The organism is Nonomuraea africana (assembly GCF_014873535.1).
GTDB classification, from domain to species: domain Bacteria; phylum Actinomycetota; class Actinomycetes; order Streptosporangiales; family Streptosporangiaceae; genus Nonomuraea; species Nonomuraea africana.
Window position 1 is genome coordinate 2,712,564 of record NZ_JADBEF010000001.1, and the last position, 57,306, is coordinate 2,769,869.

The window sequence follows — 57,306 nt, forward strand, 5'->3', positions numbered from 1 at the left end:
GCTTCGGCGGGTCGCCCTGCCGTTGATCATTTCCGTTCAAGATCTGGACATACGGTGTGTTTCAGCTTGTTACCGGGCGCTAGGTGGTGTGCCTACGGTCGTCGGTCATGCCTGCGGAGTTTTTGTCTGATGAGCAGAGGACGGCGTACTCGACGTTCAGCGAGATGCCGTCGCTGCCGGACATGGAGAAGTTCTTCTTCCTGGACGCCTTCGACCGGGAAGTGATCGCGCGGTCGCGCCAGGATTCACATCGCCTTGGCGTAGCGATCCAGATCGGGACGGTCCGGCACAAGGGCTTGTTCCTGGAGGACCCGCTGGAGGTGCCGTGGCCGGTGGTGGACTACCTGGCCGAACAGTTGGGCATCGGGGATCCCTCGCAGGTGAAACGGTACGGCGAGCGCCCGAAGACGGTCTACGAGCATGCCTGGATGATCCGGGATGTCTACGGCTACCACGACTTCGATGATCGAAAGTCGTGGGAGGGCCGGATCTTGGCGAAGCAGTTCCGGACGTTCTTGCACGGCCGGGCGTGGACGCACGCCGAGGGGCCGACGGCGCTGTTCGATCAGTCGGTGGCGTGGCTGCGCCGGCATCGTGTGCTGCTGCCCGGGGTGACGGTGCTGGAGCGGCTGGTCGGCTCGGTGCGCGAGCGGGCTGATGAGCGCCTGTATGCGACGGTGACGCGTCAGGCGGAGCGGGCCGATGCGGGGTTGCCGCGGGCGTTGTCGGGGCTGCTGGTGGTTCCTGAAGGAGCGCGGATCTCAGAGCTGGAGCGACTGCGGCAGGCGCCCAAGCGGCAGTCGGGCACCGAGATGGCCAAGGCGCTCAAGCGGGTCGACGACATCGCGGCGTTCCGGCTGGGGCGGGTGCCGGTCGACAAGGTGCCGGTGCGGCGGATGAAGACGCTGGCCAAGTACGGGGCGGGCACCAAGGCGCCGCTGCTGGCCCGGCTGTCCGAGCCGCGCAAGACGGCCACGATGCTCGCGGTGACCCGGTCATTGGAGGCCGAGGCGATCGACGACGCTCTCGACCTGTTCGCACTGCTGATGGCCACCAGGTTGATCTCCCCGGCGCGGCGCAAGTCGACGGGCGAGCGGCTGGCGATGCTGCCCAAGCTGGAGAAGGCCACCAAGCTGCTGTCACGGGCGGGCCGGGTCCTGGTGGAGCAGCTGGACCTTGTCGCCGAGGTGAACGCCGATCTGGACGTGGCCGCGTTGTGGACGGCGGTCGCCGCGCAGGCCGGCGCGAGCAAGGAGCAGGTGCTGGCCGCGCTGGAGTCGGTGGAGGAACTCGTCTCCGAGGACGACGGGGCCGCCGAGGCGGCGCTGCGCGCCGCTTTGGTGGACAAGTACAACACCGTTCGCCCGTTTCTGAAGCTGCTGGGCGAGTCGAAGGCGCTGGGGGCCGCGTCGGGCGGCCGCAAGGTGCTGGCCGCGGTGCGGCGCCTGCCGGAGTTGGCGCGCCGGCACGTCTCCCGCAAGCCCCTGACGGCGAAGGAGATCGACGCCTCGCTGGTGACGCCGGCGTGGAAGCGGCCGGTCTTCGCCAACCCCGACCTGTCGGCGGGGGCGGTGGATCGTGACGCTTATGTGGTTTGTGTCCTGGAGGGGCTGTTTCGGGCTTTGCAGGTGCGGGACGTGTTCGCCGCGCCGTCGCTGCGCTGGGCCGACCCGCGCGCCCACCTGCTGGACGGGGCGGCGTGGGAGGCGATCAGCGAGGATGTGCTGGCCGCGCTGTCGCTGACCGACCCGGTCGAAGCCCACCTGGACGCCAAGTTGCTGGCGCTGGATGCGGCGTGGAAGCAGATGGCCGGCCGCCTGGCCGAGGCCGGTGACGACGCCCTGGTGCGGGTGGTCACCCCGAGCGATGGGCGTGCCCGGTTGTCGGTGGAAAAGCTCGGCGCGCTCGGCGAGAGCGCGTCGCTGAAGTGGCTGCGCACGGCCTGCCAGGCGATGCTGCCGCGCATCGACCTGCCCGAGCTGCTGCTGGAGGTGCACTCCTGGACCGGGTTTCCGGACGCCTACACGCATCTGGCCGACATCTCCACCCGCATGCACGACCTGCCCCGATCGCTGGCGGCGCTGCTGATCAGCGAGGCCTGCAATGTGGGCCTCACCCCGGTGATCAAGGACGGGGACGAGGCGCTCACGCGCGGCCGCCTGTCGCACGTCGACCAGAACTACGTGCGCGCCGAGACCCACGCCGCGGCCAACGCGATCTTGATCCAGGCCCAGCGCGGCGTGCCGATCGTGAAGCTGTGGGGCGGCGGGCTGCTGGCCTCGGTCGACGGGCTGCGCTTCGTCGTCCCGGTGCAGACGATCAACGCCGCCCCCTCGCCGAAGTACTTCGGCTACAAGCGCGGCCTCACCCTCCTGAACGCGGTAAATGATCAAGTGATGGGGATCGGGCAGATGGTCGTGCCGGGCACGCCGCGCGACTCGCTGTACATCCTCGACACGCTGATCAACATCGACGCCGGGCCACAGCCCGAGGTCGTCACCACCGACCAGGCTTCCGACTCGGACATGGTATTCGGGATCTTCTCGATGCTCGGCTACCGGTTCGCCCCCCGCTTTGCCGACCTGGGCGACCAGCGGTTCTGGCGCGCCGATCTGCCCGACGGGACGACGTCGGCGTATGGGCCGCTGGAGGCGATCGCCCGCAACAAGATCAACCGGAGCAAGATTCAGACGCAGTGGTCGGACATGATCCGGGTCGCCGGGTCGCTGGTGACCAGCCAGGTGCGCGCCTATGACCTGCTGCGCATGTTCAGCCGCGGCGGGCGCCCCACCCCGCTGGGGCAGGCGTTCGCCGAGTACGGCCGCATCGACAAGACCCTGCATCTGCTGTCGATCTTGGATCCGATCGACGACACCTACCGGCGCAAGCTGAACAAGCAGCTGACGGTGCAGGAGTCGCGGCATCGGCTGGCTCGCAAGATCTGCCACGGCTCGGGCGGGCAGATCCGGAAGGCTTACCGGGAGGGCCAGGAGGATCAACTGGCTGCGTTGGGGCTGGTCGTCAACGCGGTCGTGCTGTGGAATTCCAGGTACTTGTCGGCCGCCGTCGACCGGCTGCGTGCCCAGGGCATCCCGGTCAGGGATGAAGATGCTGCCCGGCTCAGCCCGCTCGGCCACGCTCATCTGAACGTCCTGGGCCGCTATGCCATCTCCTCCTCCGCACCCGCCGAAGGCCTGCGCCGGCTGGGCGAGATCCCCGACCTGCCCGATGGCGGCGGCTCAATGATGGAGGAGGAGGGTCTGTAACCACTGACTTCGTGGCTGGCTTTATGGCACCGCCGGTCTGCTCCGCTTCGGCATGACGCCTCGAACCTCTTGTCCCGCAGGCGTTTGGACTGCTTGCGGGGCAAGAGGCTCGATGTACTGCTCGGAAAGGGGCTGGCTGACTACGCCTGACGCAGCAGCAGGGTGACGAAGCCGAGCTTGCCGCGGTAGCCGTTGAGCCACACGTCACGGTGCTCCAGCGCGGCGGCGAGTGCGGTGTCGCCGTCAGGTCCGGGGTGGTCCACGGCCCAGCGGGCCAGAGAGCCGGTCCACGACCACTCGTACTCGTCCCACTCACCCTGCGAACTGGTGTGCGCGTAGACGGTGCGATACCCGGGCTCCTCGGCTTGGGCGACCAGCTCGGCCAGGTCGGGGTAGTGGCCGATCTCGGCCTCGAGCTCCGGCGACGGGGGCGTCTGCCAGAAGCCCTCGCCCACCAGCACCAGCCCATCGGGCCGGGTCAGCTGCTTGATCGCCTGCAGGCTCGGTGTGAGGCCGTCGAAGGCGTGCGTGGAGCCGACACACAGCACCAGGTCGTACGGCTCGGCGGCGCGGAAGTCGGCCGCCCCCATCTCGTGCAGGCCGATGCGGTCTCTGAGCCTGCGGGCTTCGGCGTGCTTGGCCGCGGAGGCTAGGGCACTGGCGGAGGTGTCCACGCCGTCGGCGGTCGAGCCGGGGAACAGCTCCAGCGCCCGTAGCGTCCACATGGCCTCGCCGCAGCCGAGGTCGAGGATGCGGGCGCCGTCGCGGAGCTTGGTTCGCCGCAGCAGTTTGTCCAGGTTGGCGGCGCTCACCGGCGCGGCGATCGGGTGGTCGGCGTGGGCGATGCTGCTGATCAGAGAACGGTCCATCGGTTCCTTGCTCATGACGTGGCCGTACGGGTGTAGGTGAGGAACAGGGCGCCACTGGGCAGCGCGGTGTTGCCGGTCAGGGTGTAGCGGTGCGGGCTGAACGACGTCTTGTCGCCGAAGAGCGGAATGCCCGTGCCGGCGGTGACCGGGTTGACCTTGAGGATCAGCTCGTCGATCTCCGCGTGGAGCGCCCCGGCGAGCTCGCCGCCGCCCACCAGCCAGATCCCGAGGCCGTCCTGGGCCTTGAGTTCCCTGATCTTGGCCACGGGGTCGGTGGAGACGATGTCCACCGTGGGGTCCTGGCTCGGGCCGAGGGTGCGGGAGAAGACGTAGTGCCGCAGGTGCGGGTAGGCGTTGGTGACACCTATGTCCAGGCCGAGCTGGTAGGAGCGGCGGCCCTCGACGATGGTGTCGAAGCGGGTGCCGGGCGCGGTGATGCCGAGGGCCTGGCGGGCCATGACCGGCAGGGTCTCGGGATAGTGCGTGATGATCTGCTCGATGTAGTCGGGGGTCGGGGTGAGGATCCCGCCCGGCGCGGACGGGTCGGCGCCGGTGGGGTCGGCGATGAAGCCGTCCAGGGTGGTGGCGACGTAATAGGTGAGCTTTCGCATGGTGTGCTCTCTTCGTTAGGCGTGAAGGGTCGGTTAGGCGTGAAGGGGTTGTTCGTGGCCTGCCGTGTCGAACAGGAACTTCGCGGCGACCGCCGCACCGTCGGTGCGGATCGTGTCGGCCACGGCGGTCGCTCGCGCGCGGACCTCGGGGGTCAGAACCCTCTTGAGCGCGGCTGAGAGCGATGCTGTGGTCGGGGTCGGCCCGTCGTGGGCTATGCCGACTCCCAGCTCTGCCACCCGGCTGGCGAAGTAGGTCTGGTCCACTGTCTGCTGGGGCACCACCACCTGCGGCACACCCGCCCAGGTGGCCGTCGTGGTGGTGCCTGCCCCGCCGTGGTGGACGACAGCGGTCACCCGGCGGAACAGGGCCTGGTGGTTGGCTTCGCCGACGGTGAAGCAGTCGTCTCGGTCGTCGATCAGGACCAGGTCGGCCCAGCCATGGGACAGCAGCGCCCGGTGGCCCTGCGCGCGGATCGCCTCGATGGCCGCCCTGGCCATGTCGTGTGAGCCTGTCGTGGGCATACTGCCGAAGCCCACGTAGACCGGCGGTGTGCCGGCGGCCAAGAACGCCTCCACCTCGGGCGGGAGCGGGCGGTCGTCCGGCAGAAGCCATGCGCCGGTCTGCACGACGTCGAGGTCGGCCGGCTCCTGCCATGGGCCCAGGATCGGGTCCGCCGCAAGCCACGGCCTGTCGGTGAAGGCGTAGTCGCGGATGTTGTCCACCGGTGGCAGGCCGATCGACGCTCGGTGCGTGTTGACCATCTCGGCGAACAGCGCGTTCGCGCTGTCGGCGTCCAGGTCCCACAGCGCCTGGTGGTCGCTCACCTCCGCCGGCAGCGGCCGGAACGGCCGCGCGGCCGGTGGATGGTGCGGCGATGGCAAGGTGACCGCCTGGTAGCAGGCATACACGTAAGGGATGCCGAGCTTGTCAGCCACCGACCGTGCGGAGGCCACGGCTGGCAGCACACCGGTCGCCAACAGCACATCGCAGCCCTCGGCCGCCTCGGCCAGCACGCTGAAATGCGCGGTGACCAGCTCGGCCGAGATCTGCTGGAATCCCGCGGCCCCCGGCGGTCGCGCCCCGGTCGCCAGCGAGCGCACCGCCGGGCCGACGGGCACCATCTGCACGCCCACGCCGGCCAGCCGCTTGGCGAACTCCTCGTCCGGTGGCGCGCACACCCGCACGTCCGCGCCGAGTTCCCGCAGCCGCACCGCGAGTCCCGCTAGGGGTTCGACACCCCCGCGCGAATCGTAGGCCGACAACAACACCCGCATCTCACAACTCCAGTCCTCTAGGTTCCGGCCGCTAGGTTCAGCCGCGGCCGGTGATCATCACCGTCTGTGCGGTCTGGCAGGGGACGTCAGGCGATCCACGGCGGGATGACCTTGTCCGTGCTGCCCGGGACACCGGCCCGGGCGCCGGCGGGGGCGGTCACGACGGCGGTGAAGCCCTGCGGGCCCGCGGTCACCTGGCGAGGGACGTCGGCGACCAGGATGGCGGTGTCACCCGGGCCGAGATACAGGTCCTCACTGTCCACGGTGATCGTCGCCTCACCGGCCATGAGCGCCCAGACCTGCTCGGCGTCGATGAGATGGACGGGGCCCTGAGCGGCAGGCTGCATCTCCACCCGCCACAGCGCCAGCGTCGCTCCGCCTTGGGAGGGGGAGGCCAGGGTGGTCATGACGGCAGCGGGTGTTTCGGTACGGCGGGCATCGGCAGAGCGGATCAGTGTCATCGCAGACCAATCGTGAGAACGGACAAAGTGACAACCCCATGAGGGGTCGGTGAGCTCGAGCGGGCAGGCACGCGACCCACGGCTGCCGGCGCATCGACATGAGGTCGGCTCCACCGTTGTCAGGCCGCATCAGGCCGTGGTGGTGCTCCAGCGGTCTAAGGCCGTGTAGGCGGGCCGCCAACGGTGCAGATAGGCATGGCGGACCGGCTCGGAAAAGGCGGCCAGCACGGCGGCGACGGCCTGGTCACTCGCCCCGTCCAGGAGCCAGGGCAGGACCCGGGCGATGTCCGAGCCGATCCAACGGGCGTGAATCTGTTTGAAGCGCTCCCACTGCCCGCCGGTGGTGACCGTGAGGATCAGCGGCACCGTCTGGTCCTCCTCATGCCGGAGATGCCCGATCACCCCCGTGGCCAGAGAGTCGGTGAGGTCACCGAGTTGGTCCGCCCCGGCCTCGGGGCCGGCCAGGGCCGCGTCGATCACGTCGATGACCTGCTCGATGGCATCGTGCTCGGCTTCCAGCACCTCCAACGGCATCAGATCACCCGGCCGTCCAGCCAGGCTCCGGCGCAAGCCGGGCCACAACACGTCGTTCCCGGCGGTGTGATGGACGCGCAGGGCCGTCTTGAACAGCTGCCAGCCGGCGGTGGTGCCCAGGACAGTCTGGGGGTCACGGTCGGCTCGGGCGGTGGCCCGAGCCAGATGCTGCGCTTCCCGGCGCAGCGCGTCGTGCATCAGGTACATCACCGACAGGTCGAGCGTGCCGCTCATGGCCCCTCCCCTCGCGTGGCCGGTCTGGGCCCGGTTTCAGACGTCCCCCACTCTGGAATAGGGCATGACCTGTATCAACGTGTACTTCCGTATAATCCCGATAACGTATGGGTTATCGACGAGATGGAATGACGTGGAGCTTCGGGACATCGAGATCTTCCTGGCCCTGGCCGAGGAGCTCCACTTCGGCCGGACGGCCGCCCGCCTGCACATTTCCCAGGCCCGCGTCAGCCAGGCGATCAGCCAGCAAGAACGCCGGCTCGGCAGCGCGTTGTTCGACCGCTCCAACCGCCGCCAGATCCACCTCACTCCGCTCGGCCGTCAGCTCCGTGACGACCTGCGACCGGTCTACGCGGGCCTGCGCGACAGCCTCGAACGCGCCCACCTCGCCGCCCGCGGCATCACCGCGCAACTGCGGGTGGGCATGATCCCCCTCAACGCCCACGATCTGCGCCCCTACTGGGACACCTTCCGCGCCCGCCATCCTCAGTGGCAGTTGCAGATCCAGCACGCCCCCTTTGTCGATCCGTTCGCCGGATTGCGCCGCGGCGACCTCGACATGCTGGTCTGCTGGCTGCCGGTCGAAGAACCCGACCTGACCGTGGGCCCGCTCCTGTTCGCCGATCCGCGGGTGGTGGCCGTGGCCGCCGAGCACGAACTCACCCGGCGCCCCTCCGTCTCGCTGGACATGCTCGCCGACTTCCAGCACAGCGGCGCCCCATCGGTACCCGACTACTGGGCCGACGGCTTCGTCCCGTCTCACACCCGCTCAGGACACCGGATCGAGCGCGGCCTCTTGGTCCACAGCACCGAGGAGATCCTCGCCCTGGCCAGCACCGGAGAGCTCGTCAACCTCTTCCCCGCCCACATGGCGCGGTACTGGAGCCGGCCCGACATCGCCTACCTGCCCATCACTGACCTCGACGCCCTGCCGTACGCCCTGGTGTGGCGCACCGAGACCGAGAATCAGATCATCCGCGCCCTGGCCCAGACCGCCCGCGACCTCGGCCCCATCGCCTTCTGAAACGCCGCCTTCGTCACCCTGCGAGCGGCGGCACCCTCGTAGGATTCCCATCCATCGTCGCTGAGAACCGACAGTGCTCCGCGCGCGGTACACGGGCGGCCGGGTCCGTGTGGCTCTTCCCCAAGTGGCTGCGGCCATGCCTGGCCACCCACAAGCCCGAACCAGTTGCGGGATAACTGTTGTTACCTGGCAAGATAGCGATCACAGGCGTGGCGCGAGCTGGGCGACCGTTGTTCGGCGCGGACGCCTCCTTTTCCGGTTATCTGGCAACCCGGCGGATGGTGGAGGGCGGCACGGTGGATCCGGTCATCAGCGAGCACCTCGGCCGCGCCCATCCGCTCGCGGCGCACCTGGACGACTTCCTCACCGACAAGCGCAACGCCGGCGCCTCCGGCCAGACGATCCGCGCCTACCGGGGCGACCTGCTGCAGTTCACCGCCCACGTCGACGGCGACCTCGCCGCGTTGACCGCCGCGCCCATCCGGGCCTTCCTCGCCGACCTCGGCGAGCTGTCGGCGGCCACCCGCAAGCGCAAGCGCGCCGCGATCGCCTCCTTCTGTCGCTGGGCCGTACGGCACGGCCTGCTGCAGGCCAACCCGATGGACCGCATCGACACCATCAAGGTGCCCAAGACGCTGCCCCGCCCGGCCGCGGCCGCCGACGTCGCCGAGGTCCTGAACGCGATCTGCTTCCGGCGGCCACGCAAGGGCGTGCCGCTGGATCGGCTGCGCGATCGGGTGCTGTTCGAGACCGCCTATGTGTGCGGCGCCCGCGCCTCGGAGGTGTGCGGCCTGTATGTCGAGGACCTCGACCTGCGCCTGGATGACGAGCATGCGCGCATCCACGGCAAGGGCGGCAGCGTGCGCACCGTGCTGCTGGACGACCGCGGCTACGTCAGCCTGCTCAAGCTCTACTTGGCCCGCGCCGGCTACACCAGCGGGCCCCTGTTCCGCGCCAGCATCAACGGCTCGGGTGGGCCGCTGTCCTACGATGCCGCCCACCACCGATGGGAGGGCTACTGCCAGGCGGCCGGAGTCGAGATCGACATCCACCAGCTCCGGCACGCCCACGCCACCGAACTCATAAACGCCGGCGTGTCCATCGAAGCCGTCCGCCGTCGCCTCGGCCACGCCTCCGCCGAGACCACCCAGCTCTACACCCTCTTGGCCGACGACGTCGCCGACGCCGAAATCCGCGCCGCCCGCCGACGCCGCGACCAGGGAACGCGCTGACCTGCAGCTCGCTCCTTCACGTCATTACCCGGCGAACAGGGTCCCCGGATCACACGACAACCCTCGTTGAGGCCTCCAGCTAAGTTACTCGCGGGTACCGCCAACGGCTGTCCGCAGGTTCCTCAACCCCGGAATCACACAATCCCGATGCTGCTCAAGGCGGTTCTAGCGGGCGCCGCGATCGGTGCCTCCCAGGTCCTCATCCTGGTCTTCTGGCCTCATGATCCGGACAACGAATTCACCGGGGTGGCGGTGATGATGTTCGCGCCCTTCCCACTCGCGTTCCTGTTGAGCTGGGCCGCATGGCGATCGTGAGGCCTTCATGACCGGTCCCTGGGTCTGGTGAACGTTGTCCTGTCACTCACGACCGCACCGCTCATACCACGACCCCGCCCGAACTCTCCTTCGAAAGGGGATCTGTGCGCCGCACCGGCAACTACCTGCGGAAATACAGTCTGCGATCTTGAATGGAGCGCTGTACTTTTACCACAAACACCCGACATAACCCCAAGCAGCGAGCCAATCTGTCGGCCCGATTCCGGCATCTGAAGGAATTTGCACGTACTAAGTGGCCGTACATTGGGTAACAGGCGAGGTCGTGTCTCGTGGTTGAACCCGATCGCATCGCCGCAGGCAGGAGCCCACCGGGGGTGGTAGCCCGGGGGTTTCCTGCCATTCTTTTTTCTGCCCCAGGCGTGCAGCGCGAGCGTTTGTTGACCCCTGCGTTCATGGTCACGCCCGACTACCGTTATTGGGCAGGTGCTACCTGTCCATCCGCGACCCCCACGATCTCCCCCCTACCAGGGAAATCACATCGCGGATAGGCAGTGGAAATCGGGTTCAACCACAAAAAGAAGGGTCCTCGCCCATGAAGATGAGCGATTGGCCGGTGGCTGCCGCCGGGGTACTGGTGACTCTGGGAGTGATCACCTTGGCGGGGTTCGCCGTAGCCCAGCTCGGCGCCGCAGAACCGTCCATCATCACTGGGGTGTTTGCCGGCCTCGCAGCAGTACTCGCCGCCATCCCACCGATCATCAAGGCCATCCGAGGCCGGCGATGAGCACACGGCCTGCTGAGGAGCGCGCTCCCGTCCCCGTCACCAGTGCCCGCCGCAAGCTCGCGCTGGAGGCTCAGGGGTTTCGGCACAACAGCTTCTGGGTGGGGCTGGGCAAGGCAGGCCGCAAGGCGCTGCTGTCAGTCGGGCGGTGGAAGCGCTACGCGGGACCACACGATGCGATCTATCGGCGAGGACAGAACAGCGACTTCGCCTTCGTCCTGCTCGACGGCCACGTAAAGGCAGTCCTCAACGCCGACACCCGCCACCCCACCATGCTGGCCCTGCGGTATCCAGGCCAAATCCTGGGAGAAGACGAGGCGCTGGAGGTCAGTGGGACGCCCGTACGGGCCATGACCATGCAGCCCCTTCATCGGGTCGAGGGCATCCTGATCACACGCGATCGGTTCCAGGGCTTCCTGAACCAACATCCAACGGCATGGCCAGCGCTCTCACGAGAACTGCTGACACGTCTGAACGAAGCCGAAGAACGTCTGGGACAGCAGGCTTCTGAGGCAGCCAACAGCCGCCTGGCCAAAGCATTGGTGTCGTTGATCGACTACCCCATGGCAGTCAGGCTGGGCTCCAGCCGGATGGCCGTTCCGCTTACTCAGGCGGAGCTCGCTTCCTGGATAGGTGCTTCCCGAGAGACCGTAGAGCGGATCCTGCGAGACTGGCGCGATCGCGACATCGTCGCGACGGCCTATCGGTCGATCGTTGTCCTACGTCCCAATGACCTGATCAGGATTTCCGGGCTCCTTCGGCACTGGTCAGTGCCACTCAACCATCCGTCAGCAGCCCCACACTTTGTTCAGGCGCGTGCACGGGTTGCGAGGCGCCTCTACCCTTCGGCAATCGGCTCCAGGCCACGCCCGCAGCCAGTCAGTCCTATTCGGTAGATGCGATCAACCCCGCCCTTGTCTCCTGAGGCGTGTTGGGGCGGTCGCGGGCGTCGCCCTGGCCCTCATTGCCGTACCGCTTCGCGCCCCGCCCTACAGCGTGTCGGCGGCCGCTTCGATGCGCCGCACTGCCGGCGTCAGGCGGGCCCGAAGGTCTTCGATGTGCTGCAGCAGCTCGGCGTCCCGGCCGGGATCGAGAGGGACGGCGATGGCCTCCAGGGCGGAGGCGATCCGGTTGATTGCGACGCGGGCTCCGACGAACTCGGCCAGCAGCTCGCGCCGGTCGAGCGGCACGAGGACCAGACGTCCTTCGGCGACGGCCACCGCGGCCGACGCGGCGAAAGCCCTGGGGCTCATGTCGTCGCGGGCGGCGGCGATTTTCACCGCGGCCATCTCGAAGTCGCTGAGGCGCACCGGGCCGACGCGATGGCGCCGGGGTTCGGCTTGGCGGGGGCGTCGTCGTGCCATCGGCCGACCTCCTGTGCTGAGGCGGGCGTGATCGGTCAGGACAGTGAACCTCGCCAGGACGCCCCTGCGCCCCGTAAGGCGGACTTACGCACTATCTTGCTCCGCTCTGCGGATTTTCGTCCGGGACGGAAACCGGCTCGCGGGGATGCCGCCGGCGCCATGGCGCGGCAGTCAGCGTCTGCGCTTGGCGGCCTCACGCTCCAGGTAGGCCAGGCCGCCCGGGTAGGCGTCGCCGAGTTCGACTACGACGTCGATGAGCGCGGTGTAGAGCTTGATGTGGTGCCAGTGCTGGCGGCCCAACTCACCTTCGCGCACCTGCCGGGCCAGCTCTTCGAGTTCGGCGAGCCACGCGCGGGCGGTGGCCGGGGCGAGCGGCTCCGTGTCTTCCGGCGGGGCAGCGATGAAACGGGTCTCGCGGATCACCTCGCGTACCGGCTCGGTGCGCAGGACGTCGGCGGCGATGTCGCGTCGCAGGCGGGCCTCTGCGGAGCGGACCTCCCATGCGCGGTTGCGGCAGGACTTGGAGCAGTAGGTGGGCGGTCGGCCGCGTCCGGAGTAGGGCACCGGGTTCCGGCACCAGGCGCAGGTGCGGCTGTCCAGGCGGCGCTCGACGCGGATCTCGACGGCGGGATCGTCGTCATGCTCGGGGAGCTTCGGGTCGCCGTTTCGTCCCGGACCTATCGTCACGGCGGTGACGATACCTTAGCACTGTAGTTGATCTTGGTTGTGATCACTAATCGGCTCGGGCTGCCCGATCTGCCCTCTCGATCCTCGCCATCCTTCAAGATCGTTCGATGTGCTCTCGGTTCTGATCGACGTGCTTCCGCTGTGGATCTCGGCTGTTCGCTTCGGGGGGTTCAGCGGCTGCTCTCGCCGGCCGCGCACGGTCTCCTCAGCGGAGCGACCCCAACGGGGACAACCACCGGCCGATGGTTCCAGTGGCCGGCCGCGCCGGACGACGCACGCGATCAGGGGCCCTGTGCGCATATCTTGCTCCCGCTTCTTCTTTCCGTCCGGGACGAAAAGAGTCCGTGTCTCGCGGTGCGCGGCAGGCAGCTGGTTGCCGCCGTGCTGCTACCAGCGCGTCGGCCCCGGCTGGACCTCTTGCCACCCGCGGTCGGCCGCGTGGATGATCGGCCCGCCGAACGGCACGGGGAGGACCTCATGCGGCACACAGGCGGACATCAGCACGTCCCCAGCAGGACGCCCCGCGACATCGGCGGCTGGGCGCCGGCCTCGACCACCGACGGGTTCACGCCGCACGTCGGCGGGTGGGCGCCGAGCACCACGGGCGGCTACGCGGCATAGGCGGCAGCGCCGTACATGCCGACGGCCCCGGCCTGCCAGGCGTTGCTGGCGGGCCGGGGCCGTTGTCGTGTGCTGGGATGGTGATCAGGCGTGTCCGGGGCTGGTTTCCGCAGTCCCGGGCACGCTCACAGCGGCTCGATCCGCCCGCCGATCAGTCGATTGCGGGCGTCGATGGCGTGCCCGTCGCAGATCAGTGCCTCGCCCCCGTTGGCGTCGATGAGGCGGTGCGTGGCGGGTTCGGCGCACGGGGCTTTTTCGCGGTTGTAGCCCCAGGTGCGGCCGCATCCGGCGGCGTTGCAGCGGGTGGTGCCGCCGGTGGAGGTGAGGGTGTTGCCGTGCTCGGGGCACACCCCCCACGGGACGGCGCAGGCGTCGGCCGGGCGGGCGGCGATTCTGGCCAGCTCGGATGCGGTCTCTTGCAGGTCGCCGCTGATCTGGCGGGCCCAGCCGGCGGCGTCGTCCAGCCGGAAGCCGGTCCGGCTTACCGCGTCGTCGCCCTGGCGCAGTTCCTCGTGCAGCGCGGTGATGGCGGCCGCCAGGTCGTCGGCGCGGGCGGCGAGCTCGCGCACGTGGGCCGGGGTGGGAGTGGACATGGTCGTCAGCCCTTCTGGTTGCGGTCGCGGCGGGCGGCCGCGCGCCCGCACGTCTTGGCCACCTCGTCGCGTTCGGCCGGGGTGAGGTCGTCCATGATGGCGCGGTAGGCGGCCGGGTGCCGCTCCCGCAGCGCGCTGGCAATGGCGTAGGTGGCGGCGGCGCACGCTTCCTCCTCGGCCTTCGAGGGCGTGGTCTCCTTCGCGATCGCGGCTGGCCGGTCTTCCTCCTCCAGGGCTCGATACAGGGTGGAACGGCCGACACCGAGCTGCTTGGCGATGGCGGTGATGGACTCGCCGCGGGCCTGGCGGGCGCGAGCGGCGGCCAGCTTGTCCTCATCCAGCGCCGGGGGCCGGCCTCCCGTGCGGCCGTGGGCGCGGGCGGCGGCCAGGCCGTCCAGGGTGCGCTCGCTGATCAGCTCGCGTTCCATCTCGGCGGCCAGGCCGGCGAGCATGAACAGCATCCGGTCGCCGATGGACTGCCCGCTGGGCCGATGAAGACCGGCACAGATGCCGGACAGGATCTCCAGGTTGATGCCGCGCGGGGCGAGCTCGTCTTCCAGGAAGACCAGCAGCTCCTTGACCGAGCGGGCGATCCGGTCGGGCTTGTAGATGACCAGGGTGTCGCTGGGACGCATCCGCTCGACGGTGGCGCGCAGCTTGGGCCGGTCCTTGCGGGTGCTGGCGGTCTCTTCGACGATCTCGCGGCAGTGCGCACCATCGAGGGCCTGCATCTGCGACAGGTGGTCTTGGGCGCGGGTGGAGACGCGGGCGTAGCCGATCCGGATCGTGTTGGCCGCGCTGTGCGGCTTCGTGTCCATGACGGTGGGGGCATTCACCCGCCCATCGTCCCTAAAACCGTCCCGAAACTCAAGCGGAGAGGGGGCGGTTTCGGGACGACTTTCGGGACGGCCGTTCCTGGGGAAACGCGCTTTCCCATCGACCACGTCGGCGCCGTCCCTTAAACGACCGTTTACGGGACGGCCCTTTCCGCACACGCGGCGGCGATGCACTGATCAGGTGCGGCGAGGATCAAGTTTCCGGGCCACTCGGTCTCAACATGGGAACGCTTCTGCCCGGGCCTTGGCGGCGGTGTCACATCGCCAAGGCCCGGTGTGCTCACCGCTGGTCGCTCGCTTCCGTTCGCACTATGGGGAGGTCCCGACATGGTGCCAGGAAGCTCTCGATGTACCACCCCAGATCGGCGAACTCCGGCAAGTGTGCGATGGTGCGGTAATCCAGCAAGGGGATCAGCGAGATCGACGTCCTGTCCTCGTGGAACATCACGTTTGCAAAGAATTCTCCGTCAGGCAGCCTGGTCGTTATGGCTATCGTTTCCCCGGCCTCGTAAGAGGCGCGCATGTCGCGTTTTGCCTCGGTCAGGCCGTTCAGCGGCACCTCCCTCCAGTCAAAGTCGGCCATATACCAGATGGAGTCTTCTCCGCGGAGGAACGCCCAGTTCGCCTGTGCGAGCCGTTCGAGAATTTCCTCGAAGTCAATTTCGTGTTCGAACTGCAGGCTGATAATGACGTCGCGGCTCATCTTTCCTCGACCAGATTGATGGGGAAATACTCCTGGTGAGCGCTCTTGTCGCAGATTGCCCACCAGGAGGTCATTTAGAGGTTATCAGGTTCACTCCGCGCTGTACCTCGCCGGCCCGCTTGATGACGGCTTGGGACGCGTTACCTCTCGGAACGGGATCCCCTTCTTCGTCAGCCACTTCGTAATCGTCTCGGGAATGGGATTCTCGGAGATGATCTCGAATCTAGCGTTGTTCTCTCTGGCGATTTTCACCGCCTCGCCCATCTTGCCCTTGAAGGATTCCATCGTTTTGGAGTCCTTCAGCACCCTGTCCCAGAACGCTCCCGATTTGGCTTCGTACCAGGTCTCGACCTCCCCCTCGAAGCGCTTGCCGTCGAATTGGCGCTTGCCTACTTTGAAGTCACCCTCATGGCCGAATTTCTTCCAGAGGAATCGCTCGTACTCCGATCCGCCTTCTTGTGCGAGCTGGCCTCTGGATTTGGCCACCTCTTCATTGCCCGCACTGCTGCTACTGCTGTTGCTGGAGTTTTGGGAGCTTTCCGTGCCTTCTCCAGCTGCCGCCTGCACGATATGGCGGATGTCGTTGAGGAGACCAGACGCGCCGAGACCCGCGGTGGTGGCGCCGACGGTGACGGCACCGGCCCCCAGTGCCACGGCAGGTGCTCCGGCCACACAGCCCACGCCGGTCAGGCACGCAGCGCCCCCGCCGAAGGCGCTAGCCGCGCCCGCCATCATGGTGGCCCATCCGGCTGCCGCCTCCGCTCCGTGCGCGAGGATGGAGCCAGCACTCCCGGGATCGGCACCGAAGGCAGTAGCTCCGCTCAGGTCGTCCCAGAAGTCGTGCCCGTCGATCTCGATGTTGGTGATGGGGTTGCCGCCGGTGAAGGCGTAGCGGTTGGCGGTCCAGGGGTCGAGTCCGAGGCCGAGATCGGCCAGGGCACCGTTGTAGCTGTCCAGGTTGAGGAAGCGGTTGAGGTTGGGGTTGTAGTCGCGGAACCCCATGTCATACATGCCGGTGGAGTTGTCCCAGCGCTTGGCATTGAAGCGGTAGGGGTTGTACTCCTCCTTGGCGGTCGGGTCGGCGGGGTCGGGTTTGTCGACGCCGGTGAAGAGTTTGTCGTCGTTGCTGCCGTAGGCGGTGTAGCCGTAGGTGGCGCGGGTGTCACCGGCGTCGGTGGTGATCTGCTCGACGTCGGTGTGGGCGTTGTAGCCGTAGTACGACGACTCCTCGCCGCCGGTGCCGGTCACCTTGACCTGGGACAGGCGTTCGCCCCACGGGCTGTACTGGAAGGACTTGGTGAGCTTGCCGGCGACCTCTTCGTCCAGGACCTCGCCGGACAGGCCGAGGTAGGAGTAGGCGGTGGTCTTGGCTGAAGCCGAGCCGTCCTTCTCTGTCTTGCTGGTGGTGCGATCCAGCGGGTCGTAGGTGTAGGTGGTCACCGTGGAGGCGCCGTCGCCGCCGAGCTTCTCGTGCCGGGTGACGTGGTCGAAGCCGTCGTAGGTGTACTTCTCCTGCACCTTGCCGCCGCCGGTGATGGTGCGCAGCCGGCCGTACGGGTCGTAGTTGTAGGTGCTGGTGGCTCCGTCGGTGACGGAGGTCATCAGGCGGTTGCGGTCGTAGGTGAAGGTGGTCTTCTTGCCGAGGACGTCTTCTTCGTAGACGTTGCTGTTGGCGTCGTGCCAGTACGTCTCGGTGCTGGCCGTCCCGCCGGAGACCGGGGTTTTGACGGTCTTGGCGATGCGGTCGCGCGGGTCGTAGGTGTAGGTGAAGTCGTGTTCGAGGTACGCGCCGGGGTTGTCGGCGTTCTGGATCTTGGTCAGGTCGCGGGAGCGGTGCAGGTTGCCCTGGTAGCCGATGGTGTGCTCGGCGACCACCGTCTGGTTGGACTTCTTCTCGATCGAGTGCTGGAGCAGGCGGTCGAGGAAGTAGTCGTAGGTGACGGTGTTGCCGTTGGCCTTGGTCTCGGTGAGGCGTTCGGCCTTGGGGGTGTAGGTGTAGCTGGTGACCTTCGGCGCGGTGTCGGTGGCCGACTTCTTGTTGACGACCTGGTCGACCAGGTCCCGCACGTCATACCGGTAGGTGGCGAGGGTCTTGTCGTGGGTGCGCTCGGTGACGGCGCTGTTTTCGTTGTAGGTGTAGGTGGTGGTGTTCTTCAGCACTCCGGCGAGCTTCTCCTCAACCTTGCTGATCTGGTTGAGGCCGGTGTAGGCGATGTCCCAGACGTCGATCTTCGCGGTCGGGGAGCGGTCGTCGATTTTGGTGAGATTGGCGTTGGCGTCGTAGGTGTAGGCGAAGTCCTTCTTCTCCGCGTCGGTCTCACCGCTGTTGTCGCGCACCAGCTTGACCGCGTCGGCGACCACGCTGCCGTTGGCCTCGTCGGTCAGCGTGATGGTGTGGGTGTTGCCCGCGGTGAAGGCGAACGAGCCCAGCTCGACCCAGTCGCCGGTGTTCTTGGTCTGGTCGACGATGGCGACCTGTTCGCCGCCGTCGTGCTTGATCGTGTACTTGGCGTTGGTCGCTGTCGCGCCGGCCGGGTACTTGACCTGCACCTTGTAGCTGCCGGGGGTCGGGGTGGTCAGGCCCCAGGTGAAGGAGGACTGGCCGGTTCCGGCGGGGGCGGTGGCGTAGTCGTAGCCGACGAACCCGGACGTCGCCGTGGCGGTGACGGCGGGGCCGACGATGTTCGAGGAGGAGGCGGTGCCGGTTCCGGCGAGGGTCCACGAGCCGACCGCGGTGACCTGGCCGATGTCGGAGTTGTCGCCGAGCACCACGTCCAGTCCGAGCGGGACGCCGTCGTCGGAGTGGGTCTTGAGCTTGCCGTCGGGGTAGTAGGACCAGTCCAGGGCGCGCTGGCTGGAGCCGCCTGCGGAGGTGACGGTGCGGTTGATCTGCAGCCCAAGCGGGTTGTACTCGTAGGTGGTCTTGATGTCCCACTGATCGATGGTGGTCTTGGACCAGCCGTTGTCCCAGTAGGTCATCGAGCTGACGTTGCGGATGCTCTGCCCGTGCGAGGGCGGGGCGGAGATCTCCTTCAGCCGCGAGACCTCGTCGTAGACGTACTTCACCGAGTCGGGGGTGTTGTACTTGGGGTCGTCCCGATCGAAGGGGTAGATCTCCTCCATCGGACGGTTGAGCTTGTCGTACTTGGTCTCGGCGATGAAGTCGGTCGGGTCGTCAGCGGTCTCCACCCCGCGCGGGGTGACGACCTTGGTGCGGTTACCGACCTCGTCGTACTCGAACTGGGTGACCGTGTACTTGATCACACCGTCGGTCTCCGAGTGCGGGACGTGGGTTTCCTCGACAGCGCCGCGCCCGTCCAGACGGATGAGCGTCTTGTTACCGTCCTGATCGGTCTGGCCTTCGACCAGGCCGTCCAGGTCGTAGTCGGTGATGGTCTGGAAGCCCGCGGCGTCCTTGACGTGGGTGACCCGGTGGTTGCGGTCGTAAGCGTAGAAGGTCGTGAAGTCGGCCGCGTCCGCGGTGGTGTTCTTGCGCGGGTCGACGACCTTCTCCACGTTGCCGACGTTGTCGTAGGTGTAGGTGATCTTGTGCTTGTATGGCTCGGCGTTGAGGACGTCGGTCAGCTGGTAGATCTTGTCGTACACATACGAGGTGGTGAAGTCACCGGCCACGTCGGGAGTGAGGTTGCCCTTCGGTTCCGTCCGCGTCTTAAGGTTGCCAGCCAGGTCCCAGGTGTAGGTGGCCTTGCGCTCGGGGCCGCTGTCGAAGTCCTTAGGCAGGTTCGACTCGATCAACTGGTCGGCCTGGTCGTAGACTGCGGTGGCCACGGCGCCGTTGGGGGAGGTCATCTTGACGGCGTTGTCGTTGAAGTCGTAGATCGGGGCCGGGGTGACGATGTACTCGCCCTTGTCCTGGTCCTTGGGGACCTTCGACTCCAGCGGACGCTTGAACAGGTCGTAGGTCTGGGTGGTCTTCTTGCCCAGCGCGTCGGTCACCGACAGCACGTTGCCGCGCTTGTCGTACTCGGTGCTGGTGGTGTGGTCGCCTTCGGCCGGCGTCTCCACGCCGAGGGCGTCGGTGATCTTCTGCGGGTAGCCGGTTGGGTGGTAGTCGCTGAAGACGGTCGGGTTGCCGTTGGCGTCCGTCGATTTGATCAGCTGGCCGACCGGGTCGTAGTCATAGCTGGTGGTGTAGTCGCCCTCGGTGGGGGAGGCGACGCCGAGCGGGTCAGTGACCGTCTTCAGATTGCCCTTGGCGTCGTAGCCGAACTTCCACTTGCGGCCCTCCGGCGAGGTCTTCTCGACCAGATCGGCGACATAGCCATTGAAGATGGCAGGGGCCTCGTAGCCCAGCACGGTGGGAGCGGTGCTGTTGGCGTTGGCCTCGGCGTCCTTCAGCTCCAGCGGGTAGCCGGTCTTCTGATCGAAGACCCAGGTGGCGTACGCGCGGTTGTCCTCGGTCAGCTTGACCACGTTGTGGTCAGGGTCCCAGGTGAGGGCGGTGGTCTCGTTCTTGGCGTTGAGGATTGATTCCGGCCGGCCGTAGGCGTCCAGCACGTACTTGGTGGCGTGCTGGAGCGGGTCGGTGATGGTGGCGTGGATCATGCCGCCCTGCGGGCCGTCCGGGTCGACGTAGTCGAACTTGGTCACCCCATTGAGGCGGTCGGTGAGGGTTTCGACCTTCCATAGGTCCTTCGGGTCGACCGGAGCCGTGTAGTACTTCAGCTTCGTGGCGTTGCCGCGCGGGTCCTCGATCGCGACGAGCTTGACGTTCTTGTTGCCCTGCAGGGCGTCGTAGGTGAAGCGGAACGTCTTGGCGCCCGCGTCGCCGAAGCCGTCGACCATCTTGGCCATCAGGCCCTTGTCGGTGTAGGTGAAGGTCACCTTCCGGCCGGCGATGTCGGTGATGGATTCGACGTTGTCGATGATGTGCGGGCTGGTCAGCTTGGTGTCGCTGACCTCGGCGCCCTCATCGTTGATGTAGGTGTAGTCCTGGCCCTTCTTGTAGTAGGTCAGCCGCAGCGTCTCACGGGCTGCCGCGTCGGTGATGTACTGCAAGAACTTGGTCGGCTTGTTGTTGGACTTACGCCGCTCGTAGGTGAACGACATGGTGTTGCCGTTCTTGTCCACGATCGCGGACTGGAAGCCCTCCTCATCGAAGACGAACTGGGTCCGGTCCGGCTTGGTGAACACCCACTGCCGCGTCGGGTCCTCGGAGTAGCGGGCCGGGTCGGCCGCGTCGGCCACCCGCTGCAGGTACAGGTGCACGCCTCGGGGGTGCTTGTAGTCGCAGGTGGTCGGGCGGCAGTCACTGACGTCGAGTCCGTGGGTGTCCAGCGTCCACACGTGGGTGGTGCCGTCACCGTCGATCAGCCGGACCTGCTGGGGCCAGAACCGGTGGCCGCCTGGCGGGTGGAACTTCAGCTGCGAGCCCAGCTTCTGCAAGGTCGAGGTCTGCAGGCTCCAGCCGTAGCCGAGCGAGGCGGTGGATGTGTCCAGGCTGTTGTAGGTCATCCGGACGAACGTCTGCACCCCGCGGGAGGGGTTGGTGAAGGCGTTGTAGTTCCACACCACGTTGCCCGCGTACGGGTTGACCAGCGCGGTGGATCCGGCGCCGGTGTTCTTGCCGGTGTAGGCGTAGAACTTCTCCGCCCCCAGCAGGTCGCTGGTGGGGGAGTCGATGCGGATCTGCTGCGGCAGCTCCGGCAGGTGGTGGGTGGCCGACTTCCAGTTGTTGGTGAGGGTGTCCTGCACGTCCCAGACCAGCTGCATGCCTTCGGCCTTGTTCGTGCCGTCCCCGCTCACCGCCGGCGCCTTGACGTCCGCGTCCACCTGGACGGAGGCTCCCGGCGGCAGGTCGTAGGGCAGCGCCGTCTTCAGCTGACTGTCCGGGGTGGACACCTCCGTGCCGTCGGGCAGCTTCCAGTGGTAGGACACCGCGGTCGAGGCGGCCGGCCAGGTCTCGTTGGTGGTGTTGGTGACCATCACCGAGATCTGCTGGGCGGAGGTGGTGTCCATCCGCTCCGGGGTGCCGGGCGCGTAGAACGAGCGCACCGCTGCCGGATCGACGTAGGTGACCCGCAGCTTGGGCCGCAGCAGGCTCTCCTCACCTTCGGAGGCGAGGAAGGAGAGCGACTGCTTGGCCGTACCCGCCTCATTGGCGACCTTGACCAGCACGCCGTGGTTGGAGGCCGGGGTGGCGGTCCAGGCCTTGGCGGCATCGGTGACCGTCCACCTGCGCCAGCCGGGCTGGCCGGCCATTCCGGAGACGCTGCCGAGCACGGCCGGGTCGAAGTCGCCTCCCGGGCTGGTCCACGGGCTGTTCCACGTGGCGCTCTCGTCGAACGCCTTGGTCAGCTTGTGGACGTCGAAGCCGGCCCCCGATCCGCTGCCGGTGGTCTGCCACAGGGACAGCGACGCCTGGCTGACCTGCGCGTCGGCGGGAATCTGGGTGGCATAGTCGTCGAATTTGACCACGGCGCGGGTGTTGCCCTGCGCGGTGGCGGTGTTGGCCGCCCGGATCCACTTCGCCCCGGACAGCTGGTCGTGGCCGGTCGTGGGTTCGCCGGAGGCTAGGGTGGTGTCGGCGCTGCCGGTCAGCACCTTGGAGATCATGCCGGGCTTGGGCAGCGGCACCCGCAGCCGCTGCGACGGCACGGCCTGGCCGTTCTTGAGCACCGCCTCGACCCAGTAGGTGGCCTCGTGGATGTACCAGTCGGAGGCCGCATCGGAAGGGTCGGCGCCGCTGCTGGTGTCCACATACGCCGTGGTCCCGGGTTGCAACGCCGCTACCAGCGTGTCCACGCTGCGCCTGGTGGTGCTGGTGTCGTAGCAGCCCGAGGGGCAGATGCGGTGCAGCCGGTATTCCGCCAGATCATCGGATGCGTCGGCGGGGGTGGGATCGGTGTAGGCCGTCCATTCCAGCGACGCGCCCAGCGCAGTGGTGGTGGTGACCGGCTTCAGGCTCACCGACGGCTTGCCGAAGGTGACGACCAGCCGGGGGAAGGTCGTACCGTCACCGATCATGCCTTCGCCGCCGAAGACGTCCTCGCTGGCGTGATAGGCCACACCGGCGACCGGGGCGGTCTTGGCCTCGTTGGCGGCCTTCAGCATGATGCCGTGCATCGGCGCCTCGACCGTGGCGTACCAGGCGTTGACCATGCCGGTGACATCGAAGGAATGCCAGCGCGACACCTCGCCCGCGTTACGGATCACCGAGGAGGCCACGGTGGAGGAGAAGGTCGGCTGCCGGTTCCACGTCGTGGACCCGATGTTGGTCACCCAGTCGGAGGTGATCTCTCGAGCCTCGATCGTCACCGGCGCGGCATCGCCCAGTGACTGGTCGAAGTACATCTGCAACTGCGCCTGGTCGATGCGTGTGCCGATCGGCAGCACGTCGGCGTCCGGCGGGTTGAAGTACATCAGCGAGCGCTTCACGCCGCTGGCCGACTTGCCGACCGGCAGCATCCACGAGGAGACGAAGTTGCCGGTGGCCGCGCCGGCGTCAACGTAGGTGTCCTGGGTCGGATTCGCCCAGTCCGGCAGGTTGATCGTCGGGTCGATCACCACCGGCCACTTGCGCTCCGGGGCGGCGAGCCACGCCGCGTCCGGGGTGAGCGTGATCGTCGCCTCGCTGCCCTGTTGCGTCACCGCCTGGGTGACCGCGTCGGAGTAGCGCTTGCCGTACGGCGAGGCTGCATCCACCTCGGAATCGATCATGAACGGTTTCGGCACGGTGAAAGCCGGGGTGCCGTCGTCGCCGTTGAACGCGATCGAGCCGTCGGCGTTCTGCTGAGCGCTCACCCCGCCGGTCTTGACGGTGAACGAGTACGCCGTGCCGGAGGCGGGCGGCTTGGACAGCACGAGGTATTCCTTCACCCCGCTCGGGGTGACCGTGTACACCAGGTCGGTGCCATCCCACACGCCCGGATAGGTGACGGTCGAACCCTTCACCACCGGGGCGACCTGCTTGGCATCGCCGGCCACGCCGAAGGTCAGCTGCCGCTCACCGAGCTTGATCTTGGCGAGCTTGTCGGTCTTGTCGCCGAACCGGGTGGAGAAGCCGGCCTTGTCATTGCCCTGGACGAACCCGTCCTCCGCCACGGCCTCGATGCGGGTGTCGACGTCCTGCCACCTGCCGTCGGCGTCCTTGTAGTGCACCGGCCGGGTGGACAACTCCAGCTGAGAACGGCCGTCCTCCAACTGGTAGACCTTGCCGAACAGCGACCGCTTACCGGCCTCCTCCTTCACCCGCTTGCCCGGCGGCTGCTTGGCCGCCGAAGCAGGCGCGGCGGCCCGGCTGCCGGGCAGGGTGATCTGCTGCCCGCTGGGGCGGATCTCGCCCTTCGGATCCTCGGTGAACAGGCCGGCGATGCCGCCGCTCACCCAAGAGGCCAGCTGCGACACGAATCCTGCCTCGTGGGGGGCGACAGGAGTCTGTGCTTGGGCCGGGATAGCGGGCGCCGTCGTGATCAGCAGGACCGGAGTCAGAGTCAGGACGGTAGCTCGGCGCAGCCGTCGGCCGGTCAGCCAGGGAAGACGGGGGTGGGATGCTCGGCGGTCATGGTCGGTACGGGTGGGGGGTAAAAGGCGCACGGAACTCCGCTCACGAAGGGATAAAGGGGATGTAAAAGCGTCCTGATCAAGCCAGAAAAGCGCACATTCGGTCAAGATCTACGCATCGTGATCATCCACTCCATGCGAACGTGTGTTCAACTCTCGAAAAGCGGTATCCACAAGGGGGAATCGCCCTTACCGGACATGCGGGACGACATGTGGTCAACCATGACTGTCTGTAAACATCCCAGGTCGCGACGAATCTATCGAGATCAAAACGTGATCGAGACTCACAGCCAACGTGCAGCAAAATGAGCGGAGCTTCGGGTGTGACCAGGCATTTTGAGGGGTAGAGCGCGCGATCTCTTAAACCTCAGGGGTCCTCCTGGCCCACGACTCACGACCGCGCACTGCCGTCAGACAACCGGGCCAGCGTTGAACACCCACCAAGCCGCCGTGGAGGTGACCGGTGGTCGTCGACTGGCAGGGTGCCGCAGTAGCGGGCCGGGCGGCCGGTGCGGGCCTGGGCGATCGGCTTACTGCACACCGGGCAGGACACCGGCGCCGACGTCGGAGCCAGGGCCGTGTTCGCCTTCTGGCCAGGTGAGAGACGGGGGTGATGACGGGGCCGGCGAGGCCTTCGCCGCCGCGGCGGCCGCCTTTTCCTTCGCTGCTTTCTCCTTGGCCTCCTGCTTGGCCCTGGCGGCGACCTGCTTGGCCCACAGCTTGGCCAACCCGCGCAGGCCGGTGTTGACCTCGGCTCGATCCCACTTGGCCGGGTCCCACCGGGTGGTGCCGAAGACGTGCTTGGCCACCTGGTACTTCCAGCCCTTGCGGTGGCGCAGGGCCCGCATGTGCTCTTCGTAGCCTTCCGGGCCGCCGCTGTCTTCCGGCGGGCAGGCGCGGCCGCCGCCGCTGCAGCGCGGGTAGGTGGTGTTCCTGGCCGCCCGGTGGACCTTCTCTACCTCGACGTCGTGGTCCCAGCAGTCGCCGAAGTCGTAGCGGTAACCGAGCCAGTCCCCTGCCCGGGGGATCAGGGCGGCCAGCGTCACCTTCGTCTCGTCGCGGGCGTTGTCGCCGTACTCGGCATCGCCCTTGCCGAACAGGTGCAGGTGCTGTTGCTCCCAGCCCATCGCGACCTGGATCACCTCGTGCAGCTGGTCCAGGGTCGCCGTCGACGGCACGTGGACGCGCCGCCACACCGGCGGGTGAACCTCGCGCAGGGTGACCTTGATCTGGTGAACGGTGCTCGCAGTGCCCACGGCGGTCACCGTATCGACGTGATCATCACGGAGTCAGCTGATCGCGGGCCTATCAGGCATGCGGAACGAAATTGCGTCGCGTGTCGGCGGACCACCGCAGTGGTCCGCAGTCACACGTCGGCGCCCTACTCGTCCTCCCCTGCGCCCTTGCCGAGCAATCGGGGCACCGTCCCCAAGGTGATCGCCCCGGCTGTACCGGCGCTGAGGAGCGCGGCAGGCCAGTCCGCGGCGGTGGCCAGGACAAGCGCGCAGGTGATCGCGGCCATCACCACGGTGGCCAGCAGGGTGAGCAGCGCGGCAAAAGAGAACATCTGATTCTCATCCTTCAGCAAGAGGGGGCGAATAGCCGGTGACCGTCAGGTCATCGGCCCAGAAAGTGATCAACTCCTCCGCGGTGAACCGACCGAACGGGGGCGTGAGCGGGATACGGCCGCTCTCCAGTGCCCAGATCGTCACCAGCAGGCACGCCATCTCCTCCGAGGTGCAGGAACAGTCGTGCTGCCGGCAGCCGCCGGGCCGCTCACAAGCACCCGTCCGAGCGACCCGGGCGACGGCCGGCGAACTGGCCGGACGGGCGGCGGACTGAGTGTCGGTGGCGGTGACGCACGGCATCGAGTGCCCTTCAAAGGTCGGGGGAGGTACGGCGGTGATCACGATGCCTGCCCCCGGTGCGCCGCCACCAGCGGTTCAAACAGGGTCGAACGAGGTCGACGCGGTGCGTGCGGACATCGGTGTCGGGCCGAACGGACCCGGCCGGCCTCGTGGCCGGGAGCCGGGACCGTTCGACCTCGTTCGGCTTCGTTCGACCCGCGTCGGTGCCGACCTGGTCATGCGGTGTGAGCTGGCCTGCCGGAAGGCAGGCCATTCCGAACCATCTCGAATACTTGATCGACGCGCGGCTTGCCCCGTATCGGTGGCAACATGACTGACGTCACGATTCGTTGAGCCCCTCCCATCACGGCGTGACTCCCCCATTCCGTGATCACGAATCGGGCCAACAGCGATGACCCATGAGCAAGGCGCCGCCCTGCGCGCTTTCATCGCCCAGCTCAACGAGCTGCGCGACCAGGCCGGCGAGCCGTCCCTGCCCTTCCTGCGCAAGCTGTCTCGCGGACCGCTGCCCAACGGCGAGCAAGGGCGCGAGCTCGCCAACAGCACCACCCAGGAGATCCTCAGCGGCAAACGCCGTCTTCCGCCTTCCTGGGCCTGGGTGGTTTCCTTTGTCGCGGCCTGCCACGAGGCGGCCCGCAAGGGGAACCTGGACGTCGGCCCGATGGACATGGCGATCTGGAGGACCCGCTGGCTGCACGCCAAAAACTCCGGCCGGGCGGCCACCATCCCGGATGGTGGCCCCTTCCCCGTCCCTCCTGCCGGGGCCGGCCTCGCCACGAACTCCCCGGCCGACCAGCTGACCGCCGAGGAGTTGATCCAGTGCTACCTCGACACCCACGGCCGCGTTGGCGCCCGTCTGGCCCGCCTGGCCGTCAACGGGGACGCTGATGCGTGTTTCGAGCTGGCGCTGCTCACCTTGCTGCGCGGCTGGGGCCACGACGGCATGGCCTGGCTGGGCCGCGCCGTTGATGCCGGCCACGAGGGCGCGATGGCACTACAGGACGCCCACGACCTGCGCACGCAGGCCGCTGACGTCGCCTACCGGCACGGCTGCGCGCTCGAGGCCGGTGGCGCCACCAGAGCCAGCATCGCGCACTGCTTCTACCGGCTCGCTGCCGAGACCGGCCACCCCGAGGCAGTCGCGAAGATCACCGGCATGACCACACCGCCACACCCGACCCCATCGGCCACGCCGCTGCCCGCCCCGGTCTCCGGCGTCTCCTTCACCGAGCACCTCCCCGGATTACTGGATGACGCCTGCGCCGACCACCGGTCCTGCCGGTTCGGCTTGTCCTGGCATGCGATCGAATCCCTGCCGGAACAGAGCATCAGCATCCCCGCTAGTGACCCGCCCGCCCCCAGCGGCCTGATGCAGAGCCCCGTACGGGTGCCGGTAAGGCTCGTGTCACTAGCCCCCGTGACAACGAGGATGTTCCCCAGCTCAACGGCCTCGGACTTAGCGGACAGAATCTGATCGTTTCGGGTCTGTCTGATCGGCTATGGAGCCGTGACCAGCCATAACGTCCAATAAACAACCGTTTTCGGGACTCCTTGTCGATGGCGGTCCCCACAGGTCATCACGGTGGACGTAACAGCGCTTCTGCCTACCCGTACGGGCCTGGTGAGCGAGTTCGACGAGCCAGACCGGAGCGGGCGGTCGGCACAGCGCCGTGACCCCGGTCAGGAACTGCCGGTCCTGCGGTTGATGCTGGTTGGAGCGGTGCTCGCCTTGGTGATGAGGACCGCGAAGCAGGCGCTAAATGGATGCCATCTTGACTGGGTGGCAAGGTACAGTTGAAACCAGCTAAGTACATGCGAAGCCCCGGACGCGAACCTGGGGCAGACAGCAGAGAACCCCGGTCACTCGCGAAACTCCCGAAACTCGCGGTGAGATCTCACGGTGTGATGGGCGGTTCGGCAGCAGGGTGCTGGCTTTCGTCGCCCACTGCGGTGGGCGCTGGCGCACGACGAATCCCGGCGGTGCGGGCGGCGTGGCGCCAGTCGGCCGCGACGGCCTGGTGGGGGGGCAGCCGGAATACGGGAGAAAGACACCGCGGCCGGATGTTCCTGCTGGTTAGTGGCGTCGGCGGGGTGGGGCGAGGTGTTCGGTGACGGCGGCGATGGCTTCGCTGCCGGGCCGGGTGTAGCGCATGGCGGTGCGGGGGTTCTTGTGCCGGGTCTTGGCCATGATGAGCTGCAGCGGAACTTCGGCGTCGCCGAGGTGAGTAGCGGCGGAGTGGCGGAGCTGGTGGAGGTTGAGTCCGGCGTACTTCTCTAGCAGCACCCGGGCGCGGTCGTAGCCCAAGCGGGCCTGGCCGGTGTATGGACAGATATCGGCGGCCGCGGGCCGTCGGGCAGGGACGGGGCGACGTTCGGACTGGAACAGCGGCCCCCGGGTGCGCTGCGTCCCGTCGGGCAGCCGGAGCAGCCGGGGCAGGAGATGGGCGGTGCCGGTGTCCCAGTACACCCATTCGATCGCCCCGCCCTTGGATCGGATCGGCGCGCGGCGTCCTTCGAGGTCGAGGTCTTCGACGTTGAGGGCGAGGATCTCGGCGGCGCGGGCGGCGGTTTCGTAGAGCATCCGCCACAGGGCCTTCTCACGCAGCGGCACGTCCCGGCGCGACAGCAGCCGGTGGATCGTCGTCTTCGCGACCGCCTTGGTTTCGTCCGGGGTCTCGCGGCGCCGTTCGACATCGCCCGGCACTGACGGGGCCACCCACCGCTTCTTCGTCGCGCACCAGGTGAGCCAGGAGGAGACCGCGGCCCGGTTGCGGTTCCACGTCGCTGGCGCGCGCTCACCCCACAACTGGGTGAGCGCAGCTCCGACCTCGTCGTCGTCGACCTCAGCCAACAGCCGGCTCGCACCCAGAACCGTGGCGGTCCGGTCGATCGCCGAAGCGTAGGCGCGATGCGTGTTCGGATTGCCGATCCGGTTCGTTGACAGGAACTGCTCGGCGGCCGCGGCGAGGTCGACGCCGTCGCCACGCAGCGGCGAGACCTTCCGGCCTGCGGCCGCGCTCACACCGACGACCGGGTGATGTACCGGATAACGTGCGTGAGTGGCGCACCGTCCCGGGGAACGAATCCCCTGCTCGACCATGGCGGCTGGCAGGTCATGTACGTGATAATAGACTGTTATCACGTACATGGGCGGTGCGTGTCATAGGCGCGATAGGTCGCGTCTTTGGCCGAGATACCAGTTGCTCGTCTGGTTAACCTCGATGGTGATCTTCAGGACTTCGGGACCGGTGGAGACGGTCTCCGCCAGGACCTCGCCCTGGGGAGAGATGATCATGCCGGGGCAGTGCTGGAGGGTGGCTTTCGGCGGCCAGGGCGTTGGCGGCGTCGGTGATGTCATAGGCAGTGAAGTAGATGGTGCAGTCGGCGAGCCCGCAGCCCGTTTCTGCCAGTTCGGCACCCCCAGCACGCGGGATGAGGGTCAGGCGGTGGTTGAGCGCGTCTGCGCCTCGCAGCCTTCCACCCTGCGCATATGCGGCGAAGGTCGCAGCGGCCCGGAAAATTGACGGTGGCGGATGATATTCGTCGGGCATGGACAGGCTGCCGGAGAAACTCGGGTTCGACTGGATCGACGACATGTGCCTCAGCGAGGGGGCATGCGTAACCTTCACCGAGCATGACGATGTCAGGCATGTCGCTGCCGCGTTCGGCGGGCGCATGGACCATGCCGTCCTCATCGAGGGAGTACGGCCGCTCGACGAGGCGCTGGGCGTCGTCGAGGAGCGGTTCCCCGGCACCTGGGTGGGCAAGGGCCTGCCTGTGGCGCTGTTCGCCCGCCTGTCCGGGTGGGTGATCACGTTCGAGGACAACGGCGGTGAGGGCATCCGCAAGGAGATTCTTGAACGAGCATCAGGCACTTCCCGCGCGGCCAGTGTCTTCTGGAACGTCAACAGGGTGACTCGTGGCGCTTTCGCCGAGCACGGGCGAATTCTGGCGGAGGTGTCAGACGGGATACCCGTGGTGCACGGTGCTGGCGACGGCCGCATCGACGCGGCACTGGAGGGGTTGGACGGGGAGGACCCGTTGGGCTTCTTGTTCACGCTGTCCGCCCGGTTGACCGGGCAGGTGTTCACCCCTGAGTCGCTGAACGGCGAGTTCCTGGCCGTCCCGTTGGTCCCATGGCCGCAACCGGACGCTGACGGGCGGCTTCTCAGGCCGGAATTCGACGGGGCGCTGGGCGACGCGCTACGTTCCGCGGGTGAGGGCTCCCTGCGGCGGGCCGCGCTCGCCGCAGCGCGGTACGCCGTCAGTGTGGCGGGGATCTCCAGCCATCCGGTGATCATCGACACCCTGGCGGCCTGGCCGGAACGGCCGGCGCTCCTGGAGCGGATGGCCCGGTCGGTGGGATCGCGGCGTGCCGACGATCCGAACCGGATACCTCAGCAGGCGCGGCCCGCCCGCGCCGAGCCCACGCCGGCCGACGACCCGGCGGGCGGTTCGCTGCGCATCGCTCTCGAGGCGATGCGCAGCCTGCACCGCAGGCAAATGGGATATCCGGAGGGCGTGTCCTCCTCCGAGCCGGGGCATGCGATGGCCGTCCAAGCACTCGTCCAGGCGACGGAGACGTCCGCTCCGGCGATCGCGGCGTACCGCGCCATCACGTACGCCGACGAGGCGCGGCGGGAGCTAAGGCACGACGTGACGGAACTGCGCGAGGCCGTGATGCGGGCGTTCGCGGCATCGTAGCTACCCGCCCGGCCACGCACGTGCTGGCTGCGTGCGGGCCGCTCCACCACCACGCTGGAGGGCGCGCACGCTCCGGCTGCGGGCCCGGTAGGCGCGTTGCCTGGCAGGCGTGCGAGCAGTACACCCGGGGACGGCCGTGGCGCAGCCAGACTCCGCGCGCGGATGCGATGCATCATGCCGTCAGGTATGGAGTAACACAGGCCGATTTGGTCGGCGTTGACAAACGCCGTCTTGACACCACGACGACTCAGCTGCGCATACACCTCCCAGCCAACCGAGGACTTCCCGACACCCGGAGGCCCGACGGCAACAGCAAAGGGACTGTACGGTTTTCGGTGTAACTCCTGATCAAGGAGAACGCACCTGATGAGTACTGTGATCCAGGCATCGACGGAGATCGACCTGGAGGACGCCGCGGTGGCGCGCAAGAAGCCGGACAACTCGACGGATCGGGAGCTGGTGGCCAAGCTGGTCGACCAGGCGCGGGCCGAAGGAGTCGAACTGGTCGGGGAGAACGGGCTGCTGGGCCGGCTGACCAAGCTGGTACTGGAGTCCGCTCTCGAAGGCGAGATCACCGACCATCTCGGCTACGACAAGCACGAACGCTCCGGCGGCGAGACGGGCAACACCCGCAATGGCAGCCGGGCCAAGACCGTCATCACCGACGTCGGGCCGGTGGAGATCACCGTCCCCCGCGATCGGGACGGCAGCTTCGAGCCGAAGATCGTGCGCAAGCGGCAACGACGGCTGTCCGGGGTGGATGAGATGGTCATCTCGCTGGCCGCCAAGGGCCTGACCACCGGCGAGATCTCCGCGCACCTGGCCGAGGTTTACGGCGCTGAGGTCTCCAAGCAGACCATCTCCACCATCACCGACAAGGTGCTGGAGGGGATGGCCGAGTGGCAGAACCGGCCGCTCGATGTCGTCTATCCGGTGATCTTCATTGACGCTATCCACGTCAAGCTGCGTGAGGGCCAGGTCGCCAACCGGCCGATCTACGTGGCGATGGCGGTCACCGTCGACGGCGAGCGTGACATCCTCGGGCTATGGGCCGGCGACGGCGGAGAGGGCGCCAAGTTCTGGCTGCACGTGCTGACCGAGATCAAGAACCGCGGCGTCGCTGACGCGCTGATGGTGGTCTGCGACGGCCTGAAGGGGCTGCCTCAGGCCATCGAGACCGTCTGGCCGCAGGCGGTGGTGCAAACGTGTGTCGTTCACCTGTTGCGCGCCAGCTTCCGCTACGCCGCCCGCCAGCACTGGGACGCCATCGCCAAGGCCCTCAAGCCCGTCTACACCGCCCCGACCGAGGCCGCCGCGCTCGAGCGCTTCTACGAGTTCGCCGAGACCTGGGGCGGCAAGTACCCGGCGATCGTGAAGCTATGGGAGGACGCCTGGGCCGAATTCGTGCCCTTCCTCAACTTCGACACCGAGATCCGCCGGGTGATTTGCTCCACCAACGCCATCGAGTCGGTCAACGCCCGCATCCGGCGGGCAGTCAAGGCCCGCGGCCACTTCCCGAACGAGCAAGCCGCGCTCAAGTGCGTCTACATGGCCATCATGAGCCTGGACCCGACCGGCAAGGGCCGCAAACGCTGGATCACCCGCTGGAAAGCCGCTTTGAACGCCTTCGCCATCACCTTCGAAGGCCGCCTGAACCCGACCACCCGATAACTAATCAAGATCGAGATACACCGTTAACTGGACACACCCACAGCAAAGGCAATTCGCCGCCATCAGGTGGGTGAGGCGCCGAACAGGACGCGCGGTTCCAGGTCCAGCCGGGTGGCGGGCGCCTGGTCGGGCGGGGTGAGGTTGAGGGTCCAGTTGCCGAACCGCCGGATGGTGTGGGTGATGTAGGGCGAGATGGTGGCCAGGTCGTCCAGGTCGACGGGGTGGCCTTCGGCGGCCAGGGCGTTGGTGGCGTCGGTGAGGTCGCAGGCGTTGGAGTAGATGACGCAGTTGGCGAGCAGCTCGTTGAACTTGACGACCTTTTCGTGGTGGTCGGGGTCGTTGTGGCTGATCAGTTTGCCGCCGAACATCAGCCAGTCGGCGAAACCGTGGAAAGCCTCGGTGCGGTTGGTGATGGCGGTGATCTGCTCGCGCAGGGCCGGCTCGGACAGGTAGCGCAGCAGGGTGATGGTGCGGATGGCGCGACCGAGCTCCCGGAAGGCGCGATACAGGCGGTTCTTGCGGGAGTGGTTGCCCAGGCGGCGCAGCAGCGTCACCGACGACAGCTTGTTCTCGCGAATCGAGATCGCGGTGCGCAGCAGGTCGCTCCAGTGGGTCTCGATCAGCTTCCAGTCGACCGCCTCCTCCCCGAATAGGGAATCGATGTGCTGATAGCGGACCTGCTCATCCGGCCGGTAGAAGACCAGGTCATGCCAGTTGCGGATGCGTGGCAGCAGGTCGAACCCCAGCAGGGCGCCGAGACCGAAGACCGGCAGTGACTGGCCTTGGGTGTCGGCGTGTACGGTGTCGGGCTGGACGTCGGAGGCGTTCTTCGACAACCCATCGATCAGGTAGACCGCCTCCCACACCCCGCAGGGGATGAAGCGGGAGAACAGCGCGATGTAGGTGTTGGAGACGAGCCGGTAGGCGATGCCGCCATAGCCGCCGTAGCGGATGGAGGTCTCGGCCAGCAGGTTGTCATCCCAGGTGTCGATCTGGGAGCCGTCGGCCGCGGCCGTCTTCCCGTCACCCCAGACGCCGGCGACGTCGAGCTGGTTGAAGGCGTTGATGACATCGACCGACGCGGCGTCGATTTTGCTTGCGGTGGTGTGCTTGTTGCCCGCCAGGCTCAGCTCGTGCACGCTGACCCGGCCCCGCATGTGCGCGGCGACCTGGGTGGGGCCCAGCAGGGTGCCGTGGGAGAAGGCGGTCAGCACGTAGCGGCCCATCGCATCGCGGATCTTGGGATCGGAGCCGGAAGCCGGTCCGAAGTGGCGGTGCCATCTCAGCAGGTAGGCGGTGCGTGTAAGGATGTCCAGCAGCGCTCGCTGAGGCAGGCGCTCGTGGATCGCCGCTTCCAAGGCCAGCGCCGAAGGGCGCCGTTCGGCGCCTTTGCGGCGGCGCAGTACCGGCCGCCCGCCTTCGAGCAGCAGATCGGTGTTGCCGGGGTATCCGGCGTCGACCTCTGCGGCGACCTCAGCGAGCTTGGAGCGGTAGTACGCGGTCAGCGCGCCCGGTGCGGCCGGGATCCCGGCCTGGGCGCAGAACGCGGCCACCAGCGGCTGGCACTCCTGCCATGACATGAGCTGATCATGCAGGTTGGCGTAGGAGTCAGACCCGGCCACCGCGATGTCGCCCGAGCGTAACTCGGCCGCCAGGTAGGAGAACACGCACACCTCCAGGTGGCGGCGTACCAGCATGCCGGGCCGCTTCTTGTCCCGCAGGATCTTGCGCCACATGCCCGAGGCGAACGCCTCCACGTCGATCGACAGCGTCACCGTGACCGGCTCGCCATCCGGGCCCGGCTGCTGCTGCGCCATCCGCTCAGGCACCAGCGCCGCCTTCGCCCCGCGCAGCGCGCGCAGGAACAGCACTGCTTCCAGCACGCTGCGATCGGCGCTGGTGGATTCCAGCTCGATCGCCTCCACCAGCGTGAACAGCGCTGAACGGTGGGAGCGGTAGTGCTGGTCCAGCAGCGGCAGATAGTTGTTGCCGTGATGGGCCGACACGGCCTCGTGCGCAGCCTCCAGCGCGTCCAACCCACCGGCCTGTTCCAGAGTCTTGAGCACCAGCCGCCCTGCCCGCTCGGCCATCCCCGCGTCGGGCGCTGCCGTTCGGCCATGCTGTCCGGGCCGGAGCCGGTGGCCTCGCGGACCACCGACAACACCTCGCCGAGCACGCCCAGCAGCCGCTCGGACTCGCTTCGGTGCGCCTCGCGGAGCAACTCCAGATGGTCGCGCCCCTTCTTGTGGATCGCCGCCATCCGTTTGCAGAACATCGTCACCACGTCGTCGCGGACCCCGGTCGCCACCGTTTGCGCGAAACACGCCAGCAGCGTCAACTGCTTGGCCTGGCCGACCTTACGCATGTCGGCGGCGTCGGTGACACGGGCCTCGCCCGCGAAGTGCGCGATCTTGCCCGGAGGAATCCCCTCCAGCCACTCCTGGGTCGGCCCGATCGCGTCGATATCGGCCAGCAGCGCCAGGCGCTGCTTGAACTTGCCCAGCGACGCGGCCTTGGCCACGTCCTTCAACCGGTCGAACTCGCTGCGCCTGCTCACCGGATCGACCACCAGCAGCCGGGCCAGGCGGGTCTGCGCAGCCCAGTCCAGCCGCCCGGCGACCAAAGTGAACATGCCCGTGTTCACCTCGGTACGGATCGCCGAGGCCATCGAGTCCAACGTGGTATAGCCGGGCAGCTCACACCGCTCGCGGACCAACTCCTCCAACGCCACATTGATCAGATCCGCTGGATTGTCCTTGCTCTGGGCCTCCTTGCGGATCGCCCCTTCGGCGATCCGCCGAACCCGAGCCGGCTCATAGGTCACCTTCAACCGCTCGCGAACGAACGCGCGATGCCGGCTGGCCGTCATAGGCGCGGCCCGCTGCAGCTCCACCTCATCGGCCAACCTCAGTGCTCCACGAATATGCGCGACAACGATCGGCGGGACATCCGCGATCTTCGGGAAGTACCCCAGCCGCTGGTAGGACTTCAGCCACACCGCCAGCGCCAGCAGATGATGCTCGTCCTGAGTACGGCTCCGCGCCCACTCCACCTCGGCATCAGTCGGGGTGAACACCTCGGCCAGCTCACGCGCTGACACCACCCGCCCAAACCGCGGATACGCGGTCCGATCGATCGAGGTCACGCACAACCCCCGAGACCGTCACCAACACGATGACGACCACCTTAACGATCAACCTTCAGACCGCGGTGTCTTTCTCCCGTATTCCGGCTGCCCCCCTACCTCTAACGTGCTCTACCTTGAAGTCGCTGGGTCGCAGGGGCGCGAGCTCCTCGTGGCGGCGGTCCTGTTCCATCTGCACGGTGGTTCGTGCTTCTTCCGCTGACTTCCTCGCAGCCCTCGCAGACGTGGCCGAGAAGTAGAGAGCAGCAACCGCGGCAAGGGCAGCGACGATGGTCGCGAGCGTATCGGCATCCACCTCCTGGGAAGCTACCGAACCGCTGCGCCCGCACCATGGAAGCACACGCCGTGACCGGGTTGGACGTTAGTTGTGCGATGCCCTCATCATGCCGGGCCGTGAACTTCCGCCCCGGTCTGTGTGTCTGCGGATCGGCCGCCGGATTCGTTGCCCGAATATCCAGATTCATGCAGATAGTCCGATTCGCGTAGGCTCGTCGCATGGTGCTCTGGTGCTCTCCCAATGGCTACGAGGTAGAGCACATCATCCTCAATGGCAGAGAGTGCCTCCGCGTCTCCCACTGGGTCGGCGGCCGACACTACTTCGTCGCCTACTGCTGGCACCCGCGCCAGGTCGCGCAGCACGTCAACCTCGCAGATCTGGTTGAAGTGGTCGACCTCCAGCAAGTCAGGGCAAGACGCCGTTCCAGAGACCGCGCGTGGCGGTAGCACCGATGCTGGCGTCATGGACGCGTGCGACATCCCCCACGCCTGAGCCGAGAGGAGTGGGCCGACCTCACCGCCGAGGAGCGGCTGGCCATGCTGCTGGTCGACGAGCCCCGCCCCGACGCAGTGCATGAGCGGGCGCTGGAGGCGTTCGAGGGGTGGCGTCGCCGCGGGCCGGCCTGACTGAGCGCCCTCACTCCGTGCGGGGTGAGGGCGCTCATCGTCGTGCAGGGGTGGGTCGGCGCGTTGCTGAGTGCTGGCGAGCGTTGAACGGAGCGGGTCGTCCTGCTAGCTACCGCCATGTGTATGTGACGGGGTCGCTCCACGGGCCGCAATCCGAGCCGAAGGTGCCGTTGTCGCAGCCTTTGAGCCAGAAAGTGATCTCACTTTGCTGCGTAGAGTGACCGCTGGTGGTCGAGCCGAAGTCCATGACATCCCGCGTGTTGACTGTGAACTCGCCGCTCCATGGGGTTGTCCGAGCGACGTCGCGCTGGCGGACCTTGTTGCCATCTTGCGGGTTGACCACGACCCTGACGATGTAGAAGTCCCAGTGTGTGCCCATGTGGTGCCACTTGAGCGTGAAATTGCTGCGGTTGCGGCTGTTATCGATCACGGTCAGCAGGGCTTCGGGCCCTACGGCTGGCGACCAGGCGATCGTGCCCCACGTGAAAGCCCGTTGTACTCCGGACCCGTTCGGGCGTTCTTTCCCGCGGCAGCCGAGGGGGCCGTTCTGGGCGCCCAAGGAGCGCCAATGGTCGGTGATCAGACTGGACGTTGGCCCGGTGACGCGGCCTATGCACTTAATAGGCTTTGTAGAGGTGTGTGCCGCAGCGGGTACTGCGAAAGCTGTCGCGGCTGTCGCGATGGCGGCGGCGAGGCCGAGGAGCGAACGGGTAGCGCGGGCCATGAGGTTCCTTTCAGGCGAGGTTCGCTTGTGCGTCTCATGTATACGGACACCCACTTTCACCTGGGCAAATGTTCCTTGATGGCGGCTTTCGGGGCGCCTACTGCTGCGAGCTGCCCCCTGCCGCGGCAAGCCATCAGGGCCTCTCCGCCCCGGCCTTCCCGCGTGGACTGCCGTGTCCCGGCGTGGGTCACTCGACCTCAAGCGCCGATGATCGAGAGGTCTGATCTGCGTCATCGGGCGGCGACGTGCTCGCTTCGGCCTGGCGGGCTGCCGGAACAGTGGATGCCGTGAACAGTGAACGCATGTTGCGGATCGCGTTGGTGGAGCGGCTCCTAAGGGACGCTGTGGCGCTCACGCTCCCTGGTCAGCCGTTGCAGGCCGGGGACGACGTCACGGTGACGTTCCGCGGGGTCGTGGGCGGTGCGGAGCTGACGGCGGAGGCTGTCGTGCAGCGGGGCGGCGAGCTGGTCGACCGGGCGGTGCTCGACGGCGAGGACGGGCTGCTGTTCCTGTTCCGCTGGTGTGATCAGGTCGTGGAGTGACCCTGACGGCCTGGACGCGGACAGCCCCGGCGGCCCTCCGCTCCCGAAGGTGTCCCCGGCCCCAAAGTAGCTGTGTGAGTAATCACGATTGCGGTTCGTGATCGTCACGGAGGGGTGAATGCGGCTGGCAAGTCCGGGTTTCTGCTTGATCGTGCGCCGCCTCCTGCTCATGCTCGGCGCGGACCGCGAGCAGGCGCCCGAGGAACGCCTCGCAGCGACGCAGCGGGCCATGAAGGCATACGCCGAGTGGATGAGCAACCCCACCTCTGATGCAACCCGAATACGGCAGAAACGGCCGTGGGACGGCGTGCCGCTGTTCAGCGTCGAGCCAGCGCCTGGTCGGCCAGACCGACAACGCCTACTTGGTGCAGCCATCGAACGTCTGCGGGACAGCCCATTTTCGTGTCGGCCTGGTTTCCATGGCCTAGCCGCAGGCACGAGTCCCGTCGCCTCGGCCCGCTCCTCAGCAGTCTGTGAGCGGTCGGCGCAAGCGCGCGAGACAATCAGGAATGAGGCTTGGATGGTTGCGCCTGCGGGGGGTGTGCAGCTATGGAATGGCGGCAGTCGGTGTTCAAGACCCTTCTGCTAGAGCGTGTCCCGTGGATCATAGGACAGGGTCACGGAGCCAGATCCTGATCGAGGCGACGTCGATGGTGCCCTCGTAGATGCGTTCGCGCTTGTCGGTGCGAAGGGCCACCGCGCGGTGGCCCTTGAGCTTGTTGACGCACCGCTCGGCGGTATTGCGCTCCTTGTACCGCTCGGCGTCGAAGCCGGGCGGTCGCCCGCCCTACGCCCCCGGTTGAGGCGGTTGGCCTGCTGATCCTTCTTGATCGGGATGACCGCCTGGATGCCGCGTCGGCGCAGGTAGGCGCGATTGGCGCGGGAGGAGTAGGCCTTGTCGGCCAGCACACGTATCGGACGCCGGCGAGGACGGCCCAGACCGCGACGCCGGATGCGCACCCGCTCCAGGATGCGCCGGAAGTACGGGCTATCGCCGTACTGACCGGGGCTGATGATCCGGGCGATCGGCCGGCAGCGCCGGTCGGCGACCAGGTGAATCTTCGTGCTCCACCCGCCCCGTGAGCGGCCCAGCGCCTCCCGGCCCGTGCCCGGTTTGTGATCTACGCCGTCCCCTTTGACGGGATGTCGGCGGGCGGCTCACGACGAGCTCCGGCGGCATGCTGATGAGCGCGCGCCACAGTGGAATCCACACCCTCCGTCCAGTCCTCCCCCTCGGCCTCATCGCATCCAGCGCGCAGCCCGTCCAGGATCTTCTCCCAGGTTCCATCCATCGACCAGCGGCGATGCCGGTTGTAGACGGTCTTCCAGTTCCCGTACCAGGGCGGCAGGTCACGCCAGGTGATGTTGGTCCGGACCCGGAAGAAGACCCCGTTGATGACCGTTCGGTGATCGGCCCATCGGCCGCCCTGCCGAGGAATTCGGCGATCAGATTGGCGGGTGGGTAGGCGATCAGAGTTCCGACGATTCCCTGATCGCGGTGGTCGGCGACCAGCACCAGGGAGGCGTGCAGATAGGCGCGTACCACGTAGCTGCCGGCGAACTGGGTCGCCATGTGCCGTTGGAAGCCGGATTGCCCCTGGCGGAGGCCCGCCCGCAGGCCAGCGCTGCTGAAGCCGCCGCGGACCGCCTCTGCGAGGGTGTCTTCGAGTCGTACACCGGCCAGCGGCGCGAGCTCAGCGATGGCGGGCAGATCGGCTGGAGTGGCTTGCCGTATCCGAATGCGCGGGGCGCCGGCCCACCCCTCGGTGAGCTTGCGTTCACTCAGTTCCGCTTCGGCTGCTGCCCGGCGCAGGCGCTTGCCTTTACTCATGGACGCACGATCCTTCCGGCCTAGGGACTGGGCGTGCTCACAGGCGGGGTTCAGGGCTGGCGGATGCCGTGGTACTCCTCGACCGGGATGGGCTTGACTCCTTGGCGCATGCGGCTGGTGTAGAGGCGGCCGTGCAGATGGTCGATCTCATGGGCGGCAAGGCGGGCCAGCTCGTCCTGAAAGGCGGTGATCGTCTGCTGGCCGTCCAGGCCGGTGTGTTCGATCTCCACGGCGAGTGGCCGGGGGACGATGCCGCGCACGTCGAAGAAGGCAAAGGCAACCCTCGTACTGCTCGTCGGTCTCAGCAGAGGCGTCGATGATGCCGGGGTTGAGCAGCACGATCGGGTCGACGTCGGGATCGGGCGGGACGATGATGGCGGCGGCCCGGCCGATGCCGATCTGCGGCGCGGCCAGGCCCATGCCCTTGCTGAAGACGTGGTGTTCGCGGACCCGCTGCAGCGCGGCGAACAACGCGTCGATCACCTCGCGGGCTTGGTCGGCCTCGGCTGGCAGATCGAAGGGCGTGGCGACGTCGTGCCGCCGATCCTGGCGGCGTGCTTGGCCATGCCGTTGTCGAGCCGGTTCAGCAGTGCCTCGTTCAGCACCTCGAACATTGCGATCAAGTCCTCGGCCAGCTGCTGGAGCCGGTCTCCTTTTGCTTGGTCGGCGAGGTCGGCTACCTCGAAGATGGCGCGGGCGTAGTGGCGGTAGGTCCACAGCAGTGTCGGGAAGACGTCACCCGCGGCGGTGAGCGCGATGGCCGATAGACGGGCTTCGCGGGTGACGGTTCGCCAATGCGTTTCGTTCATGTGTTCGAGCGTAGGGGGCGACGTCCATGAACGCTTGACGCATCCGATTCTGGGCTATCTGGACAGGTGCGATTTGTCCTGCACGGGGTAGGCCACCCGCAGGTCAGATAGGTATTACGGCATCACCTCCCCCCCGGGTGACGGGGGGCGAGGTGCGGCTCCAGGCGATCGAGCCCATGCGGGCAAAGCCCGTCGACCAACTGCCCAAAGGTCGGCCGGGAGACTACCTGTATGAACCGAAGTGGGACGGATTCCGCTGCATCGGACTGATCAACGAAGACCGCGGAGTGCATCTGCAGTCTCGGCGCGGGGCCCGGTTCAACGAGTCGTTTCCTGAGGTGCTTTGGGCTCTGTACGAGCAGCTGCCCGCCGGCACGATCGTGGACGGGGAGATCGTGCGCTGGGCGCCGGATGGGCGGCTCGACTTCGACGCTCTGCAGCGTCGCAACACGGCGGGCCGTCGCGCTGTGGAGCTTGCCCGGTCCGAGCCGTGCCACTACGTCGTGTTCGATGTCCTGCGGGCTTGCGGCCGTGACGTGACTGGACTGCCGCTGACTGCCAGACGCCGGATCCTGCAGAAGCTGTTCTTGCCCGTGCCGCCAGCATCGGTGCTCGCGTTGTCGATGCAGACCGACGACCCCGTCGAGGCCCTCGCCTGGTTTAAGTCACTGCACGTAGCAGGCATCGAAGGGCTGGTCATCAAACCCGCCAATTCGCGCTACGAACCCTCGACGCTGGGCTGGTACAAGCTCAAATACCGCGCCACGACGCTTGCTCTCGTCGGTGGCGTCACTGGCTCTTTCGCCCGGCCTGCAGAGCTGATCCTGGGCCGTTACGACGACGGCGGGTGGTTGCGCGTGGTGGGTCGCACCACCCGACTCGACGCCGCGGTCGCAGGCCAGCTGGCGCGCCTGCTCATCCCCGCTGGGCACGGCCATCCGTGGCCCGAGCGGCTGCCGCCCGGTTGGGTGGGCAGCCAGTACGGTCAACGCGAACCCCTCCTCTACCTGCGGGTGGAGCCGGTAGTGGTGGTGGAGGTTGCGGTGGACGTGGCCACCGAGCACCACCGGTGGCGGCACGCCGCGAGATTCCTCCGGCCCCGACCAGACCTGACGCCAGCTGACGTGCCCCTGAACCTGGATCTGGATCGTTGAGGCTGTGTCCAGCAGCACGGCCGGCCGTCGATCCCGGCGCGCCGTGGCCGCAGCAAGACGGGCGTGCGACCGCCAGGTCGAGAAGCTCGGCGACGTCGGAGGCAGCCGGTTCGGTGCGGACATCGCGCACCACCATGCCGCCAGCGACGCCGGCGTGCTCTCCCGCTGTCGGCCCTCGACTATGCCTGATCACGGATTCTCGTGAGCGATGTAGGGCGGCAGCGCGCGGTCACACACAGCTGCCAGCTTGGCCACCTCGGCGGCGTCGAAGCGCGGCGGATGGCGAATGATCCAGCGGTGCAACTGCCGGGCTCGCAGCAGCGGGATCCCGTTCACGGTCAAAGTCCGCCAGCGCGGCATCTTCGCGCCGTGTACCGCCACCACCGCGCCGACCTCCACGGCTCTGCCCGTGGCTTGGCGCAGCACCTGGGTGACTGCGCGCGCCTCGTACTCCAGCGGCCGCACCACCTTGGCGGCCGGCTGACGGCCGATGAACAGCGTGCCTCCGCGGCCGTGGATCTGTGTCCGGCGATCCCACCGCTTGGAGTCCACGCAGAAGATGCCGGTCGGTCCGATCACCAGGTGGTCGACGTTGGCCCTGCCACGCGGCAGCCGCCGGTCATGCAGCACGGTGTACCCGGCGAGCTCGAGCGAGCGCAGGAGCCGCGCCGTGGCACGCTCTCCGGCGGCGCCCTTGCGCCAGGCGGCGACGGAGGAGTGGGTGCGCCACTGGCGCACAGCATCGGCGGCAGCCGCCAGCGCGGCGGCGATCAGGGCGGCCTGCCAGCCCAACAGCCACCAGGCCGCCGCGCCGGCGACGAGTGCCAGGACGGTGCGCGCAGCCAGGCGGCGGCTGCGGGTGGCGGCCAGCTGAGCACGGTAGTGGGCTTCGGCAGAGGCGCCGGCGCGGTCGGGGCGGGGGACGGTCATGGTCTCTCCCGGGATGAGGAAGCGAAGAGGCTACAACAGCCGTAGCTCGGTGATGGTCCGGTCGACCAGCTCGGCGTCATCACGTCGTGCCCCGTCGGGGTGGTGGCCCTGCGCGCATGGGCGCAGCCGCACCACAGCGCGAGCGATCGCGGCGGGCAGCAGCCGGTCGAGGTAGTCGCCCACGTCACGGGAGGTGGCCTCCTTCCACAGGTAGGCGGTGCGCCAGGCGAGGTAGAGCATGCTGAGCTCCTCGATCACGTCCCAGTGCCGTGCCCAGCACGGCGCATAGGCGCGCTGAGCCTCAGGCCAGGCGAACAGCACGTCGCGGACCCAGTCGGCGAGCTCGGCCAGACACTCGGCCTTTTCGACATGGCTCATCCGTAGCCAGCACCACGGGCTCGGCGGATCCTCTCCCTTGCCGCCGGCCCCGCGGCCGCCGCCTTGTTCATCGGACGGGCCCGCCTGGGCCGCCTGCAGGACGGCGACCGCCGCGCTCAGGCTTTCTACGTGCGCGGCCAGTTCGGCGAGGACCTCGGCCGCCTGAGCGACGGCGGCCTGGTCCATGAAGTCGTCGTTGCTCATCCCTCGCCGCCTGATCCATCTGGCAGCTGTCTGGCACCGGTGCTTTCATCTCCCGCCGCGGCGGCCGCGGGCGAGCGACGACTGCCCGCTGCGAGGTCCCAAGGACGGTCAGGGCGTGGCCGTCGCTCCTGGAGGCCGAAGCGTGCGGTGCGCCGCCGGGCCAGCTCATCGCGGCGCGACTCGGCTCCGTCGAGGACCAGCCGGCCGCCCTCCAGGCGCGGACTGCGGCCTGGCCGGGCGGGGAAGTTGAGCCGCTGGTCGAGCGGACCGGCGAGTTCGCCACACCGACCAGCAGACCAGCCGCATCGCTACTGCCGCCGGCAGCCCCTGGAGCCGCTATGCCCCAGGCGACGACCACTCTCCGTGACGACCACGAGCTCAACCACAGCCAAATAGGCGACAGTTGATTACGCGAGGTCGCCAGAGTGGTACCCGGTCCAGGCCCACACGTCCGACGGCCCCGCCTGCACGGTCAGCGCCCCCTGCCCGCCCACCGCCCGGCCGACCTCCGCGGCGAAGCGCCGCAGCTCCTCGGCCGGGGTGTCGAGCTCGTCCGCGGCGACCACGAAGGCGAGATGGTGCCGGGCCACCTCGTAGCCCAGGGTCCGGCTCGCCGCCTCCTGGTCGATGCGCCGCCCGGCCAGGATGTCGTCCACGATCCGCCGCCGCGCCGCCTCCGTGCTGGCCTGCCAGCGGTCCCGCTCGGCGATGTACTCCTCGGCCATCCGGCTGGCGTGCGCGTCGGCGTAGGAGAAGAGCAACTCGCTGACCCGATGGCTCTCCGCCAGCCGCACCGGTTCGGGTTCGGCGTCGATGGCGTCCATCAACCGCTGGTGCAGGCAGGCGTGCCCGATCCGCACCCCGCGCAGCACCACATCCAGCGGGACGCCGCGCCGTACCAGCTCCGCGTTGCCCTCCACCGCCTCCACCGGCACCAGGTCCGGCGACGGGCGGGTGTCCCTGAACAGTCCGGTCAGCGCCGCCAGCACGGTGGCCTCCACCGAGCGCCGCAACGTCTCGAACGGCGTCCGCCCGCCACCGTAGGCGGGCACCTGCCGGATGACCTCCTGAGTCATCCACCCGGCGGTCTCCACCGCCCACCCCGTCGGGCCCTCCCCCAGCGTCTCGCGAGCGAAGTTCAGGGTGGCGGGGGACGCCGCGGGCGCAGGCCCGCCCTCCTTCGCCCGCAGACCCGGCAGCCACTGGCACGGAATGTCACTCACCTGGCCAGTCCTAGCACGGAGGACCCCGGCCGGTGGACTCCGGCCGGCGGACCCCGGGCGGTGGACAGCCGCCGCCCCGAGCCGTAAACGCACGAAACCCTGTGGTCGCCGGCGAGCAAAGCCCGCCCACTGGTGCCGAACCCGCGTGAGTTCCCGCTCCTGCGACGCCACGCCCTCGCCCGCCTGTCCGCAGGCCCAGGTCGGTGCCCATCGGCTCGGGCGCGGCCGGCCGTACCAGGTCGTGGACGCGGGCCGGCAGCCGCGGCCTCGCCGTTCTGGAGCGAAGGACGTGACGCATGCCGCGCCGCAGCGTTGGCGAACGTCAGCGCAGGCGGGGCAATTGCCCAGCTGAACGGGCACGCCGGAGGTAGACTGAAGAGACCGAGGACATTTCGTGCGTTGGCATTCAGGTCGGCGTCGCCCACGGCGATCCATCGCATGCGGCCCCTGCAGAGGGGCCCGGACGGACGACCATGACGCCGAGACTCCTTTCCAAGCCACCGCAGCCGCGTGCCGTCGCTGCCGCGCCGAGGCTCAGCCTGAATCCCGCGTCGAACCGGCAGGGCAGCGTCGACGGGGCCTGGTGGCCGCGCACACGTGACGCCGCCGCGGAACTGCCCGGGCTCATCGCCGCCGTCGACGAGCGGCTCGGCCGCAGCACGCTGCGTGTCGGTGTGCACCGGGACGCCTGGGAGAATCTCCCGCACCGCATCCCCGCACCGGGACGCCAGGTGAAGGTCGGCTGGTTCCTCAGCACCGATCCCCTGGTGATCACCCTTGTTCTCGTCGGGGTCGAACCCCTCACCCTGCTCATCATCCCGCCGGACACCGGCGACGGAGCCGCCGAGGCCGCGCTCGCACTCGCCGCCCAGGACCCGGCCGGCCGGTCGCCCGCCGAGTTCCTCACCCTCGCTCACCTGCCCGCAGGTCCCGAGCCTCTCGTGGACAGGCAGGACGGGGCAGGCGGCTGGGAGAACGAGGGCGGCCACCTGGCCGCGCGATCGTGACCATCCGCGCCCGCCCGCATCCCCTTCGCACCCTCCGATCGGAGAACCCCATGACCGCCATCGCCATCGCCCCGACCGGCAGAGCGGGACCTTCGGCTCCCACCACCGTCCACCTGTCCGGCGAGATCGACATCTTCACCAGCAAGGCGCTGCGCCAGCGGCTGCTCAGCACGCTGCTCTACAGCACCGGCGTGCTCGTCCTCGACCTGTCACGGGTGTCGTTCTGCGACGCCACCGGACTGGCCGTCCTGGTCGGCATCCAGCACCGCGCCCGCGCGCAGGGCGTCACCCTCGTCCTGACGGCCCCACGGCCGGACATGATCCGGCTGCTGCGCGTCACCGGGCTGGGGCGCAGCCTGCCGATGATGAGGTGAGCGCCCTCGCGGGGGTAAGGCCAGGGCTGATGGAGAGTGTCGACTGCGGGGCCCGGGTGCCCGTGGGATCATGAGCACCGCATCGAGTCGGTGAGCAGAAGGTACGGCCGGGCGAGCAGGGTGTGGCCGCATCGGTGGCGCGAGAGCGCGCAGGCGCAGGCGGCGGTGGCGCTGGAGTCGGCACTGGTGGTGGCGATCGGCGCGCTGCTCGGCATCGGGGCGGCCCGCCCCCCAGTCCGGGGTCAGCCCGGGGTCAGGCGGACCTGTCGCGGCGTTCGCGGGCCAGCTGCTCGCGCGGCACCAGCGTCGGGTTGACGCGGTCGAGCACGGTGTCGCGGGTGACCAGCACCCTGCCCACCTCCGCCCGGCTCGGCACCTCGAACATGACGTTGAGCAGGACCTCCTCCACCACCGCCCGGGCCGCCCTGGCGCCGGTACGGCGCAGCAGCGCCTGCTCGGCCAGCGCGTCGACGGCGCCCGCGGTGAACTCCAGCTCCACGCCGTCGAGCTCGAACAGCCGCTGGTACTGCTTGATCAGGGCGTTGCGCGGCTCGGTGAGGATGCGCCGCAGCGCCGCGGCGTCCATAGGCTGGACGGTCGTCACCACCGGCAGCCTGCCGACGAACTCGGGGATCAACCCGAAGGCCAGCAGATCGGCCGGCATGACCTCGGAGAGACCGCCCCCCGACTCGGAGCCCGGCGCGGTGCGTGGCACGGCGTGGAAGCCCGAGCCGCGACGGCCCGCCCGCCGTTCGATGATCTACTCGAGGCCGTCGAAGGCGCCGCCGACGATGAACAGCACGTCGGTGGTGTCGATCTGGACGAAGTCCTGCTGGGGGTGCTTGCGGCGGCACGGAGGCGACGGTGCCCTCCAGCATCTTCAGCAGGGCCTGCTGGACGCCCTCGCCCGAGACGTCGCGGGTGATCGACGGGTTCTCGCTCCTGCGGGCCACCTTGTCGATCTCGTCGATGTAGACGATGCCGCGTTCGGCCTTCCTGACGTCGTCGCCGGCCGCCCGCAGCAGCTGGACCAGGATGTTCTCGACGTCCTCGCCGACGTAGCCGGCCTCGGTGAGGGTGGTGGCGTCGGCGATGGCGAAGGGGACGTCGAGCAGGCGGGCGAGGGTCTGGGCGAGGTAGGTCTTGCCGCAGCCGGTCGGGCCGACCAGCAGGATGTTGGACGTGCCGAGCTCGACGGACTCGGCGGAGCCCCCGCCCGAGGCGGCCGCGTTGAGGCGTTTGTAGTGGTTGTAGACGGCCACCGACAGGGTCATCTTGGCGGCGTCCTGCCCGATGACGTACTGATCGAGGAAGTCGTGGATCTCGCGCGGCCTGGGCAGCGCGAGGTGCTTCCCGGCGTCGGTGGGCTCGTCTTCGGCGACGAGTTCGGTGCACACCGCGACGCATTCGTCGCAGATGGGGCAGACCAAGTACGAGAGAAAGGGACAGTGGGGTGTTGAGGTGCTGCTCAGAGGGTGTGTTTGTCGGATGATGTGACCCTCCGCCTGGGTTTGGTTGCGGCTTGATGAACACGGCCGTTCGGCAGGATTGATCACCGCTACGGTTTTCGGTGTCTGGACGCCGGGATCGAGGCGAGGGTCGGCCTGGGATGACGTGGATCGAGCGGACCGCCTATCCGCAGTTCAAGCGGCTGACGTCGGCGCGGGTGCTGCACGTGTTCTTCACGCCGTCGCCGGAGGAGGTGGCCTGGGCCGACCAGCGCACCGGCAGCCCCGAATCGTGCTTCGCGCTGGTGCTGGCGTTGAAGTGCTTTCAGAAGATGGCGCGTTTCCCGTCCCCGGACGAGATCCCTGACGTGGTGGAGCGCAGTCGCCGCGACACTGTCGTGCTGTCGGATCGATGACGACCGGCGTCCCGGAAAATTCTTCAAAGAAATTCGGGAGGAGGAGTCGGATCGGGGCGGTGGTGTTCGTAGCAGGGGTGAGGCCGCCCGCAAGGGGCGGCGCCAAGGCAAAGGAACCGCGATCATGAAGCTGACGACCATGACTCAGGTCACCATCGATGGAGTGATGCAGGGAAACGGCGCCGCGTCGGATGACCGCAGGAACGGATTCGAGCGCGGCGGATGGGCCCGGGGGAAGGGCGACGACGAGACCAGGACGTTCATCACGCAGACCTACCAGCGCGCAGAGGCGTTCCTGTTCGGCCGGCGCACCTACGAGCTGTTCGCCGGCTCCTGGGGATCAATCGACCAGATGCGCGCACATCCCATCGGCGTGGCCTTGAACGAGGCCCCCAAGTACGTTGCCTCGACCACGCTCACCGCGCCGCGTTGGGAGGACACGACCGTTCTCCGCGGTGACCTCGCGGCGGCCATCAGTGAGCTGAAGGCCAAGCCCGGGGGTGAGCTGCAGGTGCACGGCAGTGGCATCCTGACCCAGTGGCTGCTGGAGAACGACCTGGTCGACGAGATGATTCTGATCGTGATCCCGGTGATCCTCGGCCAGGGCGCGAGACTGTTCCCGGAGACCGGTCCGGATCTTGCGCTCGACCTGGTCGAGTCGCGGGTCGACTCGAAGGGTGTGACGATCCAGGTCTACCGGCCGGCCGGGCGCCCGCGGTATGCAACGGCCTGAAGTCCCTGACCACCGATCCACGCTGTCTCGACACCACAGGAGATGATCTTCAGATGCAGTACCTGGTTTCCGTGATCGATGACAAGAGCAATCCCGGCAGCACGGACAGGCGGCCTGCCATCAGCGCGTTCAACGAACGACTGATCGCCGAGGGCTACTGGGTTTTCGCGGGCGGACTCGCCGACACCGACGCGGCCACGGTCATCGACAACCGGGGCGAGCAGGCGGTGTTCAGCGACGGGCCTTTCGTGGAGTCGAAGGAGTACCTCGCCGGCGTCTGGGTGTGGGAGGCCCCCGATCTGGATGTGGCGCTCAAGCTCGCCGCCGAGGCGTCGAAGGTCTGCGATCGGAAGGTCGAGGTGCGGCCGTTCCTGTGAGCGACGTCGAGGAGGCGATCACCCGGGCCCACCACGACGAGTGGGCGCGGGTGGTGGCCGCCCTGACCAGGCGTTTCGGTGACCTCGACATCGCCGAGGAGGCGGCTGCCGAGGCGTTCGCGACCGCCGTGGAGCGGTGGCGGGCCGACGGCGTACCGCCCAATCCCGGCGCGTGGCTGACCACCACCGCCAACCGCAAGGCCATCGACCGGATCCGGCGTGAGAACAAGCGCGACGACAAGCACAGGGAGGCTCAGATGACGTACGACGACCCGCCCGAGCCTGTTGGCGCCATCGATGACGACCGGCTCCGGCTGATCTTCACCTGCTGTCACCCGGCGCTGGCGATGGAAGCCCGCGTGGCGTTGACGCTGCGCATGGTCGGCGGTCTGACCGTGCCCGAGATCGCCCGTGCCTTCCTGGTGCAGGGGACCACCATGGAGCAGCGCATCACCCGCGCGAAGGCCAAGATCAAGGCGGCTCGCATCCCCTATCGGATGCCGTCCGCCGACGATCTGCCGGCTCGTGTCTCCGGCGTCCTGGCCGTCCTGTTCCTCGTCTTCAACGAGGGCTACCTGGCCAGCGGCCCCGACACCGACCCCGTACGACACGACCTGACCACCGAGGCGATCCGGCTCACCCGCCTGATCCGCGCGCTCCTGCCGCAGGACGGAGAAGTGGCCGGGCTGCTGGCGCTGATGCTGCTCACCGAGGCCCGCCGCACCGCCCGGATCTCGGCGAACGGCGAACTGGTCGCGCTCGACGAGCAGGACCGTGGGGCCTGGGACGCGGAACTGATCGCCGAAGGTCATCGGCTGGTGCGCGAGCGCCTGGCCGCTGCCGCTGCCGGGGTGGCTCCGGGTCGCTACCAGATCCTCGCCGCGATCAACGCGGTGCACACCTCCGCCCGTGACATCCGCGACACCGACTGGTCGCAGGTCCTCGCCCTCTACGACCAGCTCGTCCGCCTCGACCCCTCGCCGATCATCGCGCTCAACCGGGCCATCGCCGTGGCCGAGCTCGACGGGCCGGAGGTGGCACTGGCCATCGTTGACCGCCTCGCCGAGGCGTTGGCCGGCTATCACGCCTACCACGCCACCCGCGCCGACCTGCTGCGCCGGCTGGGCCAAAGTCAGCAGTCACGCGCGGCCTACGACCGGGCCATCGAGCTCGCCGGCAACACCGGCGAGACCGCCTACCTCACCCGCCGCCGCGACCAACTGCAGTAGCGCCCGCGCTTGAAGAGCGCACTTGGTACAGCGATGAAAGGCGACGCGGAACGCTGCACTATTGACATGTCAGACGCCAACGCCGATACCCAAGGCCAGTCGTTTCCTGTCTTCACGTTCGCGCATTTGTTCGGCTTCGATCTGATGCCGCGTATCCGCAACTGGAAGGGCCTGACCTTCTTCCAGCACAGCGACCAGGTCACCTACCACCACATCGACTCCCTGTTCCGCGGCGAGGGCGGCAACCGCAACGTAATCGACTGGGAACTGGTGGAGAAGATGTGGCTTGACCTGATGCGGGTGGCGATCTCCATCCGCGAGGGCCGCCTCAACTCCGTCACCCTGCTACGCCGGCTGGGCTCCCACTCCCGCAAGAACGAGATCTACCGGGCCTTTCGCGAAGTCGGCCGTAGTGGGCGCACCGTGGCACTGCTCCGGTTCCTGGCCGACCCTGCTCTGCGACGGCGCATCACCGCCGTCACCAACAAGGTCGAGGGCTTCAACGGCTTCTCCGGCTGGTTGCGCTTCGGCAACGACGGCGTCATCGCCGACAACGACCCCGCCGAGCAGGAGAAGATGATCAAGTTCAACTCCCTGCTGGCCAACTGCGTGATCTTCCACACCGCGCTGGACATGACCGACGTGCTGCGCCAGCTGCTGGCCGAGGGCTGGCAGCCCGAGCAGAGCTCCGACATCACCGCCGCCGACATCGCGCAGCTGTCGCCCTACCTGACCGCGCACATCAGCCGGTTCGGGCTGTATGCCACCGACGTGCTGCGCCTGCGTCCCGACGACTTCGACCCCGACCTGTCCCAGATCGACTTCACCGACCTGGCCGCTGCCGCGTAGAACCACCTTGTTTCTGGGGCTCACCTGCGGTCGTGTGCCGGCTCAATCGCCGGCTTTCCCGCAGAGGGGCCTGGAGTGACCAGCCCAACCTCGTAGGCGAGGACCACCGCCTGCACCCGGTCGCGAAGATCCAGCTTGGCCAGGATATGCGCGACGTGAGTCTTCACCGTGGCCGGGCTGAGGACCAGCCGGTCGGCCAGCTCGGCGTTGCTCAATCCGGTGGCCATCAGGCGCAGCACCTCCAGCTCGCGGGATGTCAGGTCAGACAGGTCACGGTGAACTGGCCCGTCGCGGCGGGTGAAGCGCTCGACCAGGCGGCGGGTGATGGCCGGGGCGAGCAGGGCGTCGCCCGTGCGTACCAGCCGCACCGCGGCCACCAGCTGTTCGGGGGTGACGTCCTTGAGCAGGAAGCCGCTGGCTCCCGCGGTCAGCGCGGCGTAGACGTACTGGTCGAGGTCGTAGGTGGTCAGGATGAGGACGCGCGTGCCGCCGGTGCCGCCCGTGACGATGCGTCTGGTGGCCTCGATGCCGTCCATGTCGGGCATACGGATGTCCATCAGGACCACATCGGGGGTGGTCTGCCGGACGGCGGCGACGGCTTGCGCGCCGTTGGCCGCCTCGGCCGCCACCTCGATGCCGTCGGCGGTGAGGATCATCGCGAACCCGCTGCGCACCAGCGCCTGGTCATCGGCGATGACCACGCGCAGGGACCCGCTCACGCTCTGCCCCACGGCAGGTGCGCTTGGACCACGTAGCCGTCGCCTGCCGGCCCCGCCCGCAGGGTGCCGCCGTAGATCGTCAGCCGTTCGCGCAGTCCGGTCAGCCCTCCGCCCTGCCCGTCTCCCGCTCGTGCCGCGTGTGCGCCGCCGGTATCGGTGATCTCGATCTCCATCCAGTCCCCGTGGTAGCGGATCGCGACCGACGCCCTCGCGCCGTCGGCGTGTTTCATGGTGTTGGTCAGCGCCTCCTGCACCACGCGGTAGGCGGCCAGTTCCACCCCGGGCGGCAGCGGGCCGGGCGGCTCGGCCACGGCGGCACTCACCGTCACTCCGGCCGCGCGCACCCGCTCGATCAGCGAATCCAGCTGGTCCAGCCCCGGCTGCGGCTCCAGTCCGTCGGCCGGGATCTGCGCGGGCTCGCCGCCCGGGCCGGCCAGCAGGCCCATGACGTGCCGCAGCTCGGCCATCGCCGCCCGGCCGCTGGCCTCGACCGCCAGCATGGCCTGCTTCGAGCGTTCCGGCGCGGCGTCCATCACCTTGCGCGCGGCTCCGGCCTGGATCACCATCACGTTCACATTGTGGGTGACGACGTCGTGCAGCTCGCGCGCGATCCGGGAGCGCTCCTGCTCCACGGCCCGGCTCATGGCCTGCTCTTGAGCACGGCTGGCCTCGTCCGACCGTCGGCGCCACAGGCGAACCGCGCCGGCCACCACCCCGGCGCTCAGCAGGACAGTGAACGGCCCCAGCCAGTCGGGCAGGCGCCCAACAGAGTCCTGGAAGGCCACGCCCGCCAGCACCGTCGCCAGCACAAGCCCACCGATCGCCGGTGCCCAGTGCCGACTGTGCGCCACAGCGCTGTAGGAGGCGAAGGCACAGGTCGCCACAGTGATCCAGGTGGCGTCATCGTGCGTGGCCAAGGCGGCCAGCAGCACCGCCCAGAAGACGCCGAGCGGGCTCAGCCGCCGCACCGCCAGCGGCAGGGCGGTCGCGATCACCAGCAGCAGGAGCGGGCCCTGAGCTGGTTCCGGCGAGGGCACGCCAGGGTACGCTCCCTCGACTGACGGGACGATCACGGGTTGCAGCCGCAAGGACCCGGCCAAAGGCACCCGATGGGCGCCGTCGGGGCTGGAGGCGGCCGCCGACACCGCCAGGACGGTCAGGACGAGCGCCACCAGCAGGTCGGCCACCAGCACCCGCCGGGACGGGCGAGGACGCCACTGGTCGGGGCGCAGAAGATCCAGCCACGTTGATACCACCCAGGCATTGTCCTGTATGTCCGATAAGCGGCGCGTCGGTCCGCGTGCCTACATCGCAAGGATGACCTGGCCCGAGATATCGGCACGACGGCCGACGCGGTACGGCACGGCCCACTCCTAGCGTCATCGCCGTACCTCTTCGAAAGGCGAATTCATGCGTCATATGGCCTTCGCGACCGGCTTGCTCGTCATGGCGATCACCACCTCATGCGCGTCGGTGTCGGCTCCGGAGACGGGGAGCGTCTCGGTGGACCGCCCGTCCCGCAATCCCTCCCCGAACGCCCCCGCAGAGCCGCCCAAGACAGCGCGTACCGTCGCGCTTTCGCTCCCGAAGCCGACCGGCTCCCAGCCCGTCGGCACCACCTCGCTGCACCTCACCGACACCTCCCGCCCCGATCCCTGGGATCCCGGTTCGAAGGCCAGGGACCTCATGGTCTCGCTGTGGTACCCCGCCACGAAGACGGGCGGGCGGGCGGCGCCGTACATGAGCATCAAGGAGTCGGAGCTCACCTTGAAGGGCTCCGGCGTCACCGGCGTCCCGTCCGATCTGCTCGCCCACACGAGCACCCACGCCGTCAGCGTCGCCCCACCGGCGGGCAAGGCGCGCGAGCTGCCCCTGGTCGTCCTGTCCCCCGGCTTCCAGAAGACGCTCAGCTCACTCACCGGCCTCGCCGAGGACCTGGCGAGCAAGGGCTACGTCGTGGCCGCCATCAGCCACACGCACGAAAACCTCGCCACCGTCTTCCCCGACGGCCGCGTGGCCACTTGTACGGCCTGCCAGGTCGAGCCACACGACCAAGCCTTCTGGGACAAGGTCGGCGCCATCCGGGCCGACGACGTCTCCTTCGTCCTCGACGAGCTGACGAGCCCAAGCCCCAGCTGGGAGGGTGCCCGGCTCATCGACCCGGCCAAGATCGCCATGGTCGGCCACTCGGCGGGCGGCGCCAGCTCGGTGGCGGCCCTGCTGAAGGATCCCAGGATCAAGGCGGGCATGAACATCGACGGCCTGGCCATCGTGCCCGTGCCGACAAGCGGGCTGGGCAAGCCCTTCCTCTTCCTCGGCGCGCAGGCCACCCGCACTCCGGGCAGCCAGGAGGCCACCTCGTGGGAGACGGCCTGGCAGCACATGTCCGGGTGGAAGCGCTGGCTGGTGGTCGCCGGCACCGAACACGCCTCCTTCACCGACACCGCTCTGCTCGGCGAGCAGGCCGGTTTGGATACCGGCGCCACGATGCCCGCCGCCAGGTCGATGGAGATCACCCGCGCGTACGTGGCCGCCTTCCTCGACCTGCACCTGCGCGGCACACCACAGCCCCTGCTCGACCAAGCCTCGGCGAGCTATCCAGAGGTCAAGGTCTGCGCGGTCGAGCAGAAAAGCTGCGCCTGACCTCTGACAAGGAGCCGGGGCTCTCGAACTCGGCGACAGGCTTCCAGGTGGCGACCGAGAGGCGGCCGTCTCACCCGCGCTACCGTTTGACACAAGCCACTCGCTTGCGCTGAAACGGGAACGTATGGGGGCGAGGAACGCGGGAGGCCGGAATGTCCCACCCCATTGCTCAGCGCTCGCTGTCGCCGGGCGCGAGCAGACTAGTGAGCTCGGCGATGGCTTCCGGGGAGGGATGGAAGTAGCGGCGCAGATTCTCCGGTTTCTTGTGCCTCGACTTGGCCATCAGCAGCAGCAGGCTCGCTCCGGCCTCCCCGAGGTGTGTCAGGAGGGCCGAGTGCCGGAACTCGTGCAGGTCCCAGCCCGTGCCCGGACCGCCGGTGGCGGTGTGCTCATCCAGCAGGGCACGGGCCTGCCCATACGACAGCCGGGCCAAGCGATGCCCAAGATCTCTTCCGACTGCCCGGCACTCTCATACAGCATCCGATACAGAGTCTTCTCCCTCAGATGCACCTCCCGGCGGGCGATCAACCGGTCGATGGCCATGCGCGAACGGACCGGGGTGTCGGAGTCTGGAACCGTCAGCCGCTTGGTCCACGCCGGAACCACCGGCGCCTCATGGCCGCGCTCCCGGCACCACCCCAGCCAAGACAGCACCGACGCGCGGCGCGCGTTCCAGGTGTTGACCGCCGCGGTGCCCCACAGCAGTTCCAGGCTCCACCGATCTCCTCGTCCGCGACCGCCGCCAGGGGCCGGCCCTCGCCGAGCCGCTCAGCTATCTTGCCCACCCCGATCCCGTAGGCGCGGATCGTGTTCGGGTTGCCGAGCGAGTCGAGGAAGACGTCGGCTGCAGTTCGGACGGTGAGCGGCTTCCCGACCGGCAGGCGCACGACGGTGACCACTACTTGGGGTGCCGGTAAGAATCGTGTCACCAGCCGCAGTGCGCCACGAGGCGCTGTTTTATCCGGATGGAGGTGGAAGACCGTCCATCTCTCCGCCGTCGTAGCGGTGGGGCAAAGCTGGAGGCAGCCGTAGCCGGGGATTGCCGGTGAGGGTGGGAGCAGCCTCGACAAAGTCGGGTCGGCCTGGCACTGCCGGATGGGCCGGGCCCGGTGAGCGAGACGAGAAGGTATACGCGAGGAACCGGTGTTGTTACGCCTCTTGAGGTGACGCCAGCTCAAACCCGACGACCGCCGGAGATCGAGAGGAGACACCGGCAGGCACTCCGCAAGGCGGGATCCTCTCCCCGCTGTTGGCAAACATCGCCCTGTCAGCGCTGGATGAGCACTTCGCTCAGCAATGGCAGGAGTTGATGGGCACCAGCTACAAGCGGGAGAAGCGCAGGAAGAACGGCCTGGCCAACTGGCGGCTTATCCGTTTCGCCGACGACTTCGTCGTCATGGTGATCGGAGAACGCCACGACGCCGAGGCCCTGCGCGAACAGGTGGCGGCCGTGCTCGCCCCGTTGGGGTTACGGCTGTCGCCGGAGAAGACCCGCGTGGTCCACATCGACGAGGGCTTCGACTTCCTCAGCTTCCACATCCGCCGGATGCGGAAGAGAGGGACGAATAAGCGCTACGTCTACACCATGCCGTCCAAGAAGGCCATCCAGTCGATCAAGGACAAGGTGAAGGCGAAGACCTACAGGTCAACCCGCAATATGAGTCTGGCTGAGCTGCTTGTCGATCTCAACCGGACTCTGCGCGGATGGGCGAACTATTTTCGGCACGGGGTGTCCAAGGATGTGTTCACCACGATCGACAGCCTCGCCTGGGGTCGTATCGCGAACTGGATCTTCCGCAAGCACTCCCGGCTCAGCAGGCAGGAGATGCGCCGCAGATTCTGCCTGCCGGGTACCTGGAAGATCGCCCATGACGGTATCGAATTCACCGGCGCCGCCAGCGTCGCAGTGACTCGCTACCGCTACCGCGGGGCCAAGATCCCAACCCCGTGGACCCCGACACCGGCAGCCGCCCAAGCCAGCGGCTGACCAACGGTCACGACACGTGGAGAGCCCGGTGCCTTGAGAGGGGCACGCCGGGTTCGGCGGGCGGGCCGGGGAAACGGACTGATCGCAAGGTCAGCACCGCGCCCCGGCCCGACCCAACAACGAGCGGGCGCTGGTACGGCTGGCGCCAACCGTACCGTCAGATCCTCAACTGTGATTTTGTACAGAATCGATCGTCACGGACACCGGCTCTTACAGCGACATCGTGTTCGGGCTGCTGACCCTGGCCGGCTACAGCTACGCGCCTCAGCTGGCCGACCTGCCGGATCAGAAGATGTGGCGCACCCACAAGACGGCCGACTACGGGCCGTTCAACGACGTCGCCCGCGGCCGGATCAACCTCGCGAAGATCGAGCGGCACTGGGAGGACATCCTGCGGATCATCGGCTCCATCCACACCGGCGCCGTCCGCGCGCACGACGTGATCCGCATGCTGAGCCGCGACGGCAGCCCCACCCAGCTCTGCGACGCGATCGCCCACTACGGGCGGATCTCCAAGTCCCTGCACATCCTGCGCCTGGCCGACGAGCCCGACTACCGGCGGCAGATCAAGACCCAGGCCAACCTTCAGGAGGGCCGCCACGACCTGGCCCGGAAGATCTTCCACGGCCGCCGCGGGCAGCTCTACCAGCGCTACCAGGACGGCATGGAAGACCAGATCGGCGCACTCGGCCTGGTCCTCAACGCCCTCGTGCTGTTCACGACGCGCTACACGGACGCCGCGGTGAACCAGCTGCGCGCGGACGGCTTCGACGTCCGTGACGAGGACGTCGCTCGGCTCTCGCCGTTCGTGCGCCACCACGTCAACGTGCTGGGCCGCTACTCCTTCCGGCTGCCCGATCTGCCCGGCGGTATGAGACCCCTGCGTGACCCAGACGCGGCCGATGAGTAGACCGGGAGGAAGGAGATAGCCGCCGACCCCGGCCGTGGTCTGGCGGCACACGGCCGCCGGACAAGGTCGCCCACGGCCGAAATCAGACGCCTTCGCGCAGGTACAGGTCGCGCAGCAGGCCGATCTCGCCGCCGTGATGCGCGACCTCCTTCAGAGCGTGCAGCGCGAGCTTCAGATACGTCTCATCGGCCCAACCGCCGGGGCCCAGGCCTATCGGCGCCAACAGGCGCTCGTCGCCGAGGGCTGCGATACGGGAGATGAAGTGCTCCCAGTCCTCGGCGAGCGCCTGGACGCCCTCTTTCGCGGTACCCGGCCACTCGTGGCGGTCGCCGAACTCGGGAACGTCCTCGAAGAAGTGGATCACATAGCCGCGCAGGCAGAGGCTGCCGATGTGCCAGATGCGCCAGGCGATCGTCGTGACGGGGTCCGGCGCCTCCGGACTCGATTCCGGAATTAGCGTGGCGACGCGGAAGACGCCGTCGTCGCCGGGGCGGATGCTGATGCAGTCGCTGACCGGCTCCCAGTGGTACTCGGCGTCGGTCAGGTCCTTCAGGCGCTCGAACAGCCGGTATCGCACGTTTTCGAAGATCGCGAGAATGTCCCGCGTGGCGGGGTCGGGCACGATCATGTCAGCCATG

General features: G+C 68.0%; 52 protein-coding genes and 5 pseudogenes. 25 read left to right on the top strand and 32 right to left on the bottom strand.

From position 1 onward, the window contains the following. Positions 1–107 precede the first annotated feature (107 nt). Positions 108–3,266: a Tn3 family transposase gene (locus H4W81_RS12710; RefSeq protein WP_192775008.1), complete on the top strand. Its 3,159-nt coding sequence runs from the start codon at positions 108–110 to the stop codon at positions 3,264–3,266. A 140-nt stretch (positions 3,267–3,406) separates the two neighbouring features. Here H4W81_RS12710 and H4W81_RS12715 read toward each other — a convergent pair whose 3' ends face one another. From H4W81_RS12715 to H4W81_RS12735, 5 genes are all read right to left on the bottom strand, one after another. After that, positions 3,407–4,150 carry an SAM-dependent methyltransferase gene (locus H4W81_RS12715; protein WP_225958582.1) on the bottom strand — a complete coding sequence of 248 codons (744 nt, stop codon included), beginning with the start codon at positions 4,148–4,150 and terminating at the stop codon, positions 3,407–3,409. Beyond that, positions 4,147–4,746, bottom strand: a complete 600-nt coding sequence (locus tag H4W81_RS12720) for a dihydrofolate reductase family protein (protein WP_192775009.1) — start codon at positions 4,744–4,746, stop codon at positions 4,147–4,149. The genes H4W81_RS12715 and H4W81_RS12720 overlap by 4 nt, the downstream gene beginning before the upstream one ends. A gap of 33 nt (positions 4,747–4,779) precedes the next feature. After that, positions 4,780–6,021 (bottom strand): glycosyltransferase, encoded by a 1,242-nt coding sequence (locus H4W81_RS12725; protein WP_192775010.1) that lies wholly within the window; start codon positions 6,019–6,021, stop codon positions 4,780–4,782. 86 nt (positions 6,022–6,107) lie between these two features. Next, a complete protein-coding gene (locus H4W81_RS12730; RefSeq protein ID WP_225958583.1) occupies positions 6,108–6,428 on the bottom strand; it encodes a cupin domain-containing protein in 321 nt (106 codons plus the stop codon). Between the two features lie 183 nt (positions 6,429–6,611). After that, complete coding sequence (locus H4W81_RS12735) at positions 6,612–7,250, bottom strand: hemerythrin domain-containing protein (protein ID WP_192775012.1); 639 nt, start codon at positions 7,248–7,250, stop codon at positions 6,612–6,614. A 133-nt stretch (positions 7,251–7,383) separates the two neighbouring features. On the opposite strand from H4W81_RS12735, the gene H4W81_RS12740 reads away from it, so the two are divergent. The 5 genes from H4W81_RS12740 to H4W81_RS12760 all read left to right on the top strand — a co-directional run bounded on the left by H4W81_RS12740 (position 7,384) and on the right by H4W81_RS12760 (position 11,459). Beyond that, positions 7,384–8,274 carry a LysR family transcriptional regulator gene (locus H4W81_RS12740; RefSeq protein WP_192775013.1) on the top strand — a complete coding sequence of 297 codons (891 nt, stop codon included), beginning with the start codon at positions 7,384–7,386 and terminating at the stop codon, positions 8,272–8,274. 296 nt (positions 8,275–8,570) lie between these two features. Further along, entirely contained in the window at positions 8,571–9,506 is a 936-nt protein-coding gene (locus H4W81_RS12745) for a tyrosine-type recombinase/integrase (protein WP_318781702.1), read from the top strand. Between the two features lie 147 nt (positions 9,507–9,653). After that, positions 9,654–9,821 carry a hypothetical protein gene (locus tag H4W81_RS12750; RefSeq protein WP_192775014.1) on the top strand — a complete coding sequence of 56 codons (168 nt, stop codon included), beginning with the start codon at positions 9,654–9,656 and terminating at the stop codon, positions 9,819–9,821. Positions 9,822–10,374: 553 nt separating this feature from the next. Further along, positions 10,375–10,566, top strand: a complete 192-nt coding sequence (locus tag H4W81_RS12755; protein ID WP_192775015.1) for a hypothetical protein — start codon at positions 10,375–10,377, stop codon at positions 10,564–10,566. Beyond that, positions 10,563–11,459: a Crp/Fnr family transcriptional regulator gene (locus H4W81_RS12760; protein ID WP_192775016.1), complete on the top strand. Its 897-nt coding sequence runs from the start codon at positions 10,563–10,565 to the stop codon at positions 11,457–11,459. Before H4W81_RS12755 ends, H4W81_RS12760 begins: the two co-directional genes overlap by 4 nt. Positions 11,460–11,552: 93 nt before the next feature. Here the strand turns inward: H4W81_RS12760 and H4W81_RS12765 are convergent, their stop codons facing one another. Both H4W81_RS12765 and H4W81_RS12770 read right to left on the bottom strand, forming a co-directional pair. Next, positions 11,553–11,873: a hypothetical protein gene (locus H4W81_RS12765; RefSeq protein WP_192775017.1), complete on the bottom strand. Its 321-nt coding sequence runs from the start codon at positions 11,871–11,873 to the stop codon at positions 11,553–11,555. Positions 11,874–12,098: 225 nt separating this feature from the next. Further along, complete coding sequence (locus H4W81_RS12770; protein ID WP_192775018.1) at positions 12,099–12,614, bottom strand: hypothetical protein; 516 nt, start codon at positions 12,612–12,614, stop codon at positions 12,099–12,101. Positions 12,615–13,091: 477 nt separating this feature from the next. On the opposite strand from H4W81_RS12770, the gene H4W81_RS12775 reads away from it, so the two are divergent. Beyond that, a complete protein-coding gene (locus H4W81_RS12775; protein WP_192775019.1) occupies positions 13,092–13,235 on the top strand; it encodes a hypothetical protein in 144 nt (47 codons plus the stop codon). A 125-nt stretch (positions 13,236–13,360) separates the two neighbouring features. Here H4W81_RS12775 and H4W81_RS12780 read toward each other — a convergent pair whose 3' ends face one another. From H4W81_RS12780 to H4W81_RS12810, 7 genes are all read right to left on the bottom strand, one after another. After that, the gene (locus H4W81_RS12780) at positions 13,361–13,828 is read right to left on the bottom strand and encodes a hypothetical protein (RefSeq protein WP_192775020.1); all 468 of its coding nucleotides are present in this window, start codon (positions 13,826–13,828) and stop codon (positions 13,361–13,363) included. Positions 13,829–13,833: 5 nt separating this feature from the next. Then, positions 13,834–14,664, bottom strand: a complete 831-nt coding sequence (locus H4W81_RS12785) for a recombinase family protein (protein ID WP_318781703.1) — start codon at positions 14,662–14,664, stop codon at positions 13,834–13,836. Between the two features lie 280 nt (positions 14,665–14,944). Continuing rightward, complete coding sequence (locus H4W81_RS12790; protein ID WP_192775021.1) at positions 14,945–15,367, bottom strand: hypothetical protein; 423 nt, start codon at positions 15,365–15,367, stop codon at positions 14,945–14,947. 90 nt (positions 15,368–15,457) lie between these two features. Beyond that, positions 15,458–23,734 carry a DNRLRE domain-containing protein gene (locus H4W81_RS12795; protein WP_192775022.1) on the bottom strand — a complete coding sequence of 2,759 codons (8,277 nt, stop codon included), beginning with the start codon at positions 23,732–23,734 and terminating at the stop codon, positions 15,458–15,460. A gap of 686 nt (positions 23,735–24,420) precedes the next feature. Next, the gene (locus tag H4W81_RS12800) at positions 24,421–25,146 is read right to left on the bottom strand and encodes a plasmid pRiA4b ORF-3 family protein (protein WP_192775023.1); all 726 of its coding nucleotides are present in this window, start codon (positions 25,144–25,146) and stop codon (positions 24,421–24,423) included. Between the two features lie 125 nt (positions 25,147–25,271). Beyond that, positions 25,272–25,457, bottom strand: coding sequence for a hypothetical protein (locus tag H4W81_RS12805; protein ID WP_192775024.1), 186 nt, complete (start codon positions 25,455–25,457; stop codon positions 25,272–25,274). 7 nt (positions 25,458–25,464) lie between these two features. Further along, positions 25,465–25,800, bottom strand: coding sequence for a hypothetical protein (locus tag H4W81_RS12810; RefSeq protein WP_192775025.1), 336 nt, complete (start codon positions 25,798–25,800; stop codon positions 25,465–25,467). Between the two features lie 349 nt (positions 25,801–26,149). On the opposite strand from H4W81_RS12810, the gene H4W81_RS12815 reads away from it, so the two are divergent. Then, on the top strand, positions 26,150–27,232 hold the full coding sequence (locus tag H4W81_RS12815; protein WP_192775026.1) for a sel1 repeat family protein: 1,083 nt from the start codon (positions 26,150–26,152) through the stop codon (positions 27,230–27,232). 600 nt (positions 27,233–27,832) lie between these two features. Here H4W81_RS12815 and H4W81_RS12820 read toward each other — a convergent pair. Further along, positions 27,833–28,780, bottom strand: a complete 948-nt coding sequence (locus H4W81_RS12820) for a tyrosine-type recombinase/integrase (RefSeq protein WP_318781704.1) — start codon at positions 28,778–28,780, stop codon at positions 27,833–27,835. Positions 28,781–29,307: 527 nt separating this feature from the next. On the opposite strand from H4W81_RS12820, the gene H4W81_RS12825 reads away from it, so the two are divergent. Both H4W81_RS12825 and H4W81_RS12830 read left to right on the top strand, forming a co-directional pair. Continuing rightward, the gene (locus H4W81_RS12825; protein ID WP_192775027.1) at positions 29,308–30,462 is read left to right on the top strand and encodes a hypothetical protein; all 1,155 of its coding nucleotides are present in this window, start codon (positions 29,308–29,310) and stop codon (positions 30,460–30,462) included. A 366-nt stretch (positions 30,463–30,828) separates the two neighbouring features. Next, positions 30,829–32,133: an IS256 family transposase gene (locus H4W81_RS12830; protein ID WP_192775003.1), complete on the top strand. Its 1,305-nt coding sequence runs from the start codon at positions 30,829–30,831 to the stop codon at positions 32,131–32,133. A 62-nt stretch (positions 32,134–32,195) separates the two neighbouring features. Here H4W81_RS12830 and H4W81_RS47040 read toward each other — a convergent pair whose 3' ends face one another. From H4W81_RS47040 to H4W81_RS12840, 3 genes are all read right to left on the bottom strand, one after another. Then, complete coding sequence (locus tag H4W81_RS47040) at positions 32,196–33,950, bottom strand: transposase (RefSeq protein ID WP_318782499.1); 1,755 nt, start codon at positions 33,948–33,950, stop codon at positions 32,196–32,198. After that, a complete protein-coding gene (locus H4W81_RS47045; RefSeq protein ID WP_318781705.1) occupies positions 33,905–35,278 on the bottom strand; it encodes a DUF4158 domain-containing protein in 1,374 nt (457 codons plus the stop codon). Before H4W81_RS47045 ends, H4W81_RS47040 begins: the two co-directional genes overlap by 46 nt. Before the next feature lie 381 nt (positions 35,279–35,659). After that, the gene (locus tag H4W81_RS12840; RefSeq protein ID WP_192775028.1) at positions 35,660–35,959 is read right to left on the bottom strand and encodes a hypothetical protein; all 300 of its coding nucleotides are present in this window, start codon (positions 35,957–35,959) and stop codon (positions 35,660–35,662) included. A 66-nt stretch (positions 35,960–36,025) separates the two neighbouring features. On the opposite strand from H4W81_RS12840, the gene H4W81_RS12845 reads away from it, so the two are divergent. Beyond that, a complete protein-coding gene (locus H4W81_RS12845; RefSeq protein WP_192775029.1) occupies positions 36,026–36,181 on the top strand; it encodes a hypothetical protein in 156 nt (51 codons plus the stop codon). A gap of 109 nt (positions 36,182–36,290) precedes the next feature. On the opposite strand, the gene H4W81_RS12850 is transcribed toward H4W81_RS12845, so the two are convergent. Then, on the bottom strand, positions 36,291–36,611 hold the full coding sequence (locus H4W81_RS12850) for a hypothetical protein (protein ID WP_192775030.1): 321 nt from the start codon (positions 36,609–36,611) through the stop codon (positions 36,291–36,293). A gap of 581 nt (positions 36,612–37,192) precedes the next feature. On the opposite strand from H4W81_RS12850, the gene H4W81_RS12855 reads away from it, so the two are divergent. Further along, complete coding sequence (locus tag H4W81_RS12855; protein ID WP_192775031.1) at positions 37,193–37,447, top strand: hypothetical protein; 255 nt, start codon at positions 37,193–37,195, stop codon at positions 37,445–37,447. Between the two features lie 585 nt (positions 37,448–38,032). On the opposite strand, the gene H4W81_RS50010 is transcribed toward H4W81_RS12855, so the two are convergent. After that, positions 38,033–38,539 (bottom strand): transposase, encoded by a 507-nt coding sequence (locus H4W81_RS50010; protein WP_225959620.1) that lies wholly within the window; start codon positions 38,537–38,539, stop codon positions 38,033–38,035. A 29-nt stretch (positions 38,540–38,568) separates the two neighbouring features. After that, positions 38,569–39,039 (bottom strand): transposase, encoded by a 471-nt coding sequence (locus H4W81_RS50015; RefSeq protein WP_192780767.1) that lies wholly within the window; start codon positions 39,037–39,039, stop codon positions 38,569–38,571. Between H4W81_RS50015 and H4W81_RS12875 the strand changes: the two genes are divergently transcribed. After that, the gene (locus H4W81_RS12875) at positions 38,946–39,302 is read left to right on the top strand and encodes a hypothetical protein (protein WP_192775032.1); all 357 of its coding nucleotides are present in this window, start codon (positions 38,946–38,948) and stop codon (positions 39,300–39,302) included. The two genes, H4W81_RS50015 and H4W81_RS12875, sit on opposite strands and share 94 nt — an antisense overlap. 26 nt (positions 39,303–39,328) lie before the next feature. Here H4W81_RS12875 and H4W81_RS48525 read toward each other — a convergent pair whose 3' ends face one another. The 3 genes and pseudogenes from H4W81_RS48525 to H4W81_RS47055 all read right to left on the bottom strand — a co-directional run bounded on the left by H4W81_RS48525 (position 39,329) and on the right by H4W81_RS47055 (position 40,087). Beyond that, positions 39,329–39,538, bottom strand: coding sequence for a peptide deformylase (locus H4W81_RS48525; protein WP_318781706.1), 210 nt, complete (start codon positions 39,536–39,538; stop codon positions 39,329–39,331). Between the two features lie 67 nt (positions 39,539–39,605). After that, positions 39,606–39,761: pseudogene (locus H4W81_RS49280) on the bottom strand (peptide deformylase); the annotation flags it as partial. Next, entirely contained in the window at positions 39,758–40,087 is a 330-nt protein-coding gene (locus H4W81_RS47055; protein WP_225960919.1) for a hypothetical protein, read from the bottom strand. The pseudogene H4W81_RS49280 and the gene H4W81_RS47055, both read right to left, overlap by 4 nt. Positions 40,088–40,239: 152 nt before the next feature. On the opposite strand from H4W81_RS47055, the gene H4W81_RS12885 reads away from it, so the two are divergent. Next, positions 40,240–41,241, top strand: coding sequence for an ATP-dependent DNA ligase (locus H4W81_RS12885; RefSeq protein ID WP_318781707.1), 1,002 nt, complete (start codon positions 40,240–40,242; stop codon positions 41,239–41,241). 189 nt (positions 41,242–41,430) lie between these two features. Here H4W81_RS12885 and H4W81_RS12890 read toward each other — a convergent pair whose 3' ends face one another. From H4W81_RS12890 to H4W81_RS12900, 3 genes are all read right to left on the bottom strand, one after another. Next, positions 41,431–42,171, bottom strand: a complete 741-nt coding sequence (locus tag H4W81_RS12890; RefSeq protein WP_192775033.1) for a nuclease-related domain-containing protein — start codon at positions 42,169–42,171, stop codon at positions 41,431–41,433. Positions 42,172–42,201: 30 nt separating this feature from the next. Beyond that, on the bottom strand, positions 42,202–42,753 hold the full coding sequence (locus tag H4W81_RS12895; protein WP_192775034.1) for a hypothetical protein: 552 nt from the start codon (positions 42,751–42,753) through the stop codon (positions 42,202–42,204). 407 nt (positions 42,754–43,160) lie between these two features. Further along, positions 43,161–43,976: an RsbRD N-terminal domain-containing protein gene (locus H4W81_RS12900; protein ID WP_192775035.1), complete on the bottom strand. Its 816-nt coding sequence runs from the start codon at positions 43,974–43,976 to the stop codon at positions 43,161–43,163. A 473-nt stretch (positions 43,977–44,449) separates the two neighbouring features. On the opposite strand from H4W81_RS12900, the gene H4W81_RS12905 reads away from it, so the two are divergent. Beyond that, entirely contained in the window at positions 44,450–44,983 is a 534-nt protein-coding gene (locus H4W81_RS12905) for a DUF5994 family protein (protein ID WP_192775036.1), read from the top strand. Between the two features lie 50 nt (positions 44,984–45,033). Then, positions 45,034–45,357: an STAS domain-containing protein gene (locus H4W81_RS12910; RefSeq protein ID WP_192775037.1), complete on the top strand. Its 324-nt coding sequence runs from the start codon at positions 45,034–45,036 to the stop codon at positions 45,355–45,357. A 253-nt stretch (positions 45,358–45,610) separates the two neighbouring features. Here the strand turns inward: H4W81_RS12910 and clpX are convergent. Then, positions 45,611–46,775: pseudogene (gene clpX / locus H4W81_RS12915) on the bottom strand (ATP-dependent Clp protease ATP-binding subunit ClpX); the annotation flags it as partial. A gap of 191 nt (positions 46,776–46,966) precedes the next feature. Here clpX and H4W81_RS12920 point away from each other — a divergent pair. From H4W81_RS12920 to H4W81_RS12940, 5 genes and pseudogenes are all read left to right on the top strand, one after another. Then, positions 46,967–47,179, top strand: a pseudogene (locus H4W81_RS12920) (DUF4158 domain-containing protein); the annotation flags it as partial. A 166-nt stretch (positions 47,180–47,345) separates the two neighbouring features. After that, positions 47,346–47,954: a dihydrofolate reductase family protein gene (locus tag H4W81_RS12925; RefSeq protein ID WP_192775039.1), complete on the top strand. Its 609-nt coding sequence runs from the start codon at positions 47,346–47,348 to the stop codon at positions 47,952–47,954. Positions 47,955–48,007: 53 nt separating this feature from the next. Next, positions 48,008–48,331: a YciI family protein gene (locus H4W81_RS12930; RefSeq protein WP_192775040.1), complete on the top strand. Its 324-nt coding sequence runs from the start codon at positions 48,008–48,010 to the stop codon at positions 48,329–48,331. Then, positions 48,328–49,560: an RNA polymerase sigma factor gene (locus H4W81_RS12935; RefSeq protein ID WP_192775041.1), complete on the top strand. Its 1,233-nt coding sequence runs from the start codon at positions 48,328–48,330 to the stop codon at positions 49,558–49,560. Before H4W81_RS12930 ends, H4W81_RS12935 begins: the two co-directional genes overlap by 4 nt. Before the next feature lie 60 nt (positions 49,561–49,620). Next, positions 49,621–50,409 (top strand): annotated as a pseudogene (locus H4W81_RS12940) (Tn3 family transposase); the annotation flags it as partial. A gap of 20 nt (positions 50,410–50,429) precedes the next feature. On the opposite strand, the gene H4W81_RS12945 reads toward H4W81_RS12940, so the two are convergent. Both H4W81_RS12945 and H4W81_RS49285 read right to left on the bottom strand, forming a co-directional pair. Next, the gene (locus H4W81_RS12945; protein WP_192775043.1) at positions 50,430–51,128 is read right to left on the bottom strand and encodes a response regulator; all 699 of its coding nucleotides are present in this window, start codon (positions 51,126–51,128) and stop codon (positions 50,430–50,432) included. Beyond that, positions 51,125–52,384: a sensor histidine kinase gene (locus tag H4W81_RS49285; protein ID WP_318781708.1), complete on the bottom strand. Its 1,260-nt coding sequence runs from the start codon at positions 52,382–52,384 to the stop codon at positions 51,125–51,127. Before H4W81_RS49285 ends, H4W81_RS12945 begins: the two co-directional genes overlap by 4 nt. 154 nt (positions 52,385–52,538) lie before the next feature. On the opposite strand from H4W81_RS49285, the gene H4W81_RS12955 reads away from it, so the two are divergent. Continuing rightward, positions 52,539–53,771, top strand: coding sequence for an alpha/beta hydrolase family protein (locus tag H4W81_RS12955; RefSeq protein WP_225958585.1), 1,233 nt, complete (start codon positions 52,539–52,541; stop codon positions 53,769–53,771). Between the two features lie 169 nt (positions 53,772–53,940). On the opposite strand, the gene H4W81_RS47065 is transcribed toward H4W81_RS12955, so the two are convergent. Further along, the gene (locus H4W81_RS47065; RefSeq protein ID WP_225958586.1) at positions 53,941–54,204 is read right to left on the bottom strand and encodes a site-specific integrase; all 264 of its coding nucleotides are present in this window, start codon (positions 54,202–54,204) and stop codon (positions 53,941–53,943) included. Between the two features lie 786 nt (positions 54,205–54,990). Here H4W81_RS47065 and H4W81_RS48530 point away from each other — a divergent pair. The 3 genes and pseudogenes from H4W81_RS48530 to H4W81_RS12970 all read left to right on the top strand — a co-directional run. After that, positions 54,991–55,299, top strand: a pseudogene (locus H4W81_RS48530) (reverse transcriptase/maturase family protein); the annotation flags it as partial. Positions 55,300–55,356: 57 nt separating this feature from the next. Beyond that, on the top strand, positions 55,357–55,758 hold the full coding sequence (locus H4W81_RS48535) for a group II intron maturase-specific domain-containing protein (protein WP_264083287.1): 402 nt from the start codon (positions 55,357–55,359) through the stop codon (positions 55,756–55,758). Positions 55,759–55,948: 190 nt separating this feature from the next. Beyond that, positions 55,949–56,668, top strand: a complete 720-nt coding sequence (locus H4W81_RS12970; RefSeq protein ID WP_318782500.1) for a Tn3 family transposase — start codon at positions 55,949–55,951, stop codon at positions 56,666–56,668. A gap of 82 nt (positions 56,669–56,750) precedes the next feature. On the opposite strand, the gene H4W81_RS12975 is transcribed toward H4W81_RS12970, so the two are convergent. Further along, positions 56,751–57,305, bottom strand: coding sequence for a DinB family protein (locus tag H4W81_RS12975; RefSeq protein WP_192775044.1), 555 nt, complete (start codon positions 57,303–57,305; stop codon positions 56,751–56,753). Position 57,306 lies beyond the last annotated feature (1 nt).

Coding starts and splice junctions, on each gene's coding strand:
- H4W81_RS12910 (WP_192775037.1), top strand. CDS start 45,034: ATGACCGCCATCGCCATCGCCCCGACCGGCAGAGCGGGACCTTCGGCT.
- H4W81_RS12975 (WP_192775044.1), bottom strand. CDS start 57,305: ATGGCTGACATGATCGTGCCCGACCCCGCCACGCGGGACATTCTCGCG.
- H4W81_RS12730 (WP_225958583.1), bottom strand. CDS start 6,428: ATGACCACCCTGGCCTCCCCCTCCCAAGGCGGAGCGACGCTGGCGCTG.
- H4W81_RS12905 (WP_192775036.1), top strand. CDS start 44,450: ATGACGCCGAGACTCCTTTCCAAGCCACCGCAGCCGCGTGCCGTCGCT.
- H4W81_RS47040 (WP_318782499.1), bottom strand. CDS start 33,950: ATGGCGCAGCAGCAGCCGGGCCCGGATGGCGAGCCGGTCACGGTGACG.
- H4W81_RS12805 (WP_192775024.1), bottom strand. CDS start 25,457: ATGTTCTCTTTTGCCGCGCTGCTCACCCTGCTGGCCACCGTGGTGATG.
- H4W81_RS12720 (WP_192775009.1), bottom strand. CDS start 4,746: ATGCGAAAGCTCACCTATTACGTCGCCACCACCCTGGACGGCTTCATC.
- H4W81_RS12930 (WP_192775040.1), top strand. CDS start 48,008: ATGCAGTACCTGGTTTCCGTGATCGATGACAAGAGCAATCCCGGCAGC.
- H4W81_RS12790 (WP_192775021.1), bottom strand. CDS start 15,367: ATGAGCCGCGACGTCATTATCAGCCTGCAGTTCGAACACGAAATTGAC.
- H4W81_RS12890 (WP_192775033.1), bottom strand. CDS start 42,171: ATGACCGTCCCCCGCCCCGACCGCGCCGGCGCCTCTGCCGAAGCCCAC.
- H4W81_RS12760 (WP_192775016.1), top strand. CDS start 10,563: ATGAGCACACGGCCTGCTGAGGAGCGCGCTCCCGTCCCCGTCACCAGT.
- H4W81_RS12725 (WP_192775010.1), bottom strand. CDS start 6,021: ATGCGGGTGTTGTTGTCGGCCTACGATTCGCGCGGGGGTGTCGAACCC.
- H4W81_RS12825 (WP_192775027.1), top strand. CDS start 29,308: ATGGACAGGCTGCCGGAGAAACTCGGGTTCGACTGGATCGACGACATG.
- H4W81_RS48535 (WP_264083287.1), top strand. CDS start 55,357: ATGCCGTCCAAGAAGGCCATCCAGTCGATCAAGGACAAGGTGAAGGCG.
- H4W81_RS12830 (WP_192775003.1), top strand. CDS start 30,829: ATGAGTACTGTGATCCAGGCATCGACGGAGATCGACCTGGAGGACGCC.
- H4W81_RS12780 (WP_192775020.1), bottom strand. CDS start 13,828: ATGTCCACTCCCACCCCGGCCCACGTGCGCGAGCTCGCCGCCCGCGCC.
- H4W81_RS12955 (WP_225958585.1), top strand. CDS start 52,539: ATGCGTCATATGGCCTTCGCGACCGGCTTGCTCGTCATGGCGATCACC.
- H4W81_RS12895 (WP_192775034.1), bottom strand. CDS start 42,753: ATGAGCAACGACGACTTCATGGACCAGGCCGCCGTCGCTCAGGCGGCC.
- H4W81_RS12710 (WP_192775008.1), top strand. CDS start 108: ATGCCTGCGGAGTTTTTGTCTGATGAGCAGAGGACGGCGTACTCGACG.
- H4W81_RS12750 (WP_192775014.1), top strand. CDS start 9,654: ATGCTGCTCAAGGCGGTTCTAGCGGGCGCCGCGATCGGTGCCTCCCAG.
- H4W81_RS12715 (WP_225958582.1), bottom strand. CDS start 4,150: ATGAGCAAGGAACCGATGGACCGTTCTCTGATCAGCAGCATCGCCCAC.
- H4W81_RS12815 (WP_192775026.1), top strand. CDS start 26,150: ATGACCCATGAGCAAGGCGCCGCCCTGCGCGCTTTCATCGCCCAGCTC.
- H4W81_RS47055 (WP_225960919.1), bottom strand. CDS start 40,087: ATGAACGAAACGCATTGGCGAACCGTCACCCGCGAAGCCCGTCTATCG.
- H4W81_RS12735 (WP_192775012.1), bottom strand. CDS start 7,250: ATGAGCGGCACGCTCGACCTGTCGGTGATGTACCTGATGCACGACGCG.
- H4W81_RS12755 (WP_192775015.1), top strand. CDS start 10,375: ATGAAGATGAGCGATTGGCCGGTGGCTGCCGCCGGGGTACTGGTGACT.
- H4W81_RS12775 (WP_192775019.1), top strand. CDS start 13,092: ATGCGGCACACAGGCGGACATCAGCACGTCCCCAGCAGGACGCCCCGC.
- H4W81_RS12925 (WP_192775039.1), top strand. CDS start 47,346: ATGAAGCTGACGACCATGACTCAGGTCACCATCGATGGAGTGATGCAG.